Source organism: Ancylobacter tetraedralis (assembly GCF_014195655.1).
GTDB lineage: Bacteria > Pseudomonadota > Alphaproteobacteria > Rhizobiales > Xanthobacteraceae > Ancylobacter > Ancylobacter tetraedralis.
This window is the reverse complement of sequence record NZ_JACICD010000001.1, coordinates 112,580-158,993: the sequence shown is the minus strand read 5'-3', so window position 1 is coordinate 158,993 and position 46,414 is coordinate 112,580. Positions and strand designations below refer to the sequence as shown.

General features: G+C 66.6%; 40 protein-coding genes, 1 pseudogene and 1 other annotated feature (1 of these 42 only partly in view). Of the genes and pseudogenes, 33 read left to right on the top strand and 8 right to left on the bottom strand.

From position 1 onward, the window contains the following. From FHS55_RS00755 to FHS55_RS00720, 8 genes are all read left to right on the top strand, one after another. Positions 1-832: ABC transporter substrate-binding protein (locus FHS55_RS00755; RefSeq protein WP_183187775.1), on the top strand; the 832-nt coding region annotated here is incomplete at its 5' end. 99 nt (positions 833-931) lie between these two features. Then, positions 932-1,936, top strand: coding sequence for an aldo/keto reductase (locus FHS55_RS00750; protein ID WP_183187774.1), 1,005 nt, complete (start codon positions 932-934; stop codon positions 1,934-1,936). A gap of 14 nt (positions 1,937-1,950) precedes the next feature. Beyond that, positions 1,951-2,790 carry an amidohydrolase family protein gene (locus FHS55_RS00745; RefSeq protein ID WP_183187773.1) on the top strand — a complete coding sequence of 280 codons (840 nt, stop codon included), beginning with the start codon at positions 1,951-1,953 and terminating at the stop codon, positions 2,788-2,790. A gap of 9 nt (positions 2,791-2,799) precedes the next feature. Beyond that, positions 2,800-3,810, top strand: coding sequence for a zinc-binding alcohol dehydrogenase family protein (locus FHS55_RS00740; RefSeq protein WP_183187772.1), 1,011 nt, complete (start codon positions 2,800-2,802; stop codon positions 3,808-3,810). An 11-nt stretch (positions 3,811-3,821) separates the two neighbouring features. Continuing rightward, complete coding sequence (locus FHS55_RS00735; RefSeq protein WP_183187771.1) at positions 3,822-4,151, top strand: L-rhamnose mutarotase; 330 nt, start codon at positions 3,822-3,824, stop codon at positions 4,149-4,151. A 42-nt stretch (positions 4,152-4,193) separates the two neighbouring features. After that, entirely contained in the window at positions 4,194-4,925 is a 732-nt protein-coding gene (locus FHS55_RS00730) for an SDR family oxidoreductase (protein ID WP_183187770.1), read from the top strand. Between the two features lie 25 nt (positions 4,926-4,950). Further along, on the top strand, positions 4,951-5,796 hold the full coding sequence (locus FHS55_RS00725) for a fumarylacetoacetate hydrolase family protein (RefSeq protein WP_183187769.1): 846 nt from the start codon (positions 4,951-4,953) through the stop codon (positions 5,794-5,796). A gap of 30 nt (positions 5,797-5,826) precedes the next feature. Then, a complete protein-coding gene (locus FHS55_RS00720) occupies positions 5,827-7,125 on the top strand; it encodes an L-fuconate dehydratase (RefSeq protein ID WP_183187768.1) in 1,299 nt (432 codons plus the stop codon). 71 nt (positions 7,126-7,196) lie between these two features. Here the strand turns inward: FHS55_RS00720 and FHS55_RS00715 are convergent, their stop codons facing one another. Beyond that, the gene (locus tag FHS55_RS00715) at positions 7,197-8,324 is read right to left on the bottom strand and encodes a mannitol dehydrogenase family protein (RefSeq protein ID WP_183187767.1); all 1,128 of its coding nucleotides are present in this window, start codon (positions 8,322-8,324) and stop codon (positions 7,197-7,199) included. Positions 8,325-8,519: 195 nt separating this feature from the next. On the opposite strand from FHS55_RS00715, the gene FHS55_RS00710 reads away from it, so the two are divergent. Continuing rightward, a complete protein-coding gene (locus FHS55_RS00710) occupies positions 8,520-9,485 on the top strand; it encodes a GntR family transcriptional regulator (RefSeq protein WP_246339741.1) in 966 nt (321 codons plus the stop codon). Positions 9,486-9,695: 210 nt separating this feature from the next. Here the strand turns inward: FHS55_RS00710 and FHS55_RS00705 are convergent, their stop codons facing one another. From FHS55_RS00705 to FHS55_RS00695, 3 genes are read right to left on the bottom strand one after another with little or no spacing between them, the layout of a single operon-like run. Then, positions 9,696-10,358 carry a response regulator transcription factor gene (locus tag FHS55_RS00705; protein WP_183187766.1) on the bottom strand — a complete coding sequence of 221 codons (663 nt, stop codon included), beginning with the start codon at positions 10,356-10,358 and terminating at the stop codon, positions 9,696-9,698. Then, on the bottom strand, positions 10,355-11,803 hold the full coding sequence (locus tag FHS55_RS00700) for an ATP-binding protein (protein WP_183187765.1): 1,449 nt from the start codon (positions 11,801-11,803) through the stop codon (positions 10,355-10,357). The genes FHS55_RS00705 and FHS55_RS00700 overlap by 4 nt, the downstream gene beginning before the upstream one ends. Beyond that, on the bottom strand, positions 11,800-12,345 hold the full coding sequence (locus FHS55_RS00695; RefSeq protein ID WP_183187764.1) for a hypothetical protein: 546 nt from the start codon (positions 12,343-12,345) through the stop codon (positions 11,800-11,802). The genes FHS55_RS00700 and FHS55_RS00695 overlap by 4 nt, the downstream gene beginning before the upstream one ends. A gap of 448 nt (positions 12,346-12,793) precedes the next feature. On the opposite strand from FHS55_RS00695, the gene FHS55_RS00690 reads away from it, so the two are divergent. The 13 genes from FHS55_RS00690 (at position 12,794) to FHS55_RS00630 (ending at position 24,919) form a co-directional block, all read left to right on the top strand. Continuing rightward, positions 12,794-14,698 (top strand): methanol/ethanol family PQQ-dependent dehydrogenase, encoded by a 1,905-nt coding sequence (locus tag FHS55_RS00690; protein WP_183187763.1) that lies wholly within the window; start codon positions 12,794-12,796, stop codon positions 14,696-14,698. 131 nt (positions 14,699-14,829) lie between these two features. Then, positions 14,830-15,723 carry a methanol oxidation system protein MoxJ gene (gene moxJ / locus FHS55_RS00685; RefSeq protein ID WP_183187762.1) on the top strand — a complete coding sequence of 298 codons (894 nt, stop codon included), beginning with the start codon at positions 14,830-14,832 and terminating at the stop codon, positions 15,721-15,723. 32 nt (positions 15,724-15,755) lie between these two features. Beyond that, positions 15,756-16,334: a cytochrome c(L), periplasmic gene (gene moxG / locus FHS55_RS00680; RefSeq protein WP_183187761.1), complete on the top strand. Its 579-nt coding sequence runs from the start codon at positions 15,756-15,758 to the stop codon at positions 16,332-16,334. A 44-nt stretch (positions 16,335-16,378) separates the two neighbouring features. After that, complete coding sequence (locus tag FHS55_RS00675) at positions 16,379-16,720, top strand: methanol dehydrogenase [cytochrome c] subunit (RefSeq protein ID WP_183187760.1); 342 nt, start codon at positions 16,379-16,381, stop codon at positions 16,718-16,720. A 280-nt stretch (positions 16,721-17,000) separates the two neighbouring features. Beyond that, positions 17,001-18,032, top strand: a complete 1,032-nt coding sequence (locus FHS55_RS00670; RefSeq protein WP_183187759.1) for an AAA family ATPase — start codon at positions 17,001-17,003, stop codon at positions 18,030-18,032. Beyond that, positions 18,029-18,916, top strand: a complete 888-nt coding sequence (locus tag FHS55_RS00665; RefSeq protein ID WP_183187758.1) for a DUF58 domain-containing protein — start codon at positions 18,029-18,031, stop codon at positions 18,914-18,916. Before FHS55_RS00670 ends, FHS55_RS00665 begins: the two co-directional genes overlap by 4 nt. After that, positions 18,917-19,852: a nonribosomal peptide synthetase MxaA gene (locus FHS55_RS00660; protein ID WP_343055931.1), complete on the top strand. Its 936-nt coding sequence runs from the start codon at positions 18,917-18,919 to the stop codon at positions 19,850-19,852. Further along, on the top strand, positions 19,849-20,928 hold the full coding sequence (locus FHS55_RS00655) for a vWA domain-containing protein (protein WP_183187757.1): 1,080 nt from the start codon (positions 19,849-19,851) through the stop codon (positions 20,926-20,928). The genes FHS55_RS00660 and FHS55_RS00655 overlap by 4 nt, the downstream gene beginning before the upstream one ends. Continuing rightward, on the top strand, positions 20,925-21,485 hold the full coding sequence (locus FHS55_RS00650; protein ID WP_183187756.1) for a hypothetical protein: 561 nt from the start codon (positions 20,925-20,927) through the stop codon (positions 21,483-21,485). The genes FHS55_RS00655 and FHS55_RS00650 overlap by 4 nt, the downstream gene beginning before the upstream one ends. Then, complete coding sequence (locus tag FHS55_RS00645) at positions 21,485-22,459, top strand: vWA domain-containing protein (protein ID WP_183187755.1); 975 nt, start codon at positions 21,485-21,487, stop codon at positions 22,457-22,459. The genes FHS55_RS00650 and FHS55_RS00645 overlap by 1 nt, the downstream gene beginning before the upstream one ends. A gap of 16 nt (positions 22,460-22,475) precedes the next feature. Next, positions 22,476-23,021: an SRPBCC family protein gene (locus FHS55_RS00640; RefSeq protein ID WP_183187754.1), complete on the top strand. Its 546-nt coding sequence runs from the start codon at positions 22,476-22,478 to the stop codon at positions 23,019-23,021. After that, entirely contained in the window at positions 23,018-24,043 is a 1,026-nt protein-coding gene (locus FHS55_RS00635) for a YncE family protein (protein ID WP_183187753.1), read from the top strand. The genes FHS55_RS00640 and FHS55_RS00635 overlap by 4 nt, the downstream gene beginning before the upstream one ends. 30 nt (positions 24,044-24,073) lie before the next feature. Continuing rightward, the gene (locus FHS55_RS00630; protein ID WP_183187752.1) at positions 24,074-24,919 is read left to right on the top strand and encodes a c-type cytochrome; all 846 of its coding nucleotides are present in this window, start codon (positions 24,074-24,076) and stop codon (positions 24,917-24,919) included. A gap of 26 nt (positions 24,920-24,945) precedes the next feature. Here the strand turns inward: FHS55_RS00630 and FHS55_RS00625 are convergent. Both FHS55_RS00625 and FHS55_RS00620 read right to left on the bottom strand, forming a co-directional pair. Further along, a pseudogene (locus FHS55_RS00625) lies at positions 24,946-26,427 on the bottom strand (SulP family inorganic anion transporter); the annotation flags it as partial. 72 nt (positions 26,428-26,499) lie between these two features. Beyond that, positions 26,500-26,555: a sequence feature (sul1 is cis-regulatory element that is thought to sense ions involved in sulfur or methionine metabolism; They are found in Alphaproteobacteria), on the bottom strand. Between the two features lie 86 nt (positions 26,556-26,641). Then, positions 26,642-27,535 (bottom strand): LysR family transcriptional regulator, encoded by an 894-nt coding sequence (locus FHS55_RS00620; protein ID WP_183187751.1) that lies wholly within the window; start codon positions 27,533-27,535, stop codon positions 26,642-26,644. 339 nt (positions 27,536-27,874) lie between these two features. Between FHS55_RS00620 and FHS55_RS00615 the strand changes: the two genes are divergently transcribed. Both FHS55_RS00615 and FHS55_RS00610 read left to right on the top strand, forming a co-directional pair. Next, positions 27,875-29,920 (top strand): PAS domain-containing sensor histidine kinase, encoded by a 2,046-nt coding sequence (locus FHS55_RS00615; protein WP_343055930.1) that lies wholly within the window; start codon positions 27,875-27,877, stop codon positions 29,918-29,920. A gap of 189 nt (positions 29,921-30,109) precedes the next feature. Continuing rightward, the gene (locus tag FHS55_RS00610; RefSeq protein WP_183187750.1) at positions 30,110-31,039 is read left to right on the top strand and encodes an alpha/beta fold hydrolase; all 930 of its coding nucleotides are present in this window, start codon (positions 30,110-30,112) and stop codon (positions 31,037-31,039) included. Between the two features lie 109 nt (positions 31,040-31,148). Here FHS55_RS00610 and FHS55_RS00605 read toward each other — a convergent pair whose 3' ends face one another. Continuing rightward, entirely contained in the window at positions 31,149-32,963 is a 1,815-nt protein-coding gene (locus FHS55_RS00605; RefSeq protein WP_183187749.1) for an acyltransferase family protein, read from the bottom strand. Positions 32,964-33,570: 607 nt separating this feature from the next. Here FHS55_RS00605 and FHS55_RS00600 point away from each other — a divergent pair. The 5 genes from FHS55_RS00600 (at position 33,571) to FHS55_RS00580 (ending at position 39,997) form a co-directional block, all read left to right on the top strand. Beyond that, positions 33,571-34,872: an extracellular solute-binding protein gene (locus FHS55_RS00600; RefSeq protein ID WP_183187748.1), complete on the top strand. Its 1,302-nt coding sequence runs from the start codon at positions 33,571-33,573 to the stop codon at positions 34,870-34,872. Next, complete coding sequence (locus tag FHS55_RS00595; protein WP_246339739.1) at positions 34,859-35,752, top strand: carbohydrate ABC transporter permease; 894 nt, start codon at positions 34,859-34,861, stop codon at positions 35,750-35,752. The genes FHS55_RS00600 and FHS55_RS00595 overlap by 14 nt, the downstream gene beginning before the upstream one ends. After that, positions 35,745-36,536 (top strand): carbohydrate ABC transporter permease, encoded by a 792-nt coding sequence (locus FHS55_RS00590; RefSeq protein WP_183187746.1) that lies wholly within the window; start codon positions 35,745-35,747, stop codon positions 36,534-36,536. The genes FHS55_RS00595 and FHS55_RS00590 overlap by 8 nt, the downstream gene beginning before the upstream one ends. A 95-nt stretch (positions 36,537-36,631) precedes the next feature. Then, positions 36,632-39,514, top strand: coding sequence for a winged helix-turn-helix domain-containing protein (locus tag FHS55_RS00585; protein WP_183187745.1), 2,883 nt, complete (start codon positions 36,632-36,634; stop codon positions 39,512-39,514). Positions 39,515-39,625: 111 nt separating this feature from the next. After that, entirely contained in the window at positions 39,626-39,997 is a 372-nt protein-coding gene (locus FHS55_RS00580; RefSeq protein WP_183187744.1) for a hypothetical protein, read from the top strand. A gap of 255 nt (positions 39,998-40,252) precedes the next feature. Here the strand turns inward: FHS55_RS00580 and FHS55_RS00575 are convergent, their stop codons facing one another. Continuing rightward, a complete protein-coding gene (locus FHS55_RS00575) occupies positions 40,253-40,906 on the bottom strand; it encodes a GntR family transcriptional regulator (RefSeq protein ID WP_183187743.1) in 654 nt (217 codons plus the stop codon). 191 nt (positions 40,907-41,097) lie between these two features. Between FHS55_RS00575 and FHS55_RS00570 the strand changes: the two genes are divergently transcribed. The 4 genes from FHS55_RS00570 to FHS55_RS00555 all read left to right on the top strand — a co-directional run. Continuing rightward, entirely contained in the window at positions 41,098-42,726 is a 1,629-nt protein-coding gene (locus FHS55_RS00570; protein ID WP_183187742.1) for an ABC transporter substrate-binding protein, read from the top strand. A gap of 87 nt (positions 42,727-42,813) precedes the next feature. Further along, on the top strand, positions 42,814-43,827 hold the full coding sequence (locus FHS55_RS00565) for an ABC transporter permease (protein ID WP_343055929.1): 1,014 nt from the start codon (positions 42,814-42,816) through the stop codon (positions 43,825-43,827). A gap of 10 nt (positions 43,828-43,837) precedes the next feature. Beyond that, the gene (locus FHS55_RS00560; protein WP_183187740.1) at positions 43,838-44,719 is read left to right on the top strand and encodes an ABC transporter permease; all 882 of its coding nucleotides are present in this window, start codon (positions 43,838-43,840) and stop codon (positions 44,717-44,719) included. Between the two features lie 10 nt (positions 44,720-44,729). Then, on the top strand, positions 44,730-46,414 hold the 5' portion of the coding sequence (locus FHS55_RS00555) for a dipeptide ABC transporter ATP-binding protein (protein ID WP_183187739.1). Its footprint extends 40 nt past the window's final position; the window shows 1,685 of its 1,725 coding nt (coding positions 1-1,685); its start codon is at positions 44,730-44,732; its stop codon lies off the right edge, out of view.

Sequence of the window (46,414 nt, the reverse complement as noted above, 5' to 3'; positions counted from 1 at the left end):
CTGGCAGAACGTGCAGAAGGGCGCCGACGCCGCCCTCAAGGAATCCGGCGGCAACACCCTGACCTTCCAGGGCCCAGCCTCGGAATCCGCCATCGCCAACCAGGTGAACATGGTCGAGAACGCGGTCAATCGCGGCGTGGCGGGCATCGTTCTCGCCCCCTCCCATCCCGACGCGCTGGTTCCGGCCGTGAAGAAGGCCTGGGAAGCGCGCATCCCGGTCGTGATCATCGACTCGCTGCTCGCCAAGGGCGCGGAGCAATATTACCAGTCCTACCTCGCCACCGATAACCGCAAGGCCGGCGAACTCGCCGCCAAGGCCTTGATCGACAAGGTCGGCACCGAGGGCAAGATCGCCGTCATGTCCTATGCCGCCGGCACCGGTTCCGAAATCGGCCGCGTGGGTGGCTTCACGGATTATATCAAGGCGCATTCGAAGCTTGAGATTGTCGGTCCGTTCTATTCGCAGTCGCAGATGGCGACCGCGCTCAACCAGACCACCGACGTGCTCGCCGCCAACGCGGATCTCAAGGGCATTTTCGGCGCCAACGAGCCGACCGCCATCGGCATGGCCCGCGCCATCAAGCAGGCGGGCAAGTCCGGCAAGATCGTCGCCATCGGCTTCGACGGCAACCAGGACCTGCAGGAATTCGTCAAGGATGGCACCCTGTCCGCCATCGTCGTGCAGGGCTCGTTCCAGATGGGCGACCTCGGCGTGAAGACCGTCTCCAAGCTGATCAAGAAGGAGAAGGTCGAGAAGTTCGTCGATACCGGCGCCGTCGTCGTGACCAAGGCGAATATCGACCTGCCGGAAGCCAAGAACGTCCTTTACTGACCCGCCTCCTCTGCGGGCCCACGCTCCCTGTTCCCCGTGACTTGCCGGACGCTGCGTCCCTGCTGCGTCCGGCCCTTCCCGAAACGGATACGCATCATCATGAAGGTCGGCGAACCGCGCATTCATGCCCGCAGCACCGTCGCCGTCACGGCGATGGGCCTTGGCTGTGCGCAAATGGGCAACCTCTACCGCGTCACCCGCTACGCCGAATCCGCAAGCGCCTTCCAGGCCGCGTGGGATGCGGGCATCCGCTATTACGATACCGCCCCGTTCTACGGCTTCACCCGCTCCGAACTGCGTCTCGGCACCATGCTGACCGAGCATCCGCGCGCGAGCTACGCCATCTCCACCAAGGTCGGCCGGGTGATGACGCCGGACCCGAGCGTCGGCGCTCTGGAAGACGGCTATGCCGAGCCGCTGCCGTTCCGCCCGGTATTCGACTACACGCAGGACGGCATCCTGCGCTCCTTCGAGGACAGCCAGAAGCGCCTCGGCATCCTCGCCCCCGACATGCTCTATGTGCACGATATCGGCCGCGTCACCCATGGCGAGCGGCACGAGCACTACTGGAACCAGCTCACGACCGGCGGCGGCTTCCGGGCGCTGACGGCCTTGCGCGAGCAGGGCGCGATCAAGGCGTTCGGGCTCGGCGTCAACGAATTCGAGATCATCGAGCAGGCGATCGAGGTGGCCGATCTCGACATCTGCATGCTGGCCGGCCGCTACACGCTGCTGGAGCAGGCGAGCCTTTCCTTCATGGATGCCTGCGCGGCGCGCGGCATCGGCATCGTCATGGCCGGCGCCTTCAATTCCGGCATTCTCGCCGGCAGCAACAAGTTCAACTATGGCGATGCGCCGGCCGACATCGTCGCCCGCGTCGAGGCACTGCGCGCGGCCTGCGCGGCGGAGGGCGTGACGCTGCAGGCGGCGGCGCTGCAATTCCCGCTGGCGCATCCCGCCGCGCTCACCGTCGTCTCGGGCGCACGCAATGGCGAACAGATCACGGCGAATATCGGCTGGTTCGAGGAATCCATCCCGGCCACCTTCTGGACACGGCTGAAGGAGCGCGGCCTCATCGCCGACAGCGCTCCCGTGCCTGTCTGACGGAACCCGCGATCATGCGCATCGACGCTCACCAGCATTTCTGGCGGATAGCCGAGCGGGCCGGCCAGTGGCCGCCGCCCGATCTCACGGCGATCCATCGCGACTTCGGGCCGGAGGATCTGCAGCCGCTGCTGGCCGCGGCCGGCATCAACGGCACGGTGCTGGTGCAGACCATGGAGCGGGAGGCGGATACCGCCTACATGCTCGGCCTCGCGGATCGGCATCCCTTCATCAAGGCGGTTGTGGGCTGGACGGACTTCAAGGCGCCCCACGCCCCCGACGCCATCGCGCGCCTTTCCGCCCATCCCCGGCTCAAGGGATTGCGGCCGATGCTGCAGGACATTGCCAAGGATGACTGGATCGCCGATCCGATCCTCGCCCCCGCCATCACGGCGATGATTGACTATGATCTCGCCTTCGATGCGCTGGTGCTGCCGCGTCATCTTCGTCCGCTGCTCGATCTCGCCACGCGCTACCCCGCGCTGCGCATCGTCATCGACCACGGCGCCAAGCCGCCGATCACCGAGGGGCGCATTTCCAGCTGGCGCGCCGACCTCGCCGCGCTCGCGGCGCAGCCCAATGTCTGGTGCAAGCTCTCCGGCCTTCTCACCGAGGCGGGTGGACGCGGGCCGTCGACGGTGCGCCCCTACGCGGAGACGCTGCTCGACCTGTTCGGGCCCGGACGGCTGATCTTCGGCAGCGACTGGCCGGTGCTGCGCCTCGCCGGCGACTATGCCGACTGGATCGCGCAATGCCGGGACATCGTGCCCGCCGAGCACCATGACGCCGTGTTCGGCGCCAATGCGGTTTCCTTCTACCGGCTGGATGGCACGCCATCGGCCGCCTCGATCTGAGAGACGATCATGCTGACCATCATCTGCGACACGCCGGGCAAGCTCTCGGCCATTGAACGCGAGAGGCCCACGCGCGGCGAGGGCGAGGTGCTGCTGCGCCTGCGCCGCGTCGGCATCTGCGGCACGGACCTGCACATCTTCACCGGCAACCAGCCCTATCTCTCCTATCCGCGCGTGATGGGCCACGAGCTGGCCGCCACGGTGGAGGAGGCGCCGGCCGGCAGCCGGCTCAGCCCCGGCGATGTCGTCTCCGTCGTGCCCTATATTTCCTGCGGCCATTGCGTGGCCTGCCGGAAGGGCAAGACCAATTGCTGCCGGAATATCGGTGTTCTCGGCGTGCACCGGGACGGTGGCATGGCGGAGTTCATCTGCCTGCCGGAACCGTTCGTGCTGAAGGCCGAGGGGCTCACCCTGGACCAGGCGGCGATGGTCGAATTCCTCGCCATCGGCGCCCATGCCGTGGCACGCGCCCGCACGCAGCCCGGCGACAAGGTGCTGATCGCCGGCGCCGGCCCCATCGGCGCGGCAGTCGCCATCTTCGCGCGGAGCGCGGGGGCGCAGGTGACGCTGATCGACGGGCGGGCCGACCGGCTGGATTTTGCCCGCGCGCATCTGGGCATCGCCTCCACCGTGCGCCTCGGGCCCGGCGATACCGATGAACTCGCGACCATCACCGGCGGCGATTTCTTCGATGTGGTGTTCGACGCGACCGGCAATCCCAAGGCGATCGAACGCGGCTTCGGCTTCATAGCCCATGGCGGCACCTATGTGCTGGTGTCGATCGTCGCCGGCGACATCTCGTTCTCCGATCCCGAGTTCCACAAGCGCGAGACCTCGCTGCTCGGCAGCCGCAACGCGACGGTGGCCGATTTCGAGCGGGTGATGGCGGCGATCCGCGCCGGCGAGGTGCCCGACGCGCTCATCACCCACCGCATGCGCCTGTCGGACGTGCCGGAAAAGTTCGCCGCCCTCACCGACCCGCATGCGGGCGTGGTGAAGGCCATGATCGACGTGGCGTGAGGACGGCCGCGATGCAGCGCATGGGAATGATGATCGGGCTCGAACCCGACATGGTCGAGACCTACAAGGAGTTGCACGCCTCCGTGTGGCCGGAGGTGCTCGCGCGTCTCACCGCCAGCCATATCCGCAACTACACGATCTTCCTGCGCGAACCGGAGAACATCCTGTTCGGCACCTGGGAATATCACGGCGATGATTTCGCAGCCGACATGGCCAGGATCGCCGCCGACCCGACGAATCAGGAATGGTGGAAGCTGACCATTCCCTGCCAGCGTCCCCTCCCCACCCGGGCCGAGGGCGAATGGTGGGCCACGATGGACGAAGTCTTCCACCTTGACTGAACGATGCCCGACTGAACGATGAACGCATGAAGGAGTTTCGCCATGGCCAAGCTTGAGGGCAAGAAAGTCCTCGTCACCGCCAGTGCGCAGGGCATCGGCCGGGCGAGCGTGCTCGGCTTCCTGGCCGCCGGCGCCACGGTTTACGCCACCGACATCAACGCGGCGCTGCTGGCCGAACTCCCGGCCTCCGATCGCCTGACCACCGCGCGGCTCGACGTGCTGGACGGGGCCGCGGTGGCCGACTTCATCGCCGGCATCGGCGCGGTCGACGTGCTGTTCAACTGCGCCGGCGTGGTGCATCCCGGCAGCATTCTCGACATGAAGGACGGCGACCTCGATTTCGCCTTCGACCTCAACGTCAAGTCGATGGTCCGCACCCTGCGCGCCGTGCTGCCGGGCATGATCGAGCGGCGCGAGGGCGCCATCATCAACATGTCCTCGGTCGCCTCCTCGGTGAAGGGCGTGCCGAACCGCTTCGCCTACAGCGTCACCAAGGCGGCGGTGATCGGCCTGACCAAGTCGGTGGCCGCCGATTATGTCGGGCACAACATCCGCTGCAACGCCATCTGCCCCGGCACGGTGGAGAGCCCCTCGCTGCAGGACCGGCTGAAGGCGCAGGGCGACTACGAGACCACCCGCGCCGCCTTCATCGCCCGCCAGCCGATCGGGCGCATCGGCACGCCGGAAGAGATCGCCGATCTCGCGGTCCATCTCGCCGGCGCCACCTACACGACCGGGCAGGCCTTCGCCATCGATGGCGGCTGGTCGCTCTGATCCGCTTTTCGACAGGGACAACATCATGAAACTCGTACGCTACGGGGAAAAGGGCCAGGAGAAGCCGGGCCTGATCGACGCGCAGGGCCGGATCCGCGACCTCTCCGCCCATGTCGGCGACATTGCCGGAGCCACGCTCGATCCGGCGGCGCTGGCGGAACTCTCGTCGCTCGACATCCCGAGCCTGCCGCTGGTGGCGGAGGGAACCCGCCTCGGCCCCTGCGTCGCCGGAACGGGCAAGTTCGTCTGCATCGGGCTCAACTTCTCCGACCATGCCGCCGAATCCGGCATGGAGGTGCCGCCGGAGCCGGTGGTCTTCATGAAGGCGACCTCGGCCATTGCCGGCCCGAATGACGACGTGCCGATCCCGCGCGGCTCGGACAAGACCGATTGGGAGGTCGAGCTTGCCATCGTCATCGGCAAGACCGCCAAATATGTTTCCGAGGCCGAGGCGCTCGATTATGTCGCCGGCTATTGCGTGTGCCACGACGTCTCCGAGCGCGGCTTCCAGCTGGAGCGTTTCGGCCAGTGGACCAAGGGCAAGTCCTGCGACGGCTTCGGCCCGATCGGCCCGTGGCTGGCGACGAGGGACGAGGTGCCCGATCCGCAGAACCTCGCCATGTGGCTGAAGGTCAATGGCGAGACGCTGCAGAACGGCTCGACCAAGACGATGGTGTTCGGCGCCGCCTATCTCGTCTCCTATCTCAGCCAGTTCATGTCGCTGCACCCCGGCGACATCATCTCCACCGGCACGCCTCCCGGCGTCGGCCTCGGTTTCAAGCCGCCGCGCTACCTCAAGGCCGGTGACGTGGTCGAACTCGGCATCGAGATGCTGGGGTCGCAGAAACAGACCTTCGTTCCCGACCTCTGATCCGCGCTCACCGCTCCGGGAGGCATCGCCATGGCGAAAATCACCGACATGCGGGTCATCGACCTGCGCTTTCCCACCTCGCACGCGCTCGATGGCTCGGACGCGATGAACCCCGATCCGGATTACTCGGCGGCCTATGTCATCCTGGAGACGGATGATCCCGCGCTGAAGGGGCACGGGCTCACCTTCACCATCGGGCGCGGCAACGACATCTGCTGCATGGCGATCCTCGCCATGCGCCATCTGGTGGTCGGCACCGATCTCGACGAGGTACGCGCCGCGCCGGGCAAGTTCTGGCGGCACCTGACCAGCGACAGCCAGCTGCGCTGGATCGGCCCGGAAAAGGGCGCCATGCACCTTGCCACCGGCGCCGTGGTCAACGCGTTCTGGGACCTGCTCGCCAAGCAGGCCGGCAAGCCGGTCTGGCGGCTCGTCGCCGACCTCTCGCCCGAGGAAATCGCCGACATCGTCGACTACCGCTACCTCACAGACGTGCTCGACCGCGACGACGCGCTGACCATCCTGCGCCAGGCGGAATCGGGCAAGGCCGAGCGCATCGCCATTCTCGAGCGCGAGGGCTACGCCTGCTACACCACCTCGGCCGGCTGGCTTGGTTATGACGACGCGAAACTCCGGCGCCTCTGCCATGAGGCGATCGATGCCGGCTTCAACCATGTGAAGATGAAGGTCGGACGCGACCTCGAGGACGACATCCGCCGCCTCACCATCGCCCGCGAGGTGATCGGGCCGGACCGTTACCTGATGATCGACGCCAACCAGGTGTGGGAGGTCGGCCAGGCCATCGACTGGGTGAAGCAGCTTTCCTTCGCCAACCCGTTCTTCATCGAGGAGCCGACCAGCCCCGACGACGTCGCTGGCCACCGCAAGATCCGCGAGGCGGTGGCGCCGGTGAAGGTGGCCACTGGCGAGATGTGCCAGAACCGCATCATGTTCAAGCAGTTCATCGCCGAAGGCGCCATCGACGTGGTGCAGATCGACTCATGCCGCATGGGCGGGCTCAACGAGGTGCTGGCGGTGCTTCTGGTCGCGGCGAAGTACGGGCTGCCGGTGTGGCCCCATGCCGGCGGCGTCGGCCTGTGCGAATATGTGCAGCACCTGTCGATGATCGACTATGTCGCCGTGTCCGGCACGAGGGAAGGCCGGGTGATCGAATATGTCGACCATCTGCACGAGCACTTCCTCGACCCCTGCGTGATCGAGAATGCCGCCTACATGCCGCCCCAACGGCCGGGCTTCTCGATCGAGATGAAGCCGGAAACGCTGAAGGCCTTCGCGCATGTGCCGGAGGCGCAGCCTTCCGCGGCCTGAGCGCGGCGATCGCCCTTGTTGCACGTGAACGGACGGGCGGCGCTTCAGACGCCGCCCGTTTCGCCGATCCGTCAGCCGGCCGAATGCCGCGCGAGGATCGCGTCGAGCGCGGGCGTGGCCGGCGCGCCGGGACGCCCCATGATCCAGTCGCGGAACGCGCCGATGCGCCGCTCGATCTTCAGGCCGTGATTCTGCGCGATGTCGGCGATGCGGTGATCGAGGAACGGATTGCGGAAACGGTCCAGCGTGACGCCGACATAGGCGCGGGCGTCCTCCTCCATGCCGTGGGTGGCGAATCCCGGCACCACTTCCCCGGCATAGATGGCATCGAGCCGCGCGCGTACCCCGTCATCGGCGAGGATTTCCCGCACGGTCTCGCCCGCTGGGCGCCCCTCGCGCGCCCAGATATCGGCGAGCACAGTGTGGCCGAGATTGAGAATGTGCAGCTTCAGCCGCTCGAACGGCTCGAGATCGTCCGTCAGCACGACCGAGGGGTGAGTGAAGGGCAGTTCCAGCCCCGGCTGGCGCTCGATCGCCCATAGCGCATAGGGCTCGGCGACGGCGCCGACCGGCTCGATGGGCTCGGAGACGATGCGGTCGACCAGCGTGTTGGCGAAGATCACCGAACTCTCGATCCACGCCGCGAACGCGGCCGGGGCCCCGCTGGCAGCCGCGAGCGTGCGTACCGCGCCGGCCAGCACCTCGCCATTGCGGTTGATCAATTCGCAGGGCAGCACGATCAGCGGTGCGCCGTCGGCGGCCCAGCGCTGGTGAAGAAGCGCCATCAGCTTGCCCGGGAAGGAGACCGGCACGGCACCGGACAGCAGCGCCGGCGTCTCGTCCTCCGGCGCGACGCGATAGCCGGAATCGCCCATGTTGGAGATGACCAGCCCCGCCTCCTGCGCGAACAGCGCCGTGATCGCCGCCCAGTCCGCGCCCGCCGACAGGCCGCGATCGACCGAGCGGACCTGCACCTCGCGCTCGGACGGCGCGCCGTCCACGATGCCGCGAATGCGCACGGGGAAGCCTTCCGGGCGCCCGAAGGCGGCGACCCGCCCCGCGCGATCCGCCGAGCCGGAGGCCTGCACGATGGCGATGGGCCCGATATCCTGGCCCGCCTCGCGCGCCTCGTGCACGAAGAGGTCGACATGGGCCTGAAGGAAGCGGCTGGTGCCGAACTGGATGATGCGAAGGCTCACGCGGGACACACCTCATGCGGTGCCCGGCCGGGAGGAGAGGCTATCGTGGCGAACTTCCCCGGGGCGCCTGCCCGGCGGGAAGCCGCCGCCTGTCCGAATTCCCTGTACGGGCAAGTTGTTGGAAGAAATTTCCCGAGATAGGTGTCCATGCTGGACGGGGGCTGTCAATCTGTTTTTAATGCAGAAAGAACAGGCATGACGCCCGCCGATGGAATGCCGGCGCGGGACGCGGGGAGCATCATGAAGGGCAATGCCGTCTTCAAGAGCGGGTATAATCGCTGCCTGCATCGGCTCGCCCATCTGCCGCCCGGCACCCCCCTGCCCTCGGAGAATGAACTCGCCCTCGCGCTGGATATCAGCCGAACCACGATCCGCGCGGTGCTGGCGGCGCTGGAGGAGCGCGGCATTGTCGGGCGCGCGGGCGGGCAGCGCCATCTCGCCCGCGCGCCGACCGAGCCCGATCATTTTCCCGATGCGCAGACCCTCTCGGCCGGCGCGGCCTTCGAGCGGCGCTTCCTGGAGTGGATCCTGCAGGGCGACTTCCGCGCCGGCCAGCTGCTCAACGCGGCGGAACTGGCGCGCCAGTTCGGCACCTCCACCACCACGATCCGCGAATGCCTCGCCCGCTTCCAGCATTTCGGCCTGCTGGAGCGCCGGCCGAACAGTTCCTGGCTGTTCAACGGCATCACGGTGGAATTCGTGCGGGAGATCTATGATGTGCGCGAAATGTTCGAATTGCGCGCCACCCGCAGCTTCATCGAGCGGCCCGACACGGCGCCGGAATGGCGCGAGCTGACCGCGATCGAACAGGAGCACCGCACGATCCTCGCCCATCTGGATCGCGACTTCGCGCTGTTTCCCGCGGCCGACGAGCGGCTGCACCGCATCCTCCACGAGAGCACCGGCAACCGCTTCATTCTCGATTTCTACAATGTCGTGGCGACGCTGTTCCACTACACCTATCGGTGGAACCGCGAGGACGCCCGGCAGCGCAGCGCCACCGCGCTCATGGAACATCTGGACTATATCGACGCGCTGCGCACCCGCGACCAGCGCAGCATCGATGCACGCTGCCGCAAGCATCTTCGCACCGCCTGCGCCACGCTGATCGGCTCGATCGAAACCCGCGCCGCGACGCCACCCCTCATGCGGCAATCCTGACGTGACCAAACCGTCGCCACCCCCAGCCTCGTCACCAGGACCTTCGCCAGCATCGACGAATGCGCGATCAAGATATGCCTCACCGCCGAGGGTCTCTATCGGCAGGACTTCATCGGCAGGACTTCGGGGGCGACACGCTCACCGAAATGACCGACCCGCACAGGCTCGCCGCTCACCCGCGGCGCGGCCGGGCGAGCGCGGGCGGCCGCTTCAGAGGACGCGGCCGGCCCGCCCCGCCGTGGTCGGTGCCGTGGTGACATACTGGATGGCGCGCCGCACCAGCTCGGGCAGGCTGGCGGCGCCCAGCTTTACCTTGAGCTGAGAGCAGGTATTGGCCACCGTCTTGTAGCTCACCCCCAGTTCCTCGGCGATCTGCCCGTAATCGCGTCCCTCGGCGAGCAGAGCCAGCGTCTGCAGCTCGCGCTGGGTGATCGCCGCCAGCGGCGTGTCCTTGCGTGCGCTGAGCATGGCGACCTGCGTCGCCAGATCCGGGCTGATATAGGGCTGGCCGCGCCGCACGCGCTCGAAGGCCTCCAACAGGGCGCCGGAGGACGTGTCCTTCAGCACATAGCCATCCGCACCCGCCTCCAGCGCCCGGCTGGCGATGACAGGATCGCCGTGCATGGAAAAAACCAGGATGGGCAGGCGGGCATTGTGCGTGCGCAGGCGGCGCACCAGCTGGATGCCGCCGAGGCCGTTGCCCTGCAGCGCGAGGTCGACGATCACCACATCGGGCCGCTCGCGGCGGAACAGCCGATAGCCCGCCAGCACGGAACTGGCCTCCAGCACCTTCTCGATTCCCGCATCCTCCAGCAGCCGGCGGCAGCCTTGCAGCACGATCGGGTGGTCGTCGATCACGAGAACGCTGGTCATGGCGCGCGGGCCCCTTCTGGGAAAGTCTCGTCCGTTTCGCCGGCAGGAACCGGCACGAAGATATCCACCCGTGTACCGCACGGATCGTCGGCGCCGATGCGCCAGTGGCCGCCGAGAGCACCGATGCGCTCCTCGATGCCGATGAAGCCGAAGCCCGGCGTGCTCCCGGCCTCGACGCCCCTGCCGTCATCGGTGATGACCAGCCGGATCGCCCCCGCGCCGGCCTCCTCCCTTACCTCGACCGAGATATTGAGCGCCTGCCCGTGGCGCAGCGCATTGGTGACCGCCTCCTGGATGCAGCGGTAGATGGTGATGTCGATGCTGTCGCCATAGCGCTCGGCCATGCCCTCCATCGTGAGAGTGAAGCCACGGTCGGGCGCGTGCCGCTCGAAATCGGCCAGGAGATCGGCGATCACATCCGCCAGCGGCACATGGCCGAGCGCCATCGGCCGGATGCGCCGCAGCAACCGACGGTTGAGTTCCTGTACCCGGTCCAGAATATCGGCCATGGCCGACGTGCGCTCGGCAAGCTGGCGGGCGCGATCCAGCGGGCCACGCGCCGCCAGCCGATCGACCGATTCCAGATTGGCCCGGAGACCGAACAGGCAAGGGCCCAGTTCATCGTGCAGTTCGGCGGCGATCTGCCGGCGCTCATCGTCCTGCACCCGGATCAGCCGCTCGTTCAGCCGCGCATTGTCGTCGCGCGCGCCCTTCAGCGCGCCGCCGAGCGCATTGAAGCGGGCGGCGATCAGCGCCAGTTCGCGCACATTGGGTATCGGCAACCGATGCTCGAAGCGGCCCGTCTCCAGCTCGCGCAGACCGGCGGACAGCGTCTGCAGCGGCAGCAGCAGCCGCCCGAGCGCCAGAAAGAGCGCCGCGAGGATGGCGACATTCACCACGAAAGCCAGCACGGCGAGGTCGGACATGTCCGACCACACCTCGGCGACCTCATCCGCCGCCTCGCCGCGCACCCGCACCGAACCGATGGTCACGCCGTTCTCGATGACCGGAATGATCCGCTCGGGACGGTCGACGCTGACCAGCGCGCCAAACCAGCCCGGCACCTCGCCGACCGCATGGGCGCCCTCCTCCGTTGCCACGGCCGGGATATCCAGCACCACGCCGTTCTGGTCGACGATGGAAATCCGCACATGGCGCAATCCGCTGATGTGCAAAGGCAATTGCCGGAGCGAGGCCGATCCGCCGACGCTGCCGGCAAGGCGGTCGACCGTCTCCTGCACGAAGCGCTCGGCGACGGTGAGCGAGGATAGAATCTCCGCCTCGGTCGCCCGGCGGGCATTCACCACGATGACGGATATGGCCGCGAGCGCCGCCAGGAGGTTGATGATGATCACCGCCGCCATCACCTGCCGCCGCAGCGGCTGGCGCTGCCAGAAGCCGAACGAGCGCGAGGCGCGAACGCCATCGGGGAGAAAGGGGCTCATGGGCGCACCGGCACCGGCGCGTCGCCCGTTTCCTCCGGCCGCCCGTTCTCGCGCGACAGGCGGGCGAGCGCGTCGGCGCGGGTGAGACCCTGCTTGCGCAGGTTGTCATAGTGCTGGCAAAGGTCGCTGAAGCCGCTGCGCGAGCCCTTGTCCGCGAGACGGGCAAAATCGGCCACCAGTTCGCGCGCCGGCTCGTCAATGCCGCGCTCGCGCAGCATCGTCTCCAGCTGCGCAGCGCGGTTGGCGATCATGCGCGCGCTTTCGCCGAAGCGCTCATCGGCGTCCTGCAACACGCCATTCCAGCGGCCGACGGCGGGCGCCGTCGGTGCGACGTCGCGCCCCGCCTCGCGGCTTGCCAGCCAGAGAGCGGGGTCGGTCGGGTCGGTCGGCGACAGCCAGTCCTTGCGGGCGATCGTGTCCACCGCCGGCGCGGCCACCCGCTCACGCGTCTCCGGCGTCGTCTCGCCCGGGCATCCCGCAAGCAGGAAGGCGAGCGCGAACGCAGTTATGGCGCGGGTGGCGAATGGCAGAGCGTTTCCCATCAATACTTATGAACTTCTTATTCATGAGATCGGTTCGTTCGTCTTTACGTTGCCAGTTCACGCCGGACGAAACCGCGCCCGTCGCTTCCGCGCGCCACCCCACTCGCGGCCTGCCGAACCAAGACCCTGAAAATAATACATTTCCTAAGCGTCACGGCAAGGCTCACGTGGAGAAATCGGGTCTTATCCCTTTCGGAAGGGAATAGTTCCCGGTCAAATTGTCCAACTTGCCTACAGACACCAAATTCGGTTGAGAGAAAGAATACTCAGGAAGGCGCGTCAATAATTAGAATATCCTAAGAGTTCTCCTCCGCTTTCAGAACATCTCGAACAAACGCGCCATCGTGTCGGTCCGGACGAGAACACAACAATGACGTTCGCGGCGTCCCGGCTTCGGCCGGGAGGGATGCAGGACGACCTGGGATTTGGAAACGCGAGGGAAGACCACATGAGCCGAATTTACTCTTCGGTGTCCGCGCTCACCGTCGCCGCCGCCCTGGCGGCCGCGGTCAGCCTCGGCGCGCCGGCGCCAGCGGCTGCGAATGACAAGCTCGACGAGCTGTCGAAGAGCACCGACAACTGGCCGATGACCGGCAAGAACTACAGCGCCAACAATTTCAGCGAAGCCAACCAGATCACCAAGCAGAACGTCAAGCAGCTGAAGGCTTCCTGGTCGTTCTCGACCGGCGTCCTCAGCGGGCATGAAGGCACGCCCCTGGTGGTCGACGGGGTCATGTACATCCACACCCCGTTCCCGAACACGACCTTCGCGGTCTCCCTCGACGAGCCCGGCAAGATCCTGTGGCAGCACAAGCCCAAGCAGAATCCGACCGCCCGCGCCGTGGCCTGCTGCGACGTCGTCAATCGCGGGCTCGCCTATTGGCCGGGCAATGACAAGGTCGGCCCGCTCATCATCAAGACCCAGCTCGACGGCAACGTGGTGGCGCTGAACGCCAAGACCGGCGAGGAATACTGGAAGCTCGAGAATTCCGACATCAAGGTCGGCTCCACGCTCACCATCGCCCCCTATGTGGTGAAGGACAGCGTGCTGATCGGCTCCTCGGGCGCGGAACTGGGCGTGCGCGGCTATGTCACCGCCTACGACATCCCGACCGGCACCCAGAAATGGCGCGCCTATGCCACCGGCCCGGACAATGAAGTCCGCCTCGCCGACGACTTCAACAGCGCCAACCCGCATTACGGCCAGAAGGGCCTCGGCCAGGCGACGTGGGAAGGCGAGGCCTGGAAGATCGGCGGCGGCACCAACTGGGGCTGGTATGCCTACGACCCCGGCACCAACCTGTTCTATTACGGCTCCGGCAACCCGGCGCCGTGGAACGAGACCATGCGTCCGGGCGACAACAAGTGGACCATGACCATCTGGGGCCGCGACATCGACAGCGGCATGGCCAAGTTCGGCTACCAGAAGACGCCGCATGACGAATGGGACTATGCCGGCGTCAACGTCATGATGCTCTCCGAGCAGCAGGATAAGACGGGCAAGAGCCGCAAGCTGCTCACCCATCCGGACCGCAACGGCATCGTCTACACGCTCGACCGCACCAATGGCGACCTCGTCTCCGCCGACAAGATCGACGACACGGTCAACTGGGTGAAGCAGGTCGACCTCAAGACCGGCCTGCCGCAGCGCGACCCGGAATATGCCACCCGCATGGACCACAAGGGCCGCGACATCTGCCCCTCGGCCATGGGCTACCACAACCAGGGCCACGACAGCTACGACCCTGAGCGCAAGTCCTTCTTCATGGGCATCAACCATATCTGCATGGACTGGGAGCCCTTCATGCTGCCCTACCGGGCGGGTCAGTTCTTCGTCGGCGCGACGCTGAGCATGTATCCCGGCCCCAAGGGTGACCGGCAGAAATATGAGGGCCTGGGCCAGGTCAAGGCCTATGATGCCATCAACAACAAGTACAAGTGGGAAGTGATGGAGCGCTTCGCGGCCTGGGGCGGCACGCTCGCCACCGCTGGCGGCGTGGTGTTCTACGGAACGCTGGACGGCTTCATCAAGGCGCGCGACAGCGATACCGGCGAACTGCTGTGGAAGTTCAAGCTGCCGTCCGGCGTGATCGGCCACCCCATGACATATACGCATAACGGCACGCAGTATGTCGCCATCTATTACGGCGTCGGCGGCTGGCCGGGCGTGGGCCTGGTGTTCGACCTCAACGACCCGACGGCGGGCCTCGGCTCGGTGGGCGCCTTCAAGCAGCTGCAGCACTACACCCAGATGGGCGGCGGCGTGATGGTGTTCTCGCTGGATGGCAAGGGTCCCTATGACGACCCGAATGTCGGGGAATATTCCACGCAGATCCTCCGCACCGGCGGCTGATCGCGCCCCGGCGGCCGCCCCATCCGCTTCATCGGCCGGGCGGCCGCCTCTTTCCGATCCTCGTTCCTGACACCCCCGGCGCCACGGGCGAAGCCCGTTCGCGCGTCAGCCGCCCTCGCGGAGGAAATGTCATGCCCAAATGTCAATCCGTCAGCCGGCTCACCATCGCGGCCGGCCTCAGCACGGCCGTCGCCCTCGCCGCCCTCCTGCTGCCCCTGCCCGCGCATGCCGCGACGGTCGAGGCGGACAAGCCCGCCGACGGCAACCCCGGCGAGCTGCGCATCTGCTCATCCACCGTCGAGGCACCGTTCTCCGCCGCCGATTCCTCCGGCTTCGAAGACCGCATCGCCGTCGTGCTGGCGCGGACCATGGGCCGCAAGCCAGTCTTCGTGCGGACCAAACAGCCCGGCATCTATCTCGTGCGCGACGAACTCGATAAGAATCACTGCGACCTCGTGATGGGCGTGGATGTCGGTGACGAGCGGGTGCTGACCACCAAGCCCTATTACCGCACCGGCTACGTGCTGGTGACGAAGGCCGATCGCAACATCACCGCGAGCGACTGGCAGGATGGGCAGATCAAGGATCAGGCCCGCTTTGCGGTGCGCTTCTACTCGCCGGCGGAAACCATCCTCAAGCGCATCGGCCGGTTCGAGGACAACGCCGCCTACATGTATTCGCTGGTCGACTTCAAGTCGCGCCGCAACCAGTGGGTCCAGGTGCCGGGTGACCGGCTGGTCACGGAAGTCGCGAACGGGGAAGCGGATGTCGCCATCGCCTTCGCGCCGGAAGTGGCGCGCTATGTGAAGGCCTCGACGACGCCGCTGCGCATGACCCTGATCAGCACCGATATCGATCGGCCGAACGCCGCGCCGATCCCGATGCACTACGATCAGGCGGTGGGGGTGCGCAAGAACGACCCCGCGCTGCGCGCCGAGATCGACGCGGCACTCGAAAAGGCCCGCCCGCAGATCGAGGCGATCCTGACCGAGGAAGGCATCCCGCTGCTGGACCCGAACACCTGACGCGGCGCCCGCCCCGCGATGCGAAAGATTCGATGAAAAAGACAACCCTGATCAAGACCGCCACCGTGCTCGTGACGATCGGCAGCCTCGCCCTCGGTGCCCGCGCCGCGATCATGCTCACCAACACGATCACCGGCCAGCCGCTCGACCTCGCGGAGGCGCCGGAAGAAGGACGCGACACCGAGGCGGTGAAGACATTCCTGCAGACGGGCGTCAACATCTACAACGAGAAGCCCGTCTGCCTGCCCAAGGCGCATGAACTGTTCCTCTCCATGTGCTCGGGCTGCCACGGCCATTATGCCGAGGGCAAGATCGGCCCGGGCCTCAACGACGCCTACTGGACCTACCCCAAGAACGAGACCGATCAGGGTCTGTTCGAGACCATATTCGGCGGCGCCAACGGCCAGATGGGGCCGATGTACGGCGCGCTGAACATGAACGAGATGCTGCTCGTCATGTCCTGGATCCGCCACCTCTACAAGGATGACCCGAAGGGCGCCGTGTGGCTGACCAGCGAGCAGCGCAGCACATTCAAGCCGTTCGATGAGCACGCCAACCCAATCGAACCATCCGACGCGCTGCCCGCGCAGTGCGGCGGCACGGCGGACTGAACCGCCGGCACACAGAACTGATGGAAACGACGAGGAGAACGACCATGAGAGCGACCAAAGGAACGACCACCCGACTTGTCGACCAGAGCCTTAAATTCAGCTGCCTCATCGCCGGCACCGCGGCGTTCGGGCTCGCCATGGTGGTGGGCGCGGCCGCCTATGACGGCACCAACTGCAAGGCACCGGGCAATTGCTGGGAGCCCAAGCCCGGCTATCCCGCGCAGGTCGCCGGCTCGAAATACGACCCCAAGCACGATCCGCGCGAGCTGAACAAGCAGCAGGAATCGATCAAGGGCATGGAGGCGCGCAACGCCCAGCGTGTCGAGTATTTCCAGAAGACCGGCAAGTTCGTCTACGACGTCAGCAAGATTCCGAGCGCGAACTAGCCTCGCGCCGACCAGCATCCCCCTCGCCCGGAAACGCCGTGAGGCCTTTCCGGGCGCCGTTCACCGATATTGCTTCCAGCCGAGCGGCAGCGGCTTTCGAGAACCCACCTGCGGACGGACGCGCCTTTCTCCTGTCCGTCCACGATCCTCCGGGCCTTGTCCGGGCGTGGGCAACTGGCGCGGTCGGCGTTTCGCGAGATTTCGCGGGCGCCGACCGCGCCATCTTTTCAGGGACGTTCCGCGCCGCGGCGCGCACCCCATGGCCTTAGGAACCAGCGTCATGCGTCTCGTTCGCGAGCCGGATTCCATTCTGTCGGACTGGCGCGCCCGCGCGCTGCGCGTCGAGAGCGAAATCGGCAAGGTCGTGCTGGGGCAGGCGCGCGTCATCCGGCTGCTGACCATCGCCACCTTCGCGCGCGGCCATGTGCTGCTGGAGGGTGATGTCGGCGTCGGCAAGACGACGCTGCTGCGCGCCCTCGCCCGCGCCATTGGCGGCGCCTTCGAGCGGATCGAGGGCACGATCGACCTGATGCCGGCCGACCTGATCTATCACGCCCATCTCGGCGAGGATGGCAAGCCGCGCATCGATCCCGGCCCGCTGCTGAAGCAGGGGGAGGACCTCTCCGTCTTCTTCTTCAACGAGATCAATCGGGCGCGGCCGCAGGTCCATTCGCTGCTGCTGCGGCTGATGGCCGAGCGCTCGCTCTCCGCCTTCAACCGCGAATACCATTTCCCCCATGTGCAGGTCTTTGCCGACCGCAACCGGGTGGAGCGCGAGGAAACCTTCGAACTGCCGGCCGCCGCGCGCGACCGCTTCCTGATGGAACTGCAGGTCGCCATGCCGGCGGACGACGCCGCGCGGCGCAGCCTGGTGTTCGATCCGCGCTTCCATAATGTCGATACGCTGCTCGGTGAGGTCGCGGCCGGAATTCTGGAACCGGAGGCGCTGGAGACGGTTGCCCGCGTCATCCAGATCGGCATCACCACCAGCCCGGCACTCGAAGCCTATGTGATGGCGCTGTGGGAGGCGGTGCGGGAACCGCACGCCCATGGCATCCATGTCGACAATGTCGACATGGCGCGGCTCGTCCAGGGCGGCGCCAGCCCGCGCGGCATGAGCTACCTCGTGCGCGCGGCCCGCGTCCGCGCCTGGATCGAGAACCGCGACATGGTCGTGCCGGAGGATGTGCGCGCCGTGTTCCCGGAGGTGATGGCGCACCGCATCTTCATCGACCCGGTCTATGAGATGCGCCGCGAGGCTCTGGTCGGCGACCTCATCGCCGGCGTCTTCGCGCGGGTTCCCGCGCCATGAGCGAAGCGCCCGGCACGCATCACGCGCAAGCGCGCGTTCACGCCCCCCTTCATGCGCCCCTGGCCTATCGCCTGCGCTGGCGCCCGGAGGGGGTGTTTCCCGGCGCCCATCCCGGCCATGGCGAGGGCATGGAGGGCGAATTCCGCCGCCTCGTGCCGCTGCTGCGCCAGCCCGACCCGCGCCGGCTCGACCTGCGGGCCTCGCTGCGCGATCCGTTCGGCGACCTGCATGTGCGTCAGTTCGCGCCACGGCGCGCCGTGGCCCTGGCGGCGCTGGTGGATGTGTCGGGATCGATGCGCTTCGGCGAGGCGGTGCGCGGGCGCGTCGCCGATCTCTGCGGCCTGCTCGCCCTCTCGGCGGTGCGCGCGGGCGACAGCTTCGCGCTGTTCTCGTGCGACGCGCATCTGCGCGACGAGGCCAGCCTGCCGCCGTCCCGCCGCCGCGGGCTGGAGGAAGAGGTGCGTCAGCGGCTGATGGCCGTGCGACCACAGGGGCGCGGCACGGGCGGGCTGATGGAAGCCGCCGAGCGCCTGCCGGCGCGGCGCTCGCTGGTTTTCCTCGTCTCCGATTTCCTGATACCGCTGGACGAACTCGATCGCCTGCTCGATGCGCTGTGGCGGCACGACGTCATCCCGGTGCGGGTCGCCGACAGCGCGCTGGAAGACGCCCTGCCGCGCTGGGGGCTGATCGAGATCGCCGATCTGGAAAGCGGCGCCTCCCGCCTCGTCTTCATGCGCCCGGGCCTGCGCGAGCGCTGGCGGACGCGCGCCCGCGCGCACCGCGACGCGCTGGCGCACAGCTTCGCCCGGCGCGGCCTGCGCGATTTCGAGCTGAATGACCGCCTCGACCACGAGGCGCTGGCCCGCCGGCTGCTGGAGGGTTGAGTGAGAGCGCCCCCTCGCCTCCCCGCCGGCCTGCCGCTCGGGCTCGCCCTGCTGCTCGCGCCCGCGCCCGCGTCGGCGCAGGTCCGCGCGGTCGATCTCTATGCGCCGCGCCCGTTTGGCTACACGATCGGCGACACGATCGACCTCTCCGCCGAGATCGCGCTCGACGCGCCGTTCCTTCTCGATCCCGCCGCGCTGCCGCGCCCGCGCGCGCTGACCTACTGGCTCGACCTCCGGGATGTACGGCTGGACGACGAAGGCGTGGCGGACGGTGTGCAGCGTTACACGCTCCACCTCACCTACCAGACCTTCTACGCGCCGCTGGAGCCCAAGCGGCTCGACCTGCCGGCGCTGGCGCTCACCGCGGTCGATGGCGGGCGTCGGATCGAGCTGGCGGTGCCGTCCTGGTCGTTCCTGATGTCGCCCTTGCGCGAGATCGTCGCCTCGGCCGGCGGCACGACAATGGCGCTGCGCCCCGACATGGCGCCTCCCCTGATCGCCACCGCCGGCACGCGGCGCCATCTGATGCTCGCGCTCGTCGGCGCGCTGCTCGCCCTCCTCGCCCTGGCCTGGCACCTGGGATGGGGGCCGTTCGGCCGGCGCCGCGCGCGTCCCTTCGCCCGCGCCGCGCGCATGGTGGCGGCCGAGATCGCCGCCGCGCCCGCGTCCCCGCCCGCTTATGGCCGCGCGCTCGTTGCCCTGCACCGCGCCTTCGACGCGACGGCGGGGGCCGGGGTGCTCGCCGAGGACCTGCCGGGCTTCTTTTCCGCGCATCCCGCCTTTGCGCCCGTGGAGGGCGAGGTGCGCCGGCTGTTCGCGGCCTCGCGCCGGCTGTTCTTCGGCGAAGATCCGGCGGCGGCGGCGCGCGAACTGGCGCCGGAGGACGTCCTCGCCCTCGCTCGGCGCCTGCGCGCGGTGGAACGGGGCAGCGCATGAACGCGGCGGGGATGGCGGCAAGCCTGACGCGAGATTGGGGCGTGGACCAGCCATGGCTGCTCCTCCTGCTCGCGCTCGCGCTTCTGCCCTTTGCGGCGACGGCTTTCGTGCGGCGCGGCATCGCCTCGACCCTGCTGGTGCCGGACGACGCGCTGTCAAAGGCGGTCAGCCTCGGCCTGCGGCTCGCCGGCAGCGTGGCAATCGCGACGATCGTGCTCGGGCTCGCCGGGCTGCACCAGCGCGAGCAGGCGATAGTCCGGCAGGGCACGGGTGCCCATCTCGTCCTGCTGCTCGACCGCTCCTCCAGCATGGATAACAGCTTCGCCGACCGCGCGCCGAGTGGCGACCAGGAGGCGAAGTCGGTGGTGGCCAAGCGGCTACTGGTCGATTTCATCGGGCGTCGCCCGCGCGATCGCATCGCCGTCTCGGCCTTCTCGACCTCTCCCATGCCGATCCTGCCGCTGACCGACCATCATGACGTGGTGCGCGCCGCCATCAACGCCATCGACCGGCCGGGCCTTGCCTTCACCGATGTCGGGCGCGGCCTCGCGCTGGCGCTGGACTCCTTCGCGGATGACGCGAATGAGAGTTCGCGCGCCATCCTGCTGGTGTCGGACGGGGCGGCGCTGATCGACCGGCGCGTGCAGGAGGCGCTGCGCGATGCCGTCATCCGCACGCCGGTGCATCTCTACTGGCTGTTCCTGCGCTCGCGCGGCTCGAAGGGCATTTTCGACATCCCCCCGCCCGGCGAGGACACGCCGCAGGCCAATCCCGAGCGCCACCTGCACCTGTTCCTGCAAAGCCTCGGTGTGCCCTATGAGGCGTTCGAGGCAACCAGCCCGCAGGCGGTGGAGCGGGCCATCGCCGAGATCGACCGGCAGGAGACCCGCCCCCTCACCTATGTCGAGCGCGTGCCGCGCCGCGATTTCGCCCACGCGGCCTTTGCCGCGGCGGCTGTCGCCATCGGCCTGCTGCTGGCCGCCAAGCTCGGCGAGCGGGCGCTGACGCGGGCAATGCCGGCCGCGCCGGCGGGTGCCGGGCACACGGGCGCCGCGCCCATGCGGAGGGCGGCATGAGAACGGAACGGCTCCTCCTCCTCGTGACCCTGCTGCTGCTTGTCGTCAGCCTCGGAGCGGCCGGCTGGTTCGGCCTGCGCCTCGTGCAGGACCGGCTCGCCAATGCCGACATCGCGGCGCTGGCGAGCGGGCGCGATGTCCCGGTCGATGCCGACGCCCGGCCCGCGCTGCTGCTCGCGCGGCTCAGCTTCCTCGCCACGCGTGACCGCTTCGAGGAGGCCCAGCCGCTGGTCAACCGCATCCTGGCGACGGGGGACACGCCCATCGTGGCGACCGCCCTCTACGACCTCGCCAATGCGCGGCTGCGGGCGGCGCTCTCGCATCTGGAGATCAACGAGATCGATCCCGCCGTGCCGCTGGTGCGCCTCGCCAAGGAGGGGTATCGCCGCGCGCTCGGGCTCGATCCCGGGCTGTGGGACGCGAAGTACAATCTCGACATCGCCATGCGGCTGGTACGCGACTTCCCGCAGATCGAAACATCGGGCGAGGACCTTCCCCCCGAGGCGGCCAAACGGCTGTGGACCGACCTGCCCGGCGTGCCGCAGGGGCTGCCGTGATGCGCGCGCCCCCCGGCACCTTGCGCGACTGGCGGTTCTGGCTGCTGGCCATGGCCTTCCTCACGCTGATCGCCGCGCTCCTCCTGCCCCGCCTCACCCTGACGCGCGAGGCGCGCGATCTTCTGGTGGTGATCGATGTCACCGGCAGCATGAATGTGCGCGACTATGAGGTCGACGGCGTGCCGGCCGCACGGCTGGCGGTGGCCAAGCGGGCGGCGCGCGACCTGCTCGCCGCGCTACCCTGCCAATCGCGCCTCGGCCTCGGCATCTTCACCGAACGGCGCAGCTTCCTGCTCTTCGAGCCGGCCGAGGTCTGCGAGAATTACGCGGCGATCGACGGCGCGCTGGAGGGGCTCGACTGGCGCATGGCGTGGGAGGGCGACAGCCATGTCGCGCGCGGCGTCCACGCGGCGCTGGCCATCGCCGCCAGCCTTCCCGCCGACCTGGTGTTCCTGACCGACGGGCAGGAGGCTCCGCCGCTCGCCGGGGGCGCGCTGCCCCGTTTCGAGGGTGAGCCGGGCAAGGTCGCGGGGGTCCTCATGGGCGTCGGCTCGCCCAACCCCTCCCCCATTCCGAAATTCGACGCGGATGGCCGGGAGACCGGCTTCTACGCCGAGCAGGACGTGCCGCAGGAGGACCGTTCCGGCCCGCCGCCCGCCGATGCGCCCTCGCGCGCCGGGTGGGACCCGCGCAACGCGCCTTGGGGCGGCGAGGCGGCGACCGGCACCGAGCATCTCGGCAGCCTGCGCGAAGACCACCTGCGCAGCCTCGCGGCGCAGACCGGGCTCGGCTTCGCGGTGCTGCGCGATCCCGGCGCGCTGGCGGCCGTGGTGAACGCGAACACGCGCGCCCGCCCGGTGGAACTGCGCGTCGACATCGCCGCCATCCCGGCGGCATTGGCGCTGCTCTGCCTCACCCTCCTGTTCACGGCGGGCGCGCTGGTCGGCCGCCGGCCCGAGCGACTTCCCGCCTGATGCCAAGGAAACCGACATGCTGCATCGACTTGTCCGCGCCGTCTCCCTCGCCGTCTCCCTCGGCCTTGTCGCAGCCGGGCTCGCACCCCTTGCCGCGCATGGCCCGACGCCACAGCGGGCCGAGGAGACGATAACGATCGCGGCATCCCCGGATCAGGTCTGGAAGCTGGTGGCCGATTTCGGCTCCATCGGCGAGTGGAACCCGCTGGTGACGAAGGTGGCACTCACCGGCGGCAGTGCGGCCGGCGCCGAACGCGTGCTGACGCTGGCCAAGGGCGAGATCACCGAGGGCCTCGACGAGGTGGATGCACCGGCGCACAGGGTCTCCTACCGCCTGCTGAAGGAGAATACTGAAGCGATCCCGGTCAGCTTCTACACCGCCACCATCGAGGTGACGCCGGCCGGCGCGGGCAGCGCCGTGCGCTGGGATGCCCGCTTCTACCGCGCCGACACCACCAACGAGCCGCCCGAGGAACTGAACGACGCCGCCGCCATCGCCGCCATGACGGACTTCATCCGGCAGGGGCTGGAGGGGCTGAAGGCGAAGGCAACCGCGAAATGACCCGGCGGGCGCGGCGCCCCGCCGGATGGCCGCGCGCGGCGACCCTCGCGCTCATCGCCGCCCTGCTGCTGCCGGCCGCGTCGGTGCAGGCCGGGCCGCAAGCCGGGCCAGTGGTCGCCGTGGTCTCGCAGCAGGCGGGCGTCGTCACGCTGATCGACGCCGATGCGGCGGCGGTCCTCGCGGAAATCGCCGTACCGCGCGTTCCCGCCGGCATCGCGGCGTCCCCGGACGGGCGCACGCTCTATGTGACGCATCCCGACCCCGGCCTCGTCTCGCGCATCGACGTGGCCGGGCGACGGCTGGAGGCCAGCTTCCGCGTCGGGCGCGAACCCTTCGGCATTGCCGTCATCGAGGAGGGCCGTGCGCTGCTCGTCACCGACTGGGCAGGGGACGCGCTGATCCGCGTTGACGCGACCACGGGGCGCGAGACCGGCCGGGCGACGACCGGCCGCTCGCCGGCCGGCATCGTGGTCGACGCGGCGGGGCACGCCTATGTCGCCGACCGTGAAAGCCAGCAGGTCAGCGTCATCGACATCGCCGCGATGACCCGGACCGCGACGATCGCGACCGGCCGCGCGCCCTTCGCGCTGGCATTGTCGCCGGACGACGAGCGGCTCTATGTCGCCAATGTGCAGAGCGGCGATCTCTCGGTGATCGCCACGGCGACGCGCGTGGAGACCGCGCGCGTCAAGGTCGGGCTGATGCCCTATGGCGTGGCGGCCATGCCCGATGGCCGCGCCATCCTCGTCGCCAACCAGCAGGGCGGCAACGTGGCGATCCTCGACGCCGCCTCCAACAGCGTGATCGCGCGGACACGGCTGGGCGACTATCCCGAAGGCATCGTGGCGCTGGATTCCCGGCGGGCGGCGATGGCCAGCTGGGCGGGCGACGCGGTGGAGATCCTCGACATCGCCGGCGCGCGCGGAACGGACCATATTGCCGTCGGGGCGGGGCCGCGCGGCCTCGTCGTCCTGTCCGCGCCGGGAGGCGACAGGCCAGGCTTTGAGGTTGTCCGCCCCTGAGAGACAAGCCGGGAAGACCGGGAGGAGAGAATGAGGGTACTGGGCATCATCGCGCTGGCGGCCGCATCGCTGGCCCTGCAAGGAGGGACGCCGGCCGCGCAGGCGGCCGAGGACGCGGCGGCGCGCGGCGGCTATCTCGTCAACGCCGTGATGATCTGCGGCCGTTGCCACACGACGCCGGGACCCTCCGCCAGGCCGTTTGCCGGCGGGCGGATGATCGAGACGCCAGCCTACACCGTTCAGGGCTCCAACATCACGCCCGACCCGGCGACCGGCATCGGCGGCTGGAGCGACGCGGCGATCGGGCGCGCCATCACGCAGGGGCTGCGGCCGGATGGCAGCCGCATGTCCGCTTCCATGCCCTATGGCTTCTATGCCGGGCTCGCGCCTCAGGATCTCGCCGCGATCATCGGCTATCTGCGCGCGCTGCCGCCGGTGAGCAACGCCGTCGCCGCACCTCGCTATGCCGTGCCGCCGGCACCCGCCACCGCCATGCCCCAGTCGAGTGGGCCCCAGTCGAGCGGATCCGCGGGCGATGCGCGGATCGAGCAGGGCCGCTATCTCGGCACGCTGGCGCGCTGCCTCGGCTGCCATTCCACGCCCGGCGCCGATGGCGAACCCGACCTCACCGCCGGGCTCGGCCATGGCGGCGCGCGCTTCGAGGGGCCGTGGGGCGTGGTGGTCGCGCCCGACATCACGCCGCGCGGGCTGGCCGACTGGAGCGACGAGGCGATCCGCCGCGCGCTGGTCGAGGGCATCGCGCCGGACGGGCGCAAGCTGGCGGCGCCGATGCAGGCCAAGGCCTATGCCCAGCTGGTACCGGGCGATGTCGACGCGCTCATCGCGTGGCTGCGCAGCCTGCCGGCCGAAAACTGAGCACGGGAGCGCCGCGCCACGGCTCGGTGCGGCGAGCTTGGCGCGGGCATGTCCTTGTCATGGGTCGCGAAGCGATCGACCATGGTGGCGCTGGCCTCGTTGAGGCCGATCACCTCGACACGCGCGCCGGCCTTGCGAAATTTCAGCACCGCCTTGTCCAGGGCGCCGATGGACGTGATGTCCCAGAAATGGGCGAGGGTAAGATCGATGACCACCTCGCGGGCCGGCCGGTCGAAATCGAAGCCGCGCAGGAACACTTCCGAGGAGGCGAAGAAGATCTGGCCGTTGACGACATAGGTCACCCGGCCGCTGGCCTCATCGACATGCTCGCCGACAGCCACCAGTTGCGAGACCTTCCCCGCGAAGAACACGCCCGACAGCAGAACGCCCACCAGCACGCCGATGGCGAGGTCATGCGTCGTCACCACGGTGATGACGGTCGCCAGCATGACCACCGAGGACGAGCGCGGGTTGGTGCGTAGATCGAGGAGCGAGCGCCAGGAGAAGGTGCCGATCGACACCATGATCATCACCGCCACCAGCGCCGCCATCGGAATGATGCGCACGAGGTCGTCCAGCACGAGGATCAGGAACAGCAGGAAGGCGCCGGCGACGAAGGTGGAGAGCCGCCCGCGCCCTCCCGAGGTCACGTTGATGACCGACTGGCCGATCATCGCGCAGCCGCCCATGCCGCCGATCAGCGCCGAGGCGATGTTGCTGGTGCCCTGCCCCAGGCATTCCTGGCTCTTGTCGCTCATCGTGTCGGTCATGTCGTCGACGATCTGCGCGGTGAGCAGCGATTCCAGCAGGCCGACCGCCGCCAGCGTCAGCGAATAGGGCAGGATGATCTTGAGGGTTTCCAGCGTGAACGGCACGTCCGGCAGGGTGAAGACCGGCAGGCCGGAGGGCAGCGCGCCGAGATCGCCGACGGTGCGCAGGTCGATGCCGCTCCACCACGCGAACAGCGTGAGCGCGGCGATGGCGACCAGTGGCGAGGGGATCACCCTCGTCACGCGCGGGAACAGGTAGATGATGGCAAGCCCGGCCGCGATCATCGGGTAGGTCTCCATCGGCACGCCGATGAGTTCCGGCAACTGCGCCATGAAGATGAGAATGGCGAGCGCGTTGACGAAGCCGGTGATGACCGAGCGCGAGACGAAGCGCATGACCCGCCCGAGCCGCAGGAAGCCGGCAAGGATCTGGATCAGGCCCATCAGAATGGTGGCGGCGAACAGATATTGCAGACCGTGGTCGCGCACGAGCGAGACCATCACCACGGCGGTGGCCGCCGTGGCGGCGGAGATCATGCCCGGCCGGCCGCCGACAATGGCGGAGACGCAGGCAATCGCGAAGGAGGCGAACAGCCCGACCTTCGGATCGACGCCGGCAATCACCGAGAAGCCAATGGCTTCAGGGATCAACGCGAGGGCGACGACAATGCCGGCGAGCACATCGGCGCGGATATTGCCCGTCCAGTCGCGGAAATAGCGGGAGGTCGAAAAGGACATGGATGTCATGAGAGGATTCTTCGCAAAGAGCGGGCGTCCGCGAACGAGGCGGCGGCGCCGGTGCTGACTATGCGTGATCCGGCGGATTGGCGGCCGGAAGAGCCACCCGGGATTTCACCGGGTCCTGACGAATGAACCGGACCTAAAACAATTTTGCCGCTGGCGCAACGCCGCTCTCCCATGGCTCTCCCACGCGGAGCGCCGGGGGGTGGCCTCAGCGAAGAATCGACGGCAGGTTGCGGGCCATGAAGTCGACAAAGGCCGCCAGCCGGACCGGAAAGCCGCGCGCGCCCGGCCAGACCGCGGAGACGGCCCGCTGATTGGCGGTCTGCTCGGCCAGCAGATGGCGCAGGGCGCCGCTGGCAATATGCTCGTCCGCCCAGAAGCTGGGCAGGCAGCCGATGCCGAAGCCGTTCAGCGTCGCCGAGAGCAGCACCGCGTAATGATCGGCCACCAGCCGGTTGGCGAGCCCGGCATTCACCTGCGCCTGGTCGGGCCCGAGCGGCCAGTTGTCGATGCGGTTGCTCGAGACATTGCGATTGCGAAGGCAGTCGTGGCCCAGGAGATCGCCGATCGTCTGCGGCGTGCCGCGCCGCTCCAGATAATCGGGGGACGCCACCAGCCGCAGGCTGAACGTGCCGAGCCGGCGGGTCAGCAGGCGCGAATCCTGCAGCGGGCCAATCCGCAAGACAACGTCGAACCCCTCCTCCACAAGATCGACCAAGCGGTTGGTGTAACTGACTTCAAGCTCGACCTGGGGGAATTTCGCCATGAACTGCAGAAAGACGCACGTCCATCCCTCGCTCGCCACGGGGGCGCTGACGCGCAACTTTCCGCTGGGCTGTTCCTGGGCCGTTGAAAGGTCCGCTTCCGCCACCGCGAGCTCGGCCAGGATGTTCTGGCAGTGAGCCAGAAAGACCGCGCCTTCCGGCGTCAGCCCGATGCTGCGGTTATTGCGATGAAACAGCCGCACGCCAAGCCGCTCTTCAAGCCTGACGATGGCCTTGCCTATGGCCGAGGCCGAGACGCCCAGCACGCGACCCGCCGCCGAATAGCTGCCCGAATCGTTCACCTGAACGAAGACCGAGATACCGTCGAACTTGTTCATGCGGAATTTTTGTCCGTACCATCCGGAAGGATGGCCTCGTTTCGCAGGGAGCGCGAATTAATGTATCTTTTCCATTATGCCTTTAAGCTCGAAATTTAAACTGATAAATTCATAATAACAGACACTAGGGAACCTCCAGGGTTTATTCGGAAGACCACGTTCCTGGAATTTTGAAATGAATCAGATTCGGGTTGCTGGCAAAGCACACGACTTCGATTGTCCAATCGTCGCCGCGCTTGTGGACTTGTTCAATTCGCAGCCCCCCGGCGCGACAGTTGGCTCGGAACTGGCCGTGGGTGTTGCCTGTCGGGCCGTGCCGCGCAGCGTGCCGGAATGATCGTGCCTGCGAAGGACGACGAGACCGCGCGGCCGGCCTCGATGGCCGTGCCGGGCGCGCGGCGCGGGATCGGCTTTCTTGCCGGCGCGGTGGCGGGTGCGGCCGTGCTGTTCCTTGCCGATGTCTGGCTCCCCCTGCCCGGGCCGATCGCGGCGCTCTATCTGTGCGTGGTGTTCCTGGTCGCGCTTTCCGGTCGCCACGCCCTCGTGGTCCCCGCCGGTGTCGCCTGCGGGGCGCTGGCGATCCTCGCCTTTCTCCTGTCGCCGGCGACTGACACCAGCCCCGACGCGGTCGCGCAGCTCGTCCTGGGCCTGCTGGTCATCGCCGGGGCGACCGGCTTCGCCTTCCATCTGGGCCGCCAGCAGGAGCCGATGCTGGAACAGGCCCGCATCCTGGAACTGGCCCACGACACGGTCATCGTGTGCGACGCCGAGGATCGCATCGCCTATTGGAGCGAAGGAGCCGAAAAGCTCTACGGCTGGCCGCGCCAACAGGCGCTGGGCGCCGCTTGCGACCAGCTGCTGCGCACCGAATATTCATCCACGGGAGCCTCCGACGCGCGCGCCGAGGCCGGCATGTGGGCCGGCGAGATCACACGGCATCGGCAGGATGGCAGCCGCATCGTGCTGGCCAGCCGCCGGCTGGTTCGCCGAAACCGCCTCGGGCGCCGGATCGCCACCATCGAGACCAGTTCCGACCTGACCGCGGAGCGGAATGCGGACGAGAAGCGGCGCATTTCGGAGGAGCGCTATGAAGCGATCTTCAATGCGTCGCCGGTATCGATCTGGGAGTCGGACTGGTCCCGCGTGCTGGCGCACTTCCAAGCGCATGGCGTGACGCCGCACTCGCTTCGGGCCACCCGGGACCAGTTGTCGATCGTCCGCAACCTGGGCTCCACTCGTATCGCCAACAAGGCGACGGTGGAACTTTTCGGCACCGGTAACCCCACCTCCATGGAGGGTAAGACCTTCGTTTCCTTCTACATGCCGTCGACCGAGCCCGCGCTGGCCGAGATTTTCGCCTCCTTCCTCGAAGGCAGCCAGATGCGCGAGGTGGAAACGCAGTTCCGCACCACGGCGGGCAACATTATCGACGTGCTCTGGCGCGCCACGCTGCTGCCGGGCGAGACGCCGTGGGCGCGCGTGCTCATCACCGCTGTCGACGTCACCGATCGCAACAAGGCGCGCGCGGAACTCGAAAAGGCGTCCACCGATCTCGCCCATGCCGCGCGCATTTCGACGCTCGGCCAGCTTTCCGCCTCCATCGCCCATGAGGTCAGCCAGCCGCTGGCGGCCATCAAGACCTATGCGGATTCGGCGAAGCGGTGGCTCAGCGGCCCCCGGCCCGACATGGGTGAAGTCGCCCTCTGCCTGGACGGCGTCATTTCCAACACCACCCGCGCGGCCGAGACGCTGGCGCGCGTCAGGTCCATGGCGCGCAACGAGGCGCCGGTGCCGGAATCCTTCGATCTGGCCGGATTGATCGCGGAATCGGTCCGGCTGATCCAGCGCGAGGCCAATGCGCATGGCGCCTATATACGCGAGCTGATCGAGCCGGGCCTGCCCATGGCCTTCGCCAACCGCGTGCAGATCCAGCAGGTCACGGTCAACCTGATGCTCAATGCCGTTCAGGCGATGGACAAGGTCGAGGGCCGCGCCCGGGAAGTCGTCGTTTCCTGCCGAACCGATCAAGCACAGATGATGGCGGTGGACGTTCGCGACAATGGCAGCGGCATCGCGCTGGACAATCCCAACGGCATATTCCAGCCGTTCCACACCACCAAGGCCAGCGGCCTGGGCATGGGGCTGGCCATATGCCGCTCCATCGTCGAGGCGCATGGCGGATCCATAAGGGCCGAGAACAATATCGGCCACGGCGCCACGGTCTCCTTCACCGTTCCCTCGCATGTGCGCGCCGCCGATATCACGCAGCGTCTCCCGCCGGCCGACCTGACGGCCCCGGACCCGCGCCGGTCGACGCCGGAAGCCGTCAACCTCGCCGACCTGCAATCCGCCGATCCATTCGGATCGAGGCAGGTCCGCCACTAGACGTGGCTTTCCGCGAAAGTGGATCGGCTTTCGCGATTCGAAAACGCGCCGGCTTGGTGAATCGAAAGCACGCGCCGATCTGATTGCAGCGCCATCCGATCGGGTCACGCGCTCTCCATCAATAGGCCAGAGGCGGGTTGCCGCGGCCCGGCACGAGGCGACGTGACAGCCGACAGGAAAACGGTTTTCATGCAGAAAATGACCAATGCTGCGGGAATGTCGGGGCGCTCGCACTTTTTCCGCACCAGCGACGGCGTCACGCTGCACTATCTCGCGGCGGGCGAAGGCCGGCCGGTGATCCTCATCCCCGGCTGGTCGCAGACCGCGCTCGAGTGGACGTTCCAGATCGCTCATCTCGCCGCCACGCATCATGTGCTCGCGGTGGACATGCGCGGCCACGGGCTCAGCGACAAGCCTCGGCATGGCTACCGCATCGCCAGGCTGGCGGCCGATCTTGCCGAGATGATCCGGGCGCTGGAGCTTTCGGACGTGACACTGGTCGGGCACTCCATGGGCGCCTCGGTGATCTGGTGCTATCTGGAGCTCTACGGCGAGGCGAATATCGATCGCCTGGTCTTCGTGGATCAGGCCGCCGCAATCGTCGCCTCTCCGGGCTGGACGGAGGCCGAGCGGCTGGAGGCCGGCTCGATCCTGTCAGCCTCGGAGGCCACGGATCTGGTCGAGCGGTTGGCGCAGGATGACGGGCCCCTCACCGCCTCCTTCGTGACTTCCATGTTCAGCGAGGCCTATCCGTCGAGTGAGATGGCCTGGATACTGGAACAGAATGCCCTGTTCCCCCGCCCCTTCGCCGCCCGCCTGCTGCAGGATCACGCCTTCAAGGACTGGCGCGACGTCATCGCCCGTATCGCGCGCCCCTGCCTGTGCGTGGGCGCCCGCCGCAGCATCGTCCCCTGGCAGGCCATGGTGGCGACCGGCCGATCCATCCGGGATGCGCGCACCGTCATCTTCGAGATCGAGGAGGGAGGATCGCATTTCATGTTCATCGAGAACCCGGCCCGCTTCAACGCCCTTGTCAGCGCCTTTCTCGCCGACGCCCGGGAGGGGCACGACGCGGTGGAGCTTTCGGCCCCATCCCCTCATCCGACGCCGAATCCCTAGCCGCGGGGGTGCTCCCCAAGGGATCGCGGCAGGGATCGCGTCAGGGATCGCGACGCCTGGACTGGCCGATGCCGCGATCTCCTCACCGCAAGCCCGAGGCAGCCCGGACCTATTGCGCGCCGACGCCCCCCACGAGAAGCGCACCATAGGCGCTGGGCTTCAAAGCGTGATCGCCGAAATATATGGCGCCATATTTCGTCACATGCCGACGATCGGTGCTCAGCATCTTGCCGTTATCGTCGGTAATGGGCACCATGCCATCTCTGGAAACCGCGCCTAATAGAGATATAAAATTAGCAGAAGGCACAATCTCTTCGTCAAGCTTCTGGTTCCGAAGCGAAAATTCCGGAATTTTGTTGTATTGATTTGCCCGATCGTTTGACGAAAGTTGAATTATCCAGTTCAGATTATACCCAAAATGCTTCGTACCTACGAAGAATATTTCCTTTCCACGCTCATCCGCCCAGGTGATGTCCCTTTGAACGCAGTGCTGCCGGATGCTGTCGGGGGTGTCGTAACCGCTGGCAAAGACGATGATGTCAGCCGCATCGAACAGTGATTTATCCACGGGATCCGAACGGCTCTCGATGCAGGCCTGGGCCGTGTCGGAGTAAGCGATTTCGATGTTGCTCACATCAAATGTCTCGGTGGTCATGTTGATGAAATCGCGACCGAAACTGTCGCCGACAACGAAAATCCGCCGTCGCCCATCGCTGTCGAAATGACTTTTTTTATACTCGAATACACGGCTGTTATAGATGCGCTTGTCGATGTCGGCGATATTCTCGTTTCTGTCAAACACCCTCCAATACATGCCATAGGTCTTGTTGAGATAAATCCCCGCTCCCAGCAAGCAGATCGAACTGACGACCGACAAGACAATGAAGCTCCGGCGGCCGATGATCTGGCGATTGCGGAACGGAGCCTCGACAAATCGCCAGGTGAGATAGGACAGGATGAAATTGGCGACGATCAGCACGGCATAGGTCTGCGGACCGACCTGATCGACGGCATGAATGCGAGCCAGCGCGAAAAGCGGCTGATGCCAGAGATAAAGGCTGTAGCTGATCAACCCGATGCCCACCAGGACCCGGCTGGACAGCAGGCGATAGGCCAGCGTGCCCTCGACGGCAAAGGCGATGACCAGAACAGCGCCGCCGACCGGAATGAGCAGCCACAGGCCGGGCGAGAGAAACGAATCGTCAAAGCCGACGACCGACCCGGCAATCATCGCAAGGCCGGCGAGGCTGGCCACCTCCTGCCGCACACCCTTGGGAGAGGGGGCCGCGCGATAGGCCAGCCAGTACGCCAGAATGGCGCCGGCCAGCAATTCCCAGCCACGGGTCGGCAGAATGTAGAAAGCGATGGCGGGAAAATGTGCGACGCCCCAGACAGCCACCATCAGGCTGGAAATGAACAGAACGACCATTGCCGGAAGCACATAGGTCCGCGCGTATTTCCACATCAGAAACAGCGCGACGGGAACAATCATATAATATTGCTCTTCGACACCCAGGCTCCATGTATGGATCAATGGCTTGAACATGCTTTCGAGCGACCAGTAATCGGCCGTCATCGCCAAAAGCATATTGTTTGAGAACAACAAGGTAGCGACTATGGATTGGCCAAAATTCTTGAATTCATCCGGCATCATCCAGAGGTAGGCGAAAGGCAGTGTCGCCGCGATCACAAGAAAAAGCGCCGGCAGAATGCGCCTCAGGCGACGATCGTAAAATCGCAGAACGGAGAATCGTCCAGCGTCCAGATCACCCATGATGATCGTCGTTATCAAATAACCACTGATAACGAAGAATATATCTACGCCAACAAATCCACCGTGAAATAAGCTAAATCCAGCATGCCCGAATATAACTGGCAAAACGGCAATGGCCCTGAGGCCATCCACTTCAATTCTGTACTTCATAAAACAAGAGGCTCCGTAGCACGTAAATTCATATTCTGCGTATGATCATCGGTTCGGCTACAATATGACGACCCGAACGATACTAGGGACTCCAGCGCATTCTGATTCCGTCAGGTGGCAAGCGTGATGGGGGCCGCGAGGGCCGAACCCGAGCCTCGGCGAGGGAGGCATCCGGCTCGCCGTCGAAGGCTACGACACCCGCACCATCCGAGCCAAGGCCGCAGGCGCGCATATGTGCGCCGCATATCGTCCAAGGCGACGGAGAGCGCGCCGCGCCCGGCCGCTGGCACCGCTGCGCTGCCATGCGACATCACAAGCAAGGCCAGCAGCCCGGTCCGCATGCCCAATTCCGGCGGCGCGAAGGTCCGTCGTCGGCTGCTCCAGTGGATGCGGGCGGTGAGAGGGCGGCCATGCAATTATAATGGCCCGGATCGGCGCCCGGGCCATCTTGACGGAAGGCGTAGTTCCCGGGTGATGCTTGACGCGACTGGATATCGAGCATCACCGGCCTGTCCATCCTGCATCGATCCTCAGGCACGTCGCCGGTATACCGGAACCACACGGGATCCGCGAAGGCATCCTCGCCCCAACATTGCAGGGGGCATGCGTGATCCGTATCTTTCCCTCGCGAGGCCAAATTGCTAACTTCGCGCTCCGGCTCGTCTGTCCCGGGGGGGAGAAGACAATGGCGCGTCTGGTTGCTCTCTTGCTCGCTCTGGCGTGTGTGCCCTTTTCATCCGGGCTGTACGGTGCCGTGGCCGCCGACCTGCGGTTCACGGCGGGGGAATATTCGGGGTTCACGCGCCCCTTCCTTGAACGCGTCGCGCGCGATTACGAGGCGCTTCATCCCGACACGCATATCCAGATCGAGGTCATCCCGTGGGACAGCTATCTGCAGAAGCTGACGACCGATATCAGTAGCGGGGACCAGCCCGATATTGCGATCGTCCCCACCATGTGGGTCTCGGATCTGGCGGCCGATGGTCTGCTCGAACCGCTCGATCCGCTGGTGACGCCGGAATTCAAGGCGAAGTTCATTCCCGCCTTTCTTGTGCCGGCCCGGGTGAACGGAACGTTGCTCGGCCTGCCGGCCGCGGCCTCGGCCCGCGCCATGGTGGTCAATACCGACCTGCTGCAAAAGGCGGGGGTGCAGGCGCCGAAGACGTGGGACGACCTCCGCACCGCGGCGAAGGCCGTCTCGGCCCTGCCCGACACGTATGGCTTCGGGCTGCCGGGCAAGGAAGTCGAGGTCGACACCTATTTCTATTACGCGCTGTGGGGCTTTGGCGGCGAAATCCTCAAGGACGGGAAGAGCGGTCTCGCATCTCCCGAAGCCATCCGCGCCGCGACCTTCTACATGTCGCTGATCAACGAGAAGGCGACCGAACCCTCGCCCACGGCCCATAGCCGCGAGGATGTGTTCAAGCTGTTCAAGGAGGGGCGCATCGGCATCGTCTTCGCCTACCCGATGCTTGTCCCGCAGTTGAAGGCGGAAGCGCCCGATCTGCGCTACGCCGTCCTGCCGTTTCCGGTCCAGACCCAGCCGGTCACGCTGGGCGTGACCGACGTCCTCACGCTGTCCAGTTCGTCGAAAAACCAGAAGGCTGCCTGGGATTTCATGCAGTTCCTGTACGGCGCCAAGTACCGTGCCGAATTCGACCACGCGGAAGGACTTCTCCCCGTCACGGTGGAAGGCGCGGCGGACAGCTATTACAAGGACGATCCCGATATCGCCGCCTTCGCCGCAGGGCTGGCCTACGCCCGCTTCGCGCCGACCATCAAAGGCTGGTCGGAACTGTCGGAAATTACCCTCCGCTCGCTGCAGGCCATGTATATCGGCCAGAAGACACCTGCGGAGGCGATGACGGATGCGGCGCGGCAAATCGACGACGTCCTTGCCCACCGTTGACGAGCCGCATCTGCGCACCCGCCAGATGCTTTTTCTGCTGATGGCCCCGAGTGTCGCGGCCGCCTTTTTCATCACCCTCGTGCCTGTCCTGCTGCTCGTGCGGATGTCGCTTTCCAGCGTGTCGCGCTTCGGCCGGATCGGGGATTATGTCGGGCTGCGCAATTTCGCGCGCCTGATGGCGGATCCGCTCCTGCCGGACATCGCCCTGCGGACCGTGATCTGGACCGGCTCGGTGGTGGGCGGCACCCTCCTCATCGCCCTGCCGACCGCGCTGGTGCTGAACCGGCGCTTCTTCGGCCGCCGTCTCGCGCAGTTTCTCGTGCTGGCGCCATGGGCCATTTCCGTCACCTCGATGGCGGTCGTCTGGCGACGGGTGCTCAGCGACGAAGCCGGGCTGTTGAACAGGCTCGCCATGGCGAGCGGCCTGATCGAGCGTCCGGTCATCTGGCTCGGTTCGATCCCGGCGAGCTTCGGCTTCGAGATCCTGATCGCCATTCTGGTCTCCGTGCCGTTTAGCACGGTCATCCTGCTCGCGGGCCTTTCCTCGATCCCGGCGGACCTCTCCGACGCGGCCCGCCTCGATGGTGCGAATGCCGGCGCGCGGCTGGGTCATGTCACCCTGCCCCTGCTGAGGCCGTTCATCTGCGTCGTGCTGATCTTCAACATCGCCTATGTGATGAACTCATTCCCGATCATCTGGATCCTCACCCAGGGGGGGCCGGCGAACGGTACCGACATTCTCGTGACCTATCTCTACAAGCTGGCCTTCACACTCGGCAGGCTGGATGAGGCGGCGGCGCTGTCCATCCTCATGCTCGGCGCGCTGGGGGCACTGACGGTGCTCCTGCTGCGCCTGCTGGAGCGGCCCGCTCATGGTTAAGAGAAGCCTGCTGAGCTGGTGCGCCCTTCTTCCCTTGCTCGCGTTCAACCTGTTCCCCTTCGCCGTCGTGCTCGACACGATCCATCGCCGTGGAAGTGGCGGCGACGTGAGAACCTTCTGGATCGGCATGTGGTACCGGACGGAAATCGGCACGGCGCTCATCAACAGCCTCGTCATCGCCCTCTCGACGGCCCTCGCATCAACCCTCATAGCGCTGCCCGCCGCCTATGTGCTGTCCCGCTGGCGGTTCCGGGGACGGCGCGCAGCATCGGAAGCCCTTCTCGGCTCGCAGATACTGGCGCCCATCATGCTCGTGCTGGGGCTTTCCCAGATGGTCGCATGGGCCGGTCTGACGGATACGAGGCTGGCGCTGATCGGGCTCTATTCGGCGTTCCAGATCCCGTTCGCGATCTGGATGCTCCGGGGCTATATCGATGCCATCCCGGTGGAACTCGAAGAGGCGGCGCGCATCGACGGTGCTTCGCGGCTCCAGATACTCCGCCTCATCGTGCTGCCGCTGTCGCTACCCGCCATCGCGGTAACGGCGACCTTCGCCTTCATCACCGCGTTCAACGAGTTCGTTCTGGCGCTGACAATCCTGCGCAGCCCGTCCACCTTCACACTGCCCATCCGGGTCAACGCGTTGACGGCGGGGCGCTACGCGGTGGACTGGCCGGACGTCATGGCGGCCGTGCTGGTCGCCAGCCTGCCGGTGATGCTCACATTCGTCTGGCTGCAGCGCTACATGCTGCGCGGCCTTCGCCTGAGTCTGGGATCGACATAGACCATGGTCGACCCCAACTATGTCGCGCGCGCCCTATTGAGGTGATAGTGTCCCGCCATTCTTGGGAAATGAACTGACCGCATCATTGGACCATCGTGATTGAACAGGATGCACCTTCGGTCGGGCAGGTACGGTTCGGACCCTTTACCTACCTGCCGGCCCAGCAATTGCTCGCGGAGAACGGCACGGTCGTCAATCTGGGCAGCCGGGCACGGGCCATCCTGTTCGTCCTCCTCGAACATCACGGCGAGGTCGTCACCAAGGCACAGCTCATTCAGCGCGTCTGGCCGGAGACCTTCGTCGAGGAAGCCAATCTCCGGGTTCATATCGCGGCGCTGCGGCGCGCGCTTGGGGATGGCCAGGAGGGACGCCGCTACATCGTCAACATTTCCGGACGCGGCTATTCCTTTGTCTTTCCGGTAGAGCGCGAGGACGCGCCGCCGACGCGGGAGACGCCGCCAGGGCCGAGCCCCGTCCCCTCGAACCTCCCGCCGGCGCTGTCCCGCATTGTCGGCCGTGCCGCCACCGTCCCGTACATCGCCTCGCTGCTCAGGGAACAGCGTTTCGTTTCGCTGGTCGGTCCGGGCGGCATCGGAAAGTCCACCGTGGCGATTGCCGTCGCGCATGAGACCGCGCCCGGCTTCAGCGATGGCATCTGCTTTGTCGATCTGTCGGCCTTGAGCGACCCGCAGCTCGTGCCCGCCGCGGTCGCCGCCGCGCTGGGCGTGGGGCTGCTCACGGAAGCACCCATGCAGAGCCTCATCGCCGCGACCCGGTCGCGGCGGCGCCTGCTGCTGCTGGACAGCTGCGAGCACGTCATCGACGCGGTCTCGACCCTCGCCGAGGAATTGTTCGCCAAGGGCGGCGAGGGCCTGCACATCCTCGCCACGACGCGAGAACCGTTGCGCGTTCGCGGCGAGCGTATCCATCGCCTGTCCTCGCTCGACGCGCCGCCGCCCAGTGAACACCTGACAAGCGCCGAGGCGCTGCAGTATCCGGCGGTCCAGCTCTTCGTGGAGCGTGCCGCCGCAACCCTCAACGGGTTCAGGCTGATCGATTCCGAGGCGTCGGTCGTCGCCGATCTCTGCCGCCGGCTGGACGGTATCGCGCTTGCCATCGAAATCGCCGCGGGCCGCGTCGAGAGCCTGGGCGTCGCGGGCCTCGCCAGCCGCCTCGATGACCGCTTCCGCCTTCAGCTGCAGGGCCGTCGCACCGCGCTGCGACGGCACCAGACGCTGAGCACATTGCTCGACTGGAGCTACACGCTGTTGCCGCCCTTCGAGCAGCTTGTGCTGCGGCAACTGGCCGTACTGGCCGGCAATTTCACGGTGGACGATGCCATGGCCATCGTCGCCGATGACGAGGCGACCGACGAAAAAGTCGTCAATGCCCTCGCCAACCTGGTCGAGAAGTCGCTGATCGCGGCCGACGTGCATGGCTCGCAGGCGCGCTATCGGCTGCTCGACATGACCCGCGCCTATGCCGCGCTGAAGCTGGCGGAAAGCGGCAAACTCGAACTGCTGCGTCGCCGGCATGCCGAGATATTCCGCGATACGCTCGATCGGGCAGCTCTGGCATGGGCAGTCCAGCCGGCCCCCGAATGGACGCGCGACCATCGCCATCTCATCGACAATGCCCGCGCGGCGTTGGAATGGGCGTTTTCGCCGGGGGGGGATCCCGAGATCGGCGTCGCGCTGACATTGGGCACCGTTCCGCTCTGGTTCCAGCTGCAGCTCATCGCCGAGGCCCATGGACAGGTGCGGATGGCACTGGCGCGCATCGACAGTTCACATTGTGACTGGGTCCAGATGCGCCTGCAGGCCGCCCTCGCCTGGTCGCTCATGCAGATCCGGGGGCAGGTCGAGGAGACGCGCGTGGCGTGGCAGCGCACGCTCGATCTCGCGGAGAGCCTCGACGATACCGACTATCAGTTGCGGGCGCTGTGGGGGCTCTGGTCCTATCGGCTCAATCGCAGTCAATTCCACGAGGCGCTCGATCTCGCGCATCACTTTGCCGACGTCGCGGCGCGGCGCAGCGACCTGAACGACAGCCATATCGGCCATCGCATGATCGGCTACATCCTGCATCTGCTCGGCCGACAAGCGGAGGCACGCCAGCACATCGAGCGCATGGTCAACGGATATGTCGTGCCGGTCACGGGCGATCAGATCATCCGCTTCGTGTTCGAGCAGAAGGTGCTGGCGCGCTGCTTCCTGGCACGCATTCTCTGGCTGCAGGGCTCGTTTGACGCGGCCATGGCCGAGGTCGACGACATCGTTGCCGTGGCGGAGGCGGCCGATGATCGGCTGTCGCTCTGCCAGGTCTTGGTGCAGGCGGCATGCCCGGTGGCGCTGTTTGCCGACGACATGCCGCGCGCACGGCGCTTCATCACGCGGCTGGTCGACGAATCTGCGCGCGATGGCATCGAATTCTGGCAGGTCTGGGGGCAGTGCTTCGCGGGTGTCATGGCCGTCCGCGAGGGAAACCTGCCCTCGGGTATCAAGCATCTGGGCGACGCCCTGGGGCGGCTGCGAAGCATTGCTTACGGTGTCTACTACAGCGTCTTCCTGGCGGAATATGCCCAGGCGCTCGCGAAGGCGAATGAGTTGGAGCGCGCCAATACCTGTCTTGCGGAAGCCCTGACGCGCTCCGAGGAGAACGAGGAACGCTGGTTCGTTCCCGAACTCCGGCGGCTCTCCGGCGAGTTCGCCCTCCTCGCAAATGGCCCTGACGCTGCGGACGAAGCCGAACGGCACGTGACGCAGGCTCTGGAGATGGCCCGCGAGCAGCAGGCATTGTTCTGGGAAATCAAGGCGGCGATCAGCCTGGCCCGCCTCTGGCAGACCCAAGGGCGCGCCGCCGAAGCCGAAGCCCTGCTTTCGCCATTGATCCATCGCTGCGGGAGCGGCGGCGATCAGGCTGTGGTGAGGGAAGCGACGGAGTTGTTGAGCGGAACGGCGCGCGGGCTTTTCGCCTGAACAGCGCGGCCCGGGTACAGGGCGACCGCGTTCCATCTGCGCGCAGCGGCAATTTGCAAATTTTTACACGCGCCGTCGGCAGGTCCCTCTACATTCCTCTAAGTCAGATCAGTGTACGAGGAGTTCACTGACATGAACCCTTCTCAGTGGCGATTCATGGCCCAGTCCGAACGTCCCAGCCTGTCGATCCTGGACGAGACAGCCGCGCGGGCCGGCGCGGAGACCGCCTGCGGGCAGGCTGTCGATATGCAGGCTGTCGCCGGGCAGGCGCCTCCCCTGCAGGACGATATCGAACTGCATCGCCAGATTGCCGACGCGCTCACCGCCATCATGTTGCAGGCTGAAGCCGTGCGCCGCAATTCCATCCATTCCCGGGTGAATGAGGCTGCCGTAACATCCTCCTGCGACCACATCGTCGAATGCGCCAAGCGGGCCTGGCAGCTGATTTGCGAGCCGCCCGGTTCCGCCGGCACCCGCTATTGACCGAACCATCGCCCGCCCCTGCCCGTCCGGCGACGCGGCGTGGATTTCCGGATGCCGCACCGGTTACGTCGGGTGGAGAGACGTGGTGCGAGAGGGCCGCCGCGCCATCCGGCTGGCCGAGATCGGCTCGGCCCGAACCCTGCTTGAGCGAACCCAGGAGCGCTCGCGATAATCGCGACCGGACCCGAAGCAGCCATTCGCCGTGTCCGCTTTCATGGGCGCCGTCGGCGAGACCCGGCCTTCACACCCCATGATTCACGCCGGCACATTCCGAAGTTCCTCGAACGCGTCCTCGACCAGGCTGACGTGACGCAGCATGGCCGCGTGGGCCGCTGACGCATTGCCGGCGAGCACGGCACCGACGACGACGGCGTGCTCGGCATGCGAGCGCGCCAGCCGCCCCACCGCCCGGAACTGGGCCTGACGGAAGGGTGCCAACCGCCGGCGCAAGCCGATGGCCATCTCGGAAATCACCGGGTTGTGGCAGCCGGTATAGAACAGCGTGTGGAAGGAGGTGTTTGCCGCCGTATAGGCCGCCACGTCGTTTTGCGCGACCAGCTCGCCCATCGAGTCCTGAAGCACCTCCAGCCGGCGGCGCTCGATCGGCGTCATGCTGAGCGCGGACAGCCGGGCGCAGGTCGCCTCAAGCTCGCCCATGGCGACGAAAAGGACCTCGAGCTGGTCGGAGGTGACGAGCGCCACGATGGCCCCACGCCGGGGGCGAAGATCGATCAGGCCGGTCGCCGCCAATTGCCTGAGGGCTTCGCGCACGGGCGTGCGCGACGTGCCATAGCGCGCGGCGAGCATGTGCTCGTCGAGACGGCTGCCAGGCTCGAATGTGCCGTCCAGAATGGCGTCGGCGATTTCGCTCGCCAGCTTTTCGGCTCGCGTTTGCCCATCGTCGGACATGGCAACCTTACCTATGGCGCTGCTTCACTTGGACGAATCCTGCCTATCCTTCGCACGGATCGATAAATGCATACAGACTAGAATTTGCGCACCGCTGAAAACAATTTAAGCACGCAATTAATTAAAATTGCATGCAAGATTTCCCCAGAGAATACACGAGATGCCTCAAACCCTCTGAGGGAGCCGGCCGAATGAACCGCCGTGAATTTCTGAAATCCGCCACCGTCCTGTCTTCGGCCGCCGCCACCGGGGTTGCCGCGCCGGCGGTCTGGTCCTCGGCCAGCGCCCAGTCGGCGCGGCAGGAAACCCTGCTCCTGGTCAGCGAAAGCGGACCGAACAATCTCGATATCCACGGCGTCGGCACCAACCGCCCCGGCTATGAGGTGGCCTGGAACTGCTATGACCGGCTGATGAGCTATGGCAGCAAGACGCTGCCCGACGGCTCGGCCAGCTATGACCGCGACAAGTTGGTGCCGGAACTGGCCGAGGAGTGGAGCCTCAGTGAGGGCTCCGTCACCTTCAAGCTGCGCAAGGACGCCAAGTTCCATGACGGCACCGCCGTCACGGCACAGGACGTCAAATGGTCGTTCGACCGCGCCGTCACGGTCGGCGGCTTCCCGACCTTCCAGATGAAGGCCGGCTCGCTGGAAAAGCCGGAGCAGTTCGTCGCCCTCGACGACCGCACGTTCCGCGTCGACTTTATCCGCCCCGACCGGCTGACCATGCCGGACCTCGCGGTGATCGTGCCCTCGATCTTCAATTCCAAGCTGGTGAAATCCAAGGCCACCGAGGCCGATCCGTGGGGCCTCGAATATACCAAGCAGAACACCGCCGGCGGCGGCGCCTACAAGGTGACCAAGTGGCAGTCCGGCACTGAAGTCGTGTTCGAGCGCAACGATGCGTGGACCTGCGGGCCGATGCCCGCGCTCAAGCGCGTGGTCTGGCGCATGGTGCCGTCGGCCGGCAATCGCCGGGCGCTGATCGAGCGCGGCGACGCCGACATCTCGTTCGACTTGCCGGCCAAGGATTTCGTCGAACTCGACAAGGCCGGCAAGGTGAAGGTGGTATCGAACCCGATCAGCAACGGCATCCAATACATCGGCATGAACGTCAACAAGCCGCCGTTCAACAAGCTCGAAGTACGCCAGGCCGTCGCCTACGCCATTCCGTACCAGAAGATCATGGATGCGGTGATGTTCGGACTCGGCAAGCCGCTGTTCGGCGGCGGTTCGAACAAGGTGAGCGATCCGGTCTGGCCGCAGCCGCATGGCTACGTCTCCGATATCGCCAAAGCAAGGGAACTGATGGCCAAGGCCGGCTATCCCGACGGCTTCGAAACCACGCTGTCCTTCGATCTCGGCTCGGCCGCCGTCAACGAGCCGCTCTGCACGCTGCTGCAGGAAAGCCTGGCGCAGATCGGCATCAAGGCAAGCCTGAACAAGATTCCGGGAGCGAACTGGCGCGGCGAGCTGATCAAGAAGGAGCTGCCGCTGATCTCCAACTTCTTCTCGGGCTGGCTCGACTATCCCGAATATTTCTTCTTCTGGTGCTATCACGGCCAGAACGCGCTCTTCAACACCATGGGTTACAAGAACCCGGAGATGGACAAGCTGATCGATGGCGCCCGCTTGGCTGCGGCGACAAATGATTGGGCGGTCTATAAGGAAGACGTCAACGGGTTCGTCGATCTGGCTTTCACGGACGTACCGCGCGTGCCGCTGTACCAGCCTTATCTCAGCGTCGCGATGCAGAAGCAGATCACCGGCTACCAATACTGGTTCCACCGCCAGCTGGACTACCGCACGCTCAAGAAAGCCTGACGGCGAGCGACGAGCCCGGCGTGGCCCCGCCGCGCCGGGAGACGCGGATCCCCCAAAACGCATACCCCACGAACGATGGAGGCCGATGTGTTCCGTCAGATTGCCAAGCGATTGATGACGGCGATACCGAGCATCATCGGTGTCATCATCGTCACCTTTCTGCTGACCCGGGTTCTGCCGGGCGACACCGCCGCCTATTTCGCCGGGCCGGCGGCCAGCGAACAGGCGATCTCGGAGATCCGCGCCAAGCTCGGGCTGGACCGCTCCTTGCCGGTGCAGTTCGTCGCCTATGTCCAGGATCTCGCCACCGGCAATCTCGGCACGTCGCTGACCACCGGCCAGCCGGTGATCGAGGATATCCGCGCCCGGCTTCCGGCCTCGGCCGAACTCACGCTGCTCGGCCTGCTGATCTCGATCCTGGTCGCCGTGCCGCTCGGCATTCTGGCGGCGGTGAAGCAGGGCTCTTGGATCGACCATCTGTGCCGGATCGTGGCAACCGCCGGCGTGTCGCTGCCGGTGTTCTTCACCGGGCTGCTGCTGGTCTATGTGTTCTATTACATCCTCGGCTGGGCGCCAGCGCCGCTGGGGCGGCTTGATTTCTTCTACACCTCGCCGACCACCATCACCGGCTTCTATCTCATCGACAGCCTGCTGACCGGTGATATCGAGGTATTCCGCGCCGCCTGGTCGCAGATATGGCTGCCGGCGGTGACGCTGGCCATCTTCTCGCTGGCGCCGATCGCCCGCATGACCCGGGCCTCGATGCTCGCCGTACTGGCCTCCGACTTCGTGCGCACCGCGCGCGCCAGCGGATTGAAGCCGTCCAAGGTCGTGATGGGCTACGCCTTCCGCAACGCGCTGCTGCCGATCATCACCACGCTCGGCATGGTGTTCTCCTTCCTGCTCGGCGCGAACGTGCTGGTGGAGAAGGTATTCGCCTGGCCCGGCATCGGCTCCTACGCCATCGAGGCGCTGATCACCTCGGACTACGCGCCGGTGCAGGGCTTCGTGCTGGCGATGGCCATTCTCTACGTGCTGCTGAACCTCGCGATCGACATCCTGTACGGGCTGGTCGATCCGCGCGTCCGTATCGAAGCGTGAGCCGGCACCCATGAGCACCGCAACCGCCGACGCCGCCGCACCGTCCAAGGACGGCATCCTCTCCCACGCCCGCCACATCGTATCGGAGAACCCGGTCACCGGGGTGTCGTTCGCCCTGTTCGCTCTGTTCCTGCTGGCGGCCATCATCGGGCCGTTCATCGTACCCTATGATCCGCTCGCCAGCGATACGGCGGCGGCCCTGCAGGCCCCATCGGCCGCGCACTGGTTCGGCACCGACCAACTCGGGCGTGACATCTTCTCGCGCGTCGTGGTGGCGACCCGGCTCGACATGATCATCGCCATCGCCTCGGTAGCACTGGTGTTCCTGGCCGGGGGCTTTGCCGGCATCGCGTCGGGCTATTTCGGCGGGTGGACCGACCGCATCGTTGGACGAGTGTCCGACACCATCATGGCGTTCCCGCTATTCGTGCTGGCGATGGGCATCGTGGCGGCGCTCGGCAACACCGTCACCAACATCATCATCGCGACCGCCATCATCAACTTCCCGCTCTATGTCCGCGTCGCCCGCGCCGAGGCGAATGTGCGCCGCGAGGCCGGGTTCGTGCAGGCCGCGCGGCTGTCCGGCAATTCCGAGATGCGCATCCTGCTCGGCCATATCGCGCCGAACATCCTGCCGCTGATGATGGTGCAGGTGTCGCTCACCATGGGCTACGCCATCCTCAATGCGGCGGGGCTTTCCTTCATCGGCCTCGGCGTGCGCCCGCCTACCCCGGAATGGGGGATCATGGTCGCGGAGGGCGCGTCCTTCATCATCTCCGGCGAATGGTGGATCGCGTTCTTTCCCGGCGTGACGCTGATGCTCGCGGTGTTCTGCTTCAACCTGCTCGGCGATGGTTTGCGCGACCTCGTCGACCCGCAGCGGCGCACGTGAGGAGACCGTCATGAACGTCCACTTGCCCGCCAATCACATCCAGCCGCCACTGCTCGAAGTCCAGGATCTCACCGTCGAATTCGCCACCCGACGCGGCGCTGTGCGCGCGGTGGAGAAGGTGAACCTGACGCTGGCCAAGGGCGAGACGCTCGGCATTGTCGGCGAGTCCGGCTCGGGCAAGTCCGTCACCTCCTACACGGTGATGCGCATCCTCGACCGCGCCGGCCGCATCGCCGAGGGCACCATCACCTTTGGCGGCGTCGATGTCGGCAACGCGCCGGAATCCACCGTCCGGGCACTGCGCGGGCGAGAAATGTCGATGATCTTCCAGAACCCGCGCGCAGCGCTGAACCCGATCCGCAAGGTCGGCAAACAGATCGAGGATGTGCTGATCGAGCACGTCCAGGCGCAGCCGAGCGACGCTAAGGAGAAAGCCATCGAGGTGCTCAAGGCCGTGCGCATCGCCCGGCCCGAGGAGCGCTACCACGCGTACCCGTTCGAGCTTTCCGGCGGCATGTGCCAGCGCATCGTCATTGCGCTCGCGCTGGCCTGCCGCCCGCAATTGCTGATCGCCGACGAGCCGACCACCGGGCTCGACGTCACCACCCAGAAGGCGGTGATGGATCTGGTCGTCGAGCTCGCCCGCGAGCGCAACATGGCGACCATCCTCATCACACATGATCTCGGTCTGGCGGCCGCCTATTGCGATCGGGTCATGGTGATGGAAAAGGGCCGCGTGGTGGAGACCGCCACCGCCGAGGCGATCTTTCGCGCCCCCCGGCACGCCTATACCCGCAAGCTGATGCGAGCGACGCCGCGCGGCGGCATCACGCTGCGCGACCTGCTCCCCGAGGAGATCGCCACCGAGATGGCGCCGCTCGGGGTGAAAGTACCGCCGGCAAGCGGCCAGCCGCTGCTGGTGGTCGAAAACCTCATCAAGGAATATCCGCGCCAGTCGGCCGTCTCCAGCCTTGCAAGAATGTTCGGCGCCAAGGTCGCGGCACCCGAGCCGTTCCGCGCGGTCGACGGCATCAGCTTCTCGCTGGCGAAGGGCGAGAGTCTCGGGCTGGTCGGCGAATCCGGCTGCGGCAAGTCCACGACATCGATGATGCTGATGCGGCTGCTCGACCCCACCTCCGGGCAGATCATCTTCAAGGGTGAGGATCTCTCAAAAATACCAGCCAGGACCTTCGCCCGCTCGCCCTGGCGCTCGCGCATCCAGATGGTGTTTCAGGATCCGACCGACAGCCTCAATCCGCGCTTCACCGCGGCGCGCTCGATCGCCGACCCGCTGCTGCAGATGGGCGAGAACGTGAGCGGCCCTGCCCTGCGGGCGCGGGTGGAAGAGCTGGCCCGCCTCGTCGGCCTGCCGTCGCCGTTTCTCGACCGGTTCCCGCACCAGTTGTCGGGTGGGCAAAAGGCGCGCGTCGGCATCGCCCGCGCCATCGCGCTCGATCCCGAACTCGTGGTCCTCGACGAGCCGACCGCCGCGCTCGACGTGTCGGTTCAGGCGGTGGTGCTCAACCTGTTGCACGACCTCAAGCAGCGGCTCGGCATGAGCTATATCTTCGTCAGCCACGATCTGGAGGTGGTGCGCATGCTGTGCGACCGCGTGATCGTCATGCGCGCGGGAGGCATTGTCGAGGAAGGAGAGACCGCGGCTGTGATGGCGGCGCCCAAGGCCGAGTACACCCG

Bases quoted from the DNA above. Each gene is read 5' to 3' on its own strand.
- FHS55_RS00610 (WP_183187750.1), top strand. From the start codon at position 30,110: ATGCAGAAAATGACCAATGCTGCGGGAATGTCGGGGCGCTCGCACTTT.
- FHS55_RS00665 (WP_183187758.1), top strand. From the start codon at position 18,029: ATGAGCGAAGCGCCCGGCACGCATCACGCGCAAGCGCGCGTTCACGCC.
- FHS55_RS00560 (WP_183187740.1), top strand. From the start codon at position 43,838: ATGAGCACCGCAACCGCCGACGCCGCCGCACCGTCCAAGGACGGCATC.
- FHS55_RS00650 (WP_183187756.1), top strand. From the start codon at position 20,925: ATGAGAACGGAACGGCTCCTCCTCCTCGTGACCCTGCTGCTGCTTGTC.
- FHS55_RS00675 (WP_183187760.1), top strand. From the start codon at position 16,379: ATGAGAGCGACCAAAGGAACGACCACCCGACTTGTCGACCAGAGCCTT.
- FHS55_RS00725 (WP_183187769.1), top strand. From the start codon at position 4,951: ATGAAACTCGTACGCTACGGGGAAAAGGGCCAGGAGAAGCCGGGCCTG.
- FHS55_RS00690 (WP_183187763.1), top strand. From the start codon at position 12,794: ATGAGCCGAATTTACTCTTCGGTGTCCGCGCTCACCGTCGCCGCCGCC.
- FHS55_RS00670 (WP_183187759.1), top strand. From the start codon at position 17,001: ATGCGTCTCGTTCGCGAGCCGGATTCCATTCTGTCGGACTGGCGCGCC.
- FHS55_RS00620 (WP_183187751.1), bottom strand. From the start codon at position 27,535: ATGAACAAGTTCGACGGTATCTCGGTCTTCGTTCAGGTGAACGATTCG.
- FHS55_RS00705 (WP_183187766.1), bottom strand. From the start codon at position 10,358: ATGACCAGCGTTCTCGTGATCGACGACCACCCGATCGTGCTGCAAGGC.
- FHS55_RS00635 (WP_183187753.1), top strand. From the start codon at position 23,018: ATGACCCGGCGGGCGCGGCGCCCCGCCGGATGGCCGCGCGCGGCGACC.
- FHS55_RS00730 (WP_183187770.1), top strand. From the start codon at position 4,194: ATGGCCAAGCTTGAGGGCAAGAAAGTCCTCGTCACCGCCAGTGCGCAG.
- FHS55_RS00740 (WP_183187772.1), top strand. From the start codon at position 2,800: ATGCTGACCATCATCTGCGACACGCCGGGCAAGCTCTCGGCCATTGAA.
- FHS55_RS00630 (WP_183187752.1), top strand. From the start codon at position 24,074: ATGAGGGTACTGGGCATCATCGCGCTGGCGGCCGCATCGCTGGCCCTG.
- FHS55_RS00590 (WP_183187746.1), top strand. From the start codon at position 35,745: ATGGTTAAGAGAAGCCTGCTGAGCTGGTGCGCCCTTCTTCCCTTGCTC.
- FHS55_RS00575 (WP_183187743.1), bottom strand. From the start codon at position 40,906: ATGTCCGACGATGGGCAAACGCGAGCCGAAAAGCTGGCGAGCGAAATC.
- FHS55_RS00745 (WP_183187773.1), top strand. From the start codon at position 1,951: ATGCGCATCGACGCTCACCAGCATTTCTGGCGGATAGCCGAGCGGGCC.
- FHS55_RS00645 (WP_183187755.1), top strand. From the start codon at position 21,485: ATGCGCGCGCCCCCCGGCACCTTGCGCGACTGGCGGTTCTGGCTGCTG.
- FHS55_RS00720 (WP_183187768.1), top strand. From the start codon at position 5,827: ATGGCGAAAATCACCGACATGCGGGTCATCGACCTGCGCTTTCCCACC.
- FHS55_RS00700 (WP_183187765.1), bottom strand. From the start codon at position 11,803: ATGAGCCCCTTTCTCCCCGATGGCGTTCGCGCCTCGCGCTCGTTCGGC.
- FHS55_RS00605 (WP_183187749.1), bottom strand. From the start codon at position 32,963: ATGAAGTACAGAATTGAAGTGGATGGCCTCAGGGCCATTGCCGTTTTG.
- FHS55_RS00695 (WP_183187764.1), bottom strand. From the start codon at position 12,345: ATGGGAAACGCTCTGCCATTCGCCACCCGCGCCATAACTGCGTTCGCG.
- FHS55_RS00710 (WP_246339741.1), top strand. From the start codon at position 8,520: ATGACGCCCGCCGATGGAATGCCGGCGCGGGACGCGGGGAGCATCATG.
- FHS55_RS00640 (WP_183187754.1), top strand. From the start codon at position 22,476: ATGCTGCATCGACTTGTCCGCGCCGTCTCCCTCGCCGTCTCCCTCGGC.
- FHS55_RS00750 (WP_183187774.1), top strand. From the start codon at position 932: ATGAAGGTCGGCGAACCGCGCATTCATGCCCGCAGCACCGTCGCCGTC.
- FHS55_RS00655 (WP_183187757.1), top strand. From the start codon at position 19,849: ATGAACGCGGCGGGGATGGCGGCAAGCCTGACGCGAGATTGGGGCGTG.
- moxJ (WP_183187762.1), top strand. From the start codon at position 14,830: ATGCCCAAATGTCAATCCGTCAGCCGGCTCACCATCGCGGCCGGCCTC.
- moxG (WP_183187761.1), top strand. From the start codon at position 15,756: ATGAAAAAGACAACCCTGATCAAGACCGCCACCGTGCTCGTGACGATC.
- FHS55_RS00570 (WP_183187742.1), top strand. From the start codon at position 41,098: ATGAACCGCCGTGAATTTCTGAAATCCGCCACCGTCCTGTCTTCGGCC.
- FHS55_RS00735 (WP_183187771.1), top strand. From the start codon at position 3,822: ATGCAGCGCATGGGAATGATGATCGGGCTCGAACCCGACATGGTCGAG.